This window comes from Nonomuraea sp. NPDC050478 (genome assembly GCF_044458265.1).
GTDB lineage: Bacteria > Actinomycetota > Actinomycetes > Streptosporangiales > Streptosporangiaceae > Nonomuraea > Nonomuraea ferruginea.
Genome location: NZ_JBITHT010000001.1, coordinates 252,681 through 309,094, shown reverse-complemented (window position 1 = coordinate 309,094; position 56,414 = coordinate 252,681). Strand labels below are relative to the sequence as shown.

At 70.9% G+C, this 56,414-nt stretch carries 50 protein-coding genes and 1 pseudogene (1 of these 51 only partly in view); 24 read left to right on the top strand and 27 right to left on the bottom strand.

Annotated features, from left to right (window positions below; all coding sequences use genetic code 11):
* The 4 genes from ACIBF7_RS01500 to ACIBF7_RS01485 form a co-directional block, all read right to left on the bottom strand.
* Positions 1–279 carry the 5' portion of a hypothetical protein gene (locus tag ACIBF7_RS01500; RefSeq protein ID WP_397196109.1) on the bottom strand. The gene continues 438 nt to the left of window position 1, outside the view, so the window shows 279 of its 717 coding nt (coding positions 1–279); its start codon is at positions 277–279; its stop codon lies off the left edge, out of view.
* Positions 272–508, bottom strand: a complete 237-nt coding sequence (locus ACIBF7_RS01495) for a hypothetical protein (protein WP_271276822.1) — start codon at positions 506–508, stop codon at positions 272–274. Before ACIBF7_RS01495 ends, ACIBF7_RS01500 begins: the two co-directional genes overlap by 8 nt.
* Entirely contained in the window at positions 505–1,101 is a 597-nt protein-coding gene (locus ACIBF7_RS01490; RefSeq protein WP_364229401.1) for a hypothetical protein, read from the bottom strand. The genes ACIBF7_RS01495 and ACIBF7_RS01490 overlap by 4 nt, the downstream gene beginning before the upstream one ends.
* Before the next feature lie 79 nt (positions 1,102–1,180).
* Positions 1,181–1,738, bottom strand: coding sequence for a TetR/AcrR family transcriptional regulator (locus ACIBF7_RS01485; protein WP_271276824.1), 558 nt, complete (start codon positions 1,736–1,738; stop codon positions 1,181–1,183).
* A gap of 53 nt (positions 1,739–1,791) precedes the next feature.
* Here ACIBF7_RS01485 and ACIBF7_RS01480 point away from each other — a divergent pair, with 53 nt between their 5' ends.
* Both ACIBF7_RS01480 and ACIBF7_RS01475 read left to right on the top strand, forming a co-directional pair.
* Positions 1,792–2,940, top strand: coding sequence for an FAD-dependent monooxygenase (locus ACIBF7_RS01480; RefSeq protein ID WP_397196108.1), 1,149 nt, complete (start codon positions 1,792–1,794; stop codon positions 2,938–2,940).
* A gap of 104 nt (positions 2,941–3,044) precedes the next feature.
* Positions 3,045–4,586 carry an OmpA family protein gene (locus ACIBF7_RS01475; protein ID WP_397196107.1) on the top strand — a complete coding sequence of 514 codons (1,542 nt, stop codon included), beginning with the start codon at positions 3,045–3,047 and terminating at the stop codon, positions 4,584–4,586.
* 49 nt (positions 4,587–4,635) lie between these two features.
* Here the strand turns inward: ACIBF7_RS01475 and ACIBF7_RS01470 are convergent, their stop codons facing one another.
* The 3 genes from ACIBF7_RS01470 to ACIBF7_RS01460 form a co-directional block, all read right to left on the bottom strand.
* Complete coding sequence (locus tag ACIBF7_RS01470) at positions 4,636–5,115, bottom strand: DUF4240 domain-containing protein (protein WP_397196106.1); 480 nt, start codon at positions 5,113–5,115, stop codon at positions 4,636–4,638.
* Positions 5,116–5,250: 135 nt separating this feature from the next.
* Positions 5,251–5,991 (bottom strand): hypothetical protein, encoded by a 741-nt coding sequence (locus tag ACIBF7_RS01465; protein ID WP_397196105.1) that lies wholly within the window; start codon positions 5,989–5,991, stop codon positions 5,251–5,253.
* Positions 5,978–6,490, bottom strand: a complete 513-nt coding sequence (locus ACIBF7_RS01460; RefSeq protein ID WP_308248732.1) for a SigE family RNA polymerase sigma factor — start codon at positions 6,488–6,490, stop codon at positions 5,978–5,980. The genes ACIBF7_RS01465 and ACIBF7_RS01460 overlap by 14 nt, the downstream gene beginning before the upstream one ends.
* Before the next feature lie 115 nt (positions 6,491–6,605).
* Between ACIBF7_RS01460 and ACIBF7_RS01455 the strand changes: the two genes are divergently transcribed.
* A complete protein-coding gene (locus tag ACIBF7_RS01455; RefSeq protein ID WP_271276830.1) occupies positions 6,606–7,493 on the top strand; it encodes a hypothetical protein in 888 nt (295 codons plus the stop codon).
* A 9-nt stretch (positions 7,494–7,502) separates the two neighbouring features.
* Here ACIBF7_RS01455 and ACIBF7_RS01450 read toward each other — a convergent pair whose 3' ends face one another.
* Both ACIBF7_RS01450 and ACIBF7_RS01445 read right to left on the bottom strand, forming a co-directional pair.
* On the bottom strand, positions 7,503–8,627 hold the full coding sequence (locus tag ACIBF7_RS01450) for an acyl-CoA dehydrogenase family protein (protein WP_397196104.1): 1,125 nt from the start codon (positions 8,625–8,627) through the stop codon (positions 7,503–7,505).
* Positions 8,628–8,629: 2 nt separating this feature from the next.
* Positions 8,630–9,652 (bottom strand): acyl-CoA dehydrogenase family protein, encoded by a 1,023-nt coding sequence (locus ACIBF7_RS01445; RefSeq protein WP_397196103.1) that lies wholly within the window; start codon positions 9,650–9,652, stop codon positions 8,630–8,632.
* 92 nt (positions 9,653–9,744) lie between these two features.
* On the opposite strand from ACIBF7_RS01445, the gene ACIBF7_RS01440 reads away from it, so the two are divergent.
* Positions 9,745–10,500, top strand: coding sequence for an enoyl-CoA hydratase-related protein (locus ACIBF7_RS01440; RefSeq protein WP_397196102.1), 756 nt, complete (start codon positions 9,745–9,747; stop codon positions 10,498–10,500).
* Positions 10,501–10,643: 143 nt separating this feature from the next.
* Positions 10,644–13,535, top strand: a complete 2,892-nt coding sequence (locus ACIBF7_RS01435) for a hypothetical protein (RefSeq protein ID WP_397196101.1) — start codon at positions 10,644–10,646, stop codon at positions 13,533–13,535.
* 7 nt (positions 13,536–13,542) lie between these two features.
* Here the strand turns inward: ACIBF7_RS01435 and ACIBF7_RS01430 are convergent, their stop codons facing one another.
* Together ACIBF7_RS01430 and ACIBF7_RS01425 are read right to left on the bottom strand one after the other, a co-directional pair.
* Positions 13,543–15,075, bottom strand: a complete 1,533-nt coding sequence (locus tag ACIBF7_RS01430; protein ID WP_397196100.1) for an AMP-binding protein — start codon at positions 15,073–15,075, stop codon at positions 13,543–13,545.
* A gap of 53 nt (positions 15,076–15,128) precedes the next feature.
* Positions 15,129–15,536, bottom strand: a complete 408-nt coding sequence (locus ACIBF7_RS01425) for a nuclear transport factor 2 family protein (protein WP_397196099.1) — start codon at positions 15,534–15,536, stop codon at positions 15,129–15,131.
* 49 nt (positions 15,537–15,585) lie between these two features.
* Here ACIBF7_RS01425 and ACIBF7_RS01420 point away from each other — a divergent pair, with 49 nt between their 5' ends.
* The 4 genes from ACIBF7_RS01420 (at position 15,586) to ACIBF7_RS01405 (ending at position 19,158) form a co-directional block, all read left to right on the top strand.
* Positions 15,586–16,305 (top strand): enoyl-CoA hydratase/isomerase family protein, encoded by a 720-nt coding sequence (locus ACIBF7_RS01420; RefSeq protein WP_397196098.1) that lies wholly within the window; start codon positions 15,586–15,588, stop codon positions 16,303–16,305.
* Between the two features lie 144 nt (positions 16,306–16,449).
* The gene (locus ACIBF7_RS01415) at positions 16,450–17,229 is read left to right on the top strand and encodes an ABC transporter ATP-binding protein (protein WP_148035411.1); all 780 of its coding nucleotides are present in this window, start codon (positions 16,450–16,452) and stop codon (positions 17,227–17,229) included.
* Positions 17,226–18,080: an ABC transporter permease gene (locus ACIBF7_RS01410; protein WP_148035410.1), complete on the top strand. Its 855-nt coding sequence runs from the start codon at positions 17,226–17,228 to the stop codon at positions 18,078–18,080. Before ACIBF7_RS01415 ends, ACIBF7_RS01410 begins: the two co-directional genes overlap by 4 nt.
* 34 nt (positions 18,081–18,114) lie before the next feature.
* The gene (locus ACIBF7_RS01405; RefSeq protein WP_219542914.1) at positions 18,115–19,158 is read left to right on the top strand and encodes an ABC transporter substrate-binding protein; all 1,044 of its coding nucleotides are present in this window, start codon (positions 18,115–18,117) and stop codon (positions 19,156–19,158) included.
* 54 nt (positions 19,159–19,212) lie between these two features.
* Here ACIBF7_RS01405 and ACIBF7_RS01400 read toward each other — a convergent pair whose 3' ends face one another.
* Together ACIBF7_RS01400 and ACIBF7_RS01395 are read right to left on the bottom strand one after the other, a co-directional pair.
* On the bottom strand, positions 19,213–20,001 hold the full coding sequence (locus tag ACIBF7_RS01400) for a FadR/GntR family transcriptional regulator (RefSeq protein ID WP_148035408.1): 789 nt from the start codon (positions 19,999–20,001) through the stop codon (positions 19,213–19,215).
* A gap of 90 nt (positions 20,002–20,091) precedes the next feature.
* A complete protein-coding gene (locus ACIBF7_RS01395; protein WP_271277338.1) occupies positions 20,092–21,654 on the bottom strand; it encodes a class I adenylate-forming enzyme family protein in 1,563 nt (520 codons plus the stop codon).
* A 94-nt stretch (positions 21,655–21,748) separates the two neighbouring features.
* Between ACIBF7_RS01395 and ACIBF7_RS01390 the strand changes: the two genes are divergently transcribed.
* From ACIBF7_RS01390 to ACIBF7_RS01375, 4 genes are all read left to right on the top strand, one after another.
* Positions 21,749–22,561 carry an enoyl-CoA hydratase-related protein gene (locus ACIBF7_RS01390; RefSeq protein WP_148035406.1) on the top strand — a complete coding sequence of 271 codons (813 nt, stop codon included), beginning with the start codon at positions 21,749–21,751 and terminating at the stop codon, positions 22,559–22,561.
* 9 nt (positions 22,562–22,570) lie between these two features.
* On the top strand, positions 22,571–24,127 hold the full coding sequence (locus ACIBF7_RS01385) for a FadD3 family acyl-CoA ligase (RefSeq protein WP_397196097.1): 1,557 nt from the start codon (positions 22,571–22,573) through the stop codon (positions 24,125–24,127).
* 91 nt (positions 24,128–24,218) lie between these two features.
* Positions 24,219–25,427 (top strand): ABC transporter substrate-binding protein, encoded by a 1,209-nt coding sequence (locus ACIBF7_RS01380; RefSeq protein ID WP_271277341.1) that lies wholly within the window; start codon positions 24,219–24,221, stop codon positions 25,425–25,427.
* Positions 25,424–26,281, top strand: coding sequence for a branched-chain amino acid ABC transporter permease (locus tag ACIBF7_RS01375; protein WP_397196096.1), 858 nt, complete (start codon positions 25,424–25,426; stop codon positions 26,279–26,281). Before ACIBF7_RS01380 ends, ACIBF7_RS01375 begins: the two co-directional genes overlap by 4 nt.
* 37 nt (positions 26,282–26,318) lie before the next feature.
* On the opposite strand, the gene ACIBF7_RS01370 is transcribed toward ACIBF7_RS01375, so the two are convergent.
* On the bottom strand, positions 26,319–27,533 hold the full coding sequence (locus ACIBF7_RS01370; protein WP_397196095.1) for an RNA-guided endonuclease InsQ/TnpB family protein: 1,215 nt from the start codon (positions 27,531–27,533) through the stop codon (positions 26,319–26,321).
* Between the two features lie 95 nt (positions 27,534–27,628).
* Here ACIBF7_RS01370 and ACIBF7_RS01365 point away from each other — a divergent pair, with 95 nt between their 5' ends.
* From ACIBF7_RS01365 to ACIBF7_RS01350, 4 genes are read left to right on the top strand one after another with little or no spacing between them, the layout of a single operon-like run.
* Positions 27,629–29,437 carry an ATP-binding cassette domain-containing protein gene (locus ACIBF7_RS01365; RefSeq protein WP_397196094.1) on the top strand — a complete coding sequence of 603 codons (1,809 nt, stop codon included), beginning with the start codon at positions 27,629–27,631 and terminating at the stop codon, positions 29,435–29,437.
* The gene (locus ACIBF7_RS01360; RefSeq protein ID WP_397196093.1) at positions 29,434–30,153 is read left to right on the top strand and encodes an ABC transporter ATP-binding protein; all 720 of its coding nucleotides are present in this window, start codon (positions 29,434–29,436) and stop codon (positions 30,151–30,153) included. Before ACIBF7_RS01365 ends, ACIBF7_RS01360 begins: the two co-directional genes overlap by 4 nt.
* Positions 30,154–30,174: 21 nt before the next feature.
* Positions 30,175–31,320 carry an acyl-CoA dehydrogenase family protein gene (locus tag ACIBF7_RS01355; protein ID WP_148035400.1) on the top strand — a complete coding sequence of 382 codons (1,146 nt, stop codon included), beginning with the start codon at positions 30,175–30,177 and terminating at the stop codon, positions 31,318–31,320.
* Positions 31,317–32,537: an acetyl-CoA C-acetyltransferase gene (locus ACIBF7_RS01350; protein ID WP_397196092.1), complete on the top strand. Its 1,221-nt coding sequence runs from the start codon at positions 31,317–31,319 to the stop codon at positions 32,535–32,537. Before ACIBF7_RS01355 ends, ACIBF7_RS01350 begins: the two co-directional genes overlap by 4 nt.
* 3 nt (positions 32,538–32,540) lie before the next feature.
* Here the strand turns inward: ACIBF7_RS01350 and ACIBF7_RS01345 are convergent, their stop codons facing one another.
* The 6 genes from ACIBF7_RS01345 to ACIBF7_RS01320 all read right to left on the bottom strand — a co-directional run bounded on the left by ACIBF7_RS01345 (position 32,541) and on the right by ACIBF7_RS01320 (position 38,356).
* Positions 32,541–34,046, bottom strand: coding sequence for a class I adenylate-forming enzyme family protein (locus ACIBF7_RS01345; protein ID WP_397196091.1), 1,506 nt, complete (start codon positions 34,044–34,046; stop codon positions 32,541–32,543).
* A gap of 4 nt (positions 34,047–34,050) precedes the next feature.
* The gene (locus ACIBF7_RS01340; protein WP_397196090.1) at positions 34,051–34,938 is read right to left on the bottom strand and encodes an alpha/beta fold hydrolase; all 888 of its coding nucleotides are present in this window, start codon (positions 34,936–34,938) and stop codon (positions 34,051–34,053) included.
* A 4-nt stretch (positions 34,939–34,942) separates the two neighbouring features.
* Positions 34,943–35,899: a D-2-hydroxyacid dehydrogenase gene (locus ACIBF7_RS01335; protein WP_271277348.1), complete on the bottom strand. Its 957-nt coding sequence runs from the start codon at positions 35,897–35,899 to the stop codon at positions 34,943–34,945.
* Between the two features lie 78 nt (positions 35,900–35,977).
* Positions 35,978–36,817, bottom strand: a complete 840-nt coding sequence (locus tag ACIBF7_RS01330) for an ABC transporter permease (protein ID WP_219542931.1) — start codon at positions 36,815–36,817, stop codon at positions 35,978–35,980.
* The gene (locus ACIBF7_RS01325; protein WP_148035394.1) at positions 36,814–37,788 is read right to left on the bottom strand and encodes an ATP-binding cassette domain-containing protein; all 975 of its coding nucleotides are present in this window, start codon (positions 37,786–37,788) and stop codon (positions 36,814–36,816) included. Before ACIBF7_RS01325 ends, ACIBF7_RS01330 begins: the two co-directional genes overlap by 4 nt.
* 10 nt (positions 37,789–37,798) lie before the next feature.
* Positions 37,799–38,356 (bottom strand): NADPH-dependent FMN reductase, encoded by a 558-nt coding sequence (locus ACIBF7_RS01320; RefSeq protein WP_271277349.1) that lies wholly within the window; start codon positions 38,354–38,356, stop codon positions 37,799–37,801.
* Positions 38,357–38,460: 104 nt separating this feature from the next.
* Between ACIBF7_RS01320 and ACIBF7_RS01315 the strand changes: the two genes are divergently transcribed.
* Positions 38,461–39,051, top strand: a complete 591-nt coding sequence (locus ACIBF7_RS01315) for an RNA polymerase sigma factor (RefSeq protein ID WP_271277350.1) — start codon at positions 38,461–38,463, stop codon at positions 39,049–39,051.
* Positions 39,048–39,638, top strand: a complete 591-nt coding sequence (locus ACIBF7_RS01310) for a hypothetical protein (RefSeq protein WP_397196089.1) — start codon at positions 39,048–39,050, stop codon at positions 39,636–39,638. The genes ACIBF7_RS01315 and ACIBF7_RS01310 overlap by 4 nt, the downstream gene beginning before the upstream one ends.
* A gap of 12 nt (positions 39,639–39,650) precedes the next feature.
* On the opposite strand, the gene ACIBF7_RS01305 is transcribed toward ACIBF7_RS01310, so the two are convergent.
* Positions 39,651–40,046: an ATP-binding protein gene (locus ACIBF7_RS01305; RefSeq protein ID WP_219542935.1), complete on the bottom strand. Its 396-nt coding sequence runs from the start codon at positions 40,044–40,046 to the stop codon at positions 39,651–39,653.
* Positions 40,039–41,910, bottom strand: a complete 1,872-nt coding sequence (locus ACIBF7_RS01300) for a SpoIIE family protein phosphatase (RefSeq protein ID WP_397196088.1) — start codon at positions 41,908–41,910, stop codon at positions 40,039–40,041. The genes ACIBF7_RS01305 and ACIBF7_RS01300 overlap by 8 nt, the downstream gene beginning before the upstream one ends.
* Positions 41,911–42,049: 139 nt before the next feature.
* Between ACIBF7_RS01300 and ACIBF7_RS01295 the strand changes: the two genes are divergently transcribed.
* Together ACIBF7_RS01295 and ACIBF7_RS01290 are read left to right on the top strand one after the other, a co-directional pair.
* Entirely contained in the window at positions 42,050–43,237 is a 1,188-nt protein-coding gene (locus ACIBF7_RS01295) for an MFS transporter (protein WP_148035389.1), read from the top strand.
* Positions 43,238–43,512: 275 nt separating this feature from the next.
* Positions 43,513–44,673 (top strand): annotated as a pseudogene (locus ACIBF7_RS01290) (MFS transporter); the annotation flags it as partial.
* A 48-nt stretch (positions 44,674–44,721) separates the two neighbouring features.
* On the opposite strand, the gene ACIBF7_RS01285 reads toward ACIBF7_RS01290, so the two are convergent.
* Entirely contained in the window at positions 44,722–45,267 is a 546-nt protein-coding gene (locus ACIBF7_RS01285; protein WP_397196087.1) for a hypothetical protein, read from the bottom strand.
* Positions 45,268–45,315: 48 nt separating this feature from the next.
* A complete protein-coding gene (locus tag ACIBF7_RS01280; protein ID WP_397196086.1) occupies positions 45,316–46,920 on the bottom strand; it encodes a tetratricopeptide repeat protein in 1,605 nt (534 codons plus the stop codon).
* 581 nt (positions 46,921–47,501) lie between these two features.
* Here ACIBF7_RS01280 and fxsT point away from each other — a divergent pair.
* Positions 47,502–49,979 carry an FxSxx-COOH system tetratricopeptide repeat protein gene (fxsT, locus tag ACIBF7_RS01275; RefSeq protein ID WP_397196085.1) on the top strand — a complete coding sequence of 826 codons (2,478 nt, stop codon included), beginning with the start codon at positions 47,502–47,504 and terminating at the stop codon, positions 49,977–49,979.
* On the opposite strand, the gene ACIBF7_RS01270 is transcribed toward fxsT, so the two are convergent.
* Positions 49,976–51,133 carry an FxsB family cyclophane-forming radical SAM/SPASM peptide maturase gene (locus ACIBF7_RS01270; protein ID WP_397196084.1) on the bottom strand — a complete coding sequence of 386 codons (1,158 nt, stop codon included), beginning with the start codon at positions 51,131–51,133 and terminating at the stop codon, positions 49,976–49,978. The genes fxsT and ACIBF7_RS01270 overlap by 4 nt on opposite strands.
* 160 nt (positions 51,134–51,293) lie before the next feature.
* Entirely contained in the window at positions 51,294–51,815 is a 522-nt protein-coding gene (locus ACIBF7_RS01265; protein WP_187281495.1) for a GNAT family N-acetyltransferase, read from the bottom strand.
* 524 nt (positions 51,816–52,339) lie between these two features.
* Here ACIBF7_RS01265 and ACIBF7_RS01260 point away from each other — a divergent pair.
* Both ACIBF7_RS01260 and ACIBF7_RS01255 read left to right on the top strand, forming a co-directional pair.
* On the top strand, positions 52,340–54,067 hold the full coding sequence (locus ACIBF7_RS01260; RefSeq protein WP_219542937.1) for an ABC transporter ATP-binding protein: 1,728 nt from the start codon (positions 52,340–52,342) through the stop codon (positions 54,065–54,067).
* Between the two features lie 14 nt (positions 54,068–54,081).
* Positions 54,082–54,843 carry a glycoside hydrolase family 16 protein gene (locus ACIBF7_RS01255; protein WP_187281494.1) on the top strand — a complete coding sequence of 254 codons (762 nt, stop codon included), beginning with the start codon at positions 54,082–54,084 and terminating at the stop codon, positions 54,841–54,843.
* 47 nt (positions 54,844–54,890) lie between these two features.
* Here the strand turns inward: ACIBF7_RS01255 and ACIBF7_RS01250 are convergent.
* Positions 54,891–56,414, bottom strand: a 1,524-nt coding sequence (locus ACIBF7_RS01250) for a glycosyl hydrolase family 18 protein (protein ID WP_397196083.1), incomplete at its 5' end; no start/stop codon positions are given.

Here is a 56,414-nt window from a genome sequence, read left to right as displayed (position 1 = left end):
GGCGACGATCTGCGTCAGCAGGAAGCTCTCCTCCACGTCGAGCCCGTCGCCGAGGGGGATCTCGCGGTTCCTGGCCCGGTGTTCCCGGTAGTCGGCGATGACCCGATCCAGATCGAAGCGCGCCAGCCCCGCGGCGTCGTGGGGCGACTCGTGCTCCAGCAGCCAGATCTTGGCCAAGTAGTGCAGGAACTCCTGCATCAAGCCCGACAGGTCGGTGGGACCGCCTCCGGCCACGGCGGCCGGCGGCGCGGGTCCGCCGAATCGGATCAGCTCAGTCATCCGCCGGGCTCTCGGTCTCGCGGAGGCGTTCGGCCTCCTCGCGGGCCGCGTCGCGGGTCATGGCTCTGAGCCGGATCGGGTCGACGATCCGCCCGTCGCAGCCTTCGAGATGCAGGTCCCACGCGGCTCTGATGCGAGCCCGGGGAGTGCCTCCTCTGCTGCCGGCGATCGACAGATCGCATAACGGGCACTGGAACTGGTGGCGCTGCCCGCCGAATGACACAGTCACCGCGTTCGCTCCTCACCGCGTCCACGGATGCGCGGCCATGCCGGCCGGTGGAGCTGGAAGTCCTGTCGTGCCAGCACCGCCCAGCCGAACTCGGCGACGGCGGCGGCTCCGACGAGTGCGCAGGCGATCCAGCGGGGTATCGCCTCACCCGCCCCGGCGTCCGCCGGAGGTGCGACACACAGGCTCAGGCCCGCGCCGAGCATGGCCACTCCTACGTTATAGAGAAGTACGGCCTTTCCGATCTTGATTTTCCATTGCCGGAATTCCTCCCGCTGCCGGGAACGCAGAGTTTCCTCATGTCGTTCCAGATCGGCGGCCCCCCACCAGTCCTCCAGATCGCCTGCCGAATAAAGGAGCGCCCGGGCCTGGAATCCGTACTGAATGCTCCCCACAAGAACGATCATGGCGATGGAAAGGAATAACAAGGTCATTCCCGGCCACCGGAATTGTTCCCGATCGGCCCCCACCACGCCGATCATCGCCACGCCCGCCGCCACCAGCAGTGGCGCGGCGACGAAATGCGCCGCGTCCGCGGCGTGGCCATAGCCGAGCGGCGCCGGTTTGGACCACCGAGGCGGCTTGAACGACGGCATACGCGTCACGTTAGACCTGAATGGGATCGAGCAGAATGACCCGGATCACTGACGCGATGTGAAACACCGGAAACAAGGCTCAGGCGCAGCCGTCCACGATGACCCGCACCAGGTCGCGTACCAGATCCTTATTGACGTTCTCGGGCGGTGCGGTGACGAGGGTGAACAGGGCGCCCCCGTAAAGAGCGATCATCGCGGGGATCTTCTCGCGCGGGATGGTGAGGCCGAGCCGGTCGTGCTGCCCGGCGGTGATCTGTGAGGCCGTGTCGTGAAGGCCGGTGAGCGCCTGGGCCAGGGCCGGTCGCCGGGCGGCCTCCAGTTGGAGCTCGAAGATCGCCAGGTAGCGGGTGCGCAGGGTGGTCGCCGCGGCGAACAGCGATTCGGTCAGGAGGTCGACCAGGGGAGCGGGCCGCCCGACGGCCCGGCCGGTGTCGGCGTGATGCAGCTCGGCGACGCGTTCGGCCGCGGCCACCAGCAGCGCCTCCCGGCTGCGGAAGTAGTTGGAGGCCGTGCCCGGCGGGAGATCCGCCGCCTTCTCCACCGCGCGATGGGTCAGCCCGTGCACCCCCGACGACGCGAGCAACTCGATGGCGGCATCGGTCAGGGCCCGGCGACGGGCCGGATTGGCGGGCGGCATGCGGCCATGTTACCAATAGTCGTACTAGTACGATCGTAGTGAATGGAGGGCGCGTGAGGATCGCGGTGGTCGGCGCGGGGCTGGGCGGGGTGGCGGTCGCGGTGGGGCTGCACCGTGCGGGACACGAGGTGACACTCCTCGAACGGGGCGCCGCACTGCGCGAGAAGGGCACCGGGATCGCGATCATGCCCAACGGGCTGCGCGCACTCGACGCGCTGGGGCTGGCCGAGGACGTCCGCGGGCGGCACACGAAAGCCTTCGCCGGAGGGCTGCGCGACTGGCGCGGCCGGCCGCTGCTCGTCACCGACGTGATCCAGGCGCAGCAGGAGATCGGCGCGGTCGTCATCGTCGAGCGGGCGGAGCTCCACCAGGCGCTGCGCGCCCCGCTGCCCGCCGACCTGGTGCGCACCGCGACCCCGGTCGACCGTCTGGAGATCGGCGACTCCGAGGTGGCCGTGATCAGCGGGGGCCGTGCCGTCGCCGAAGCGGACGTCGTGGTCGCGGCCGACGGCATCGCCGGCGAGCTGCGCGCCCAGCTGTTCCCCCGCCACCCCGGTCTGCGCCGCACCGGCCGGCTGGACCTGCGCGGCATGCTGCCCCGCCCCGGCGACCTCACGCCGGACCTGCTCGCCTGCCAGCTGGTCGACCGCCGCAGCGGGGCGATGTTCGGCCTGTTCCCCGTCGGCGAGGACCGGCTCTACTGGTTCACCGACACCGCTCTGCGCGGCGCGCCGCCCGGCCCCGAGGAGGCGCGCGGGCAGATGCTGTCCCTGATGGCCGACTGGCACCCGCTGGTCACCAGGCTGATCGAGGACACGCCGCCCTCGGACATCCACGTCGACCCGATCGCCGGCCTGGCCGAACCTCTGCCCTCGTACGTGTCCGGCAGGGTCGCGCTGCTCGGCGACGCCGCGCACGGCATGCCACCCGATCTCGGCCAGGGCGCCAGCCAGGCGTTCCAGGACGCCGCCGCGCTCACCCGCCACCTCACCGGCGCCGAGCCGGCGGACGCCGCCGAGCGGCTGCTGCGCTACGACGCCGAGCGCCGGCCCAGCGCCAACCGCGTCATGCGGGGCGCGTTCCGGCAGTCACGGCTGACCTCGCGGACGGGCGTCACCGCGTGGCTCCGCGACGCGCTCCTGCGCGCGATACCGTCCCGCCTGGCCACCCGGCAGCTCGCGGCCCTCTGGCACGCCGAGTGAGAGCTGATCCGCCCGCATCGCGGACGAGTCTGCTTAAATCCTGACTCGGACGGGATGCCGTTGTTCGAAGTCCTATCAACGGTCGGGCGGACGAGGGGATGACCATGCCGTTATGGCGCGCGGGCCGTAGGACCACGATCACGGCGAGCGCGCTGGCGGTCGTCGCGCTGCTGGCCGGGTGCGCCGCGCAGCCGCCCCGGAGCGCACCGGAGCCGTCGGCGCCGGCCGCGTCCCCGACCGCCCCCGAAGGGCCCGCCGCGCTGGCGACGCTGCGGGTCGGCGGCGAGGGGGACGGGTCCGGCACGGGCCGCATCGACGTGGTCGCGCTGGAACGGACGACCCCCGACACGGTCACCGCACGGCTGCGGATCAGCGCCGAGCGCGGCGAGGTCGATCTGGGCCAGTTCGGTCCCCCGGCGATCGCCGGCACCGTGGCCTACAACTACACCGCGTCCTCGGCGGGATTCTTCCTCCTCGACGAGCCACGGTTGTCGGTGTATCTGGCGATGAAGCGCGACAAGGAGGAGATGGGCGCGGCCTGCCTGTGCACCCAGCTGTCCGGGAAGGTGACGGTGACCTCCGAGCCCGCCCAGGCCTGGATCGTCTACCGGGTGCCCGCGGAGACCACCAGCGTCGCGGTGGGCCTGCTCGCCGCCGGTGTCACGGCCCCGTTGCCGATCGGCCCGCGCGGACAGGCCGCCGCGCCGGACGAGCCCGGCCCCGCCGCCATCGCCGCGGCCTTCCCCAACACCCGAGGTCTGGCCACCCACCTCAGCGGCGCCGCCGAGAAGGTCTCCGAGACCTCCGACAGAGTGGAGATCGCACTCGACACCGACGTGCTGTTCGCCTTCGACAAGGCGAGCCTGACCTCCGAGGCGCGGGCCACGCTGCGCGGCACCGCCGAACGGATCCGCAGCCAGGCCGCCGGGACCGTGCGGATCGTCGGGCACACCGACGACGTCGGCGACGACACGTACAACCTGGGGCTTTCGCGCCGCCGCGCCGAAGCGGTGGAGCGGGCGCTCCGCGCCTCGGGAGCCGACGGCGACCTGACCTTCGAGGTCGAGGGCAAGGGCGAGCGCGAGCCGAAGGAGCAGGGCGGCTCGGAGGCGGCACGCGCCGCCAACCGCCGGGTCGAGGTGAGCTATCCGCGATCGGCCCCCACCGCGCAGGCCACCCCGTCCGTCCCGAAGCCGGAGGAGGGCCCGTCCGTGCCGGCCACCACCGGGGCGACGGCCGCCGGGCTGCGGGGCATGGAGGGCGTCACCGCGGACCTGGTGGAACTGCGCCGGCTGAGCCCCACCACTCTGATCGCCACGTTCGACTTCCGCAACGAGAGCTCGCGCGAGATCACGATGCAGGACGCCGCCCTGGACGAGGACGCCCGGAGGTCCACCGGCACCACCGACATCGCGGCCTTCGAGTTCTTCTGGCTCTCGCTCGCCGACACCGACGACAACCGCTATCACGTGCTGCGCACGTCCGGTCCGCCCGCTCACCACTGCCTGTGCAGCCAGCTCGGCAAGCTGCCGCAGGGCGGGCGGGTCAGGACGTTCGCCCTGATGACCTCGCCACCGCCGGACGTGCGGACGGTGGACGTCGAGCTGTTCGCCTTCGAGCCGATGCGCGACGTCCCGATCACCTGAGGAGTCGCTGTCGGCGGGCACGCGGCTGGATCGCCGTGGGCGTTCTCCGTCAGCCGCCGTAGTGATACGCGGTCCTCGGCAGCCGCCGGACGAACTCGGCCGGGTCCTCGAAGTCCCACGCCTCGCCCTCGGGTTCCTCCTCGTAGCCGCAGAAGGGGAACCTCGGCTCGACCCCGCGATCCCGGAGCCCTTCCATGTAGCTGTCGTCGGAGCCGCCGGCCTCGTCGTACGCCTGATGCGCCACGTACCCCAGAAGCTCGAACTCCGGCCACTCCTCGTCCGGCCATTTCTGCAGCCTCGTGCGCGTCTGCCGGTCCAGCCGGAACCCTCCGTCCCGCGACCAGCTCGTCCGCTCGTGTCTGTACGTCCGCGTCAACCACCGGAGCCGCTGGACGTGCGGCAACTCGACGATCTTGTCAGGACACTCGACGAGTTCCTCGTACGCGTCCCGCCCGAAACTGATCAGCCACTGGACGAAGTACTCGAACCCGTTGTACGACCCGAACCCGGTGATGGACGAGGTCGACATCCATCACCGGATCATGGCAGACACGGCCGGGGCTTCCATGTTCTGTCCGGTCAATGTCCTCCCGCCGTCCTCGAACGGGATCCATGGCTCGGCGATGCTGTGCGAACGCGATCAGGACCGCCGGTCCCCTGGGCGTCACATGGTGGAGGTGAGTCCTTTCGCGATCTTCCTCAGCTCGGTGTTGACGGCCTCGGCGCCGGAGAACTCCTTGGCGTACACGGGGCTGAAGGTGATCTCGGCCCACTGCCGGTCGCCCATCTTGAGGAAGAGGGTCGGGGAGCCCGCCATGCCGTCCTCGCCGACGTGCTGCACGACCAGATAGCCGCTCCGGTCGCCGATCATCACGTCCTCGCCGTCCTTCTCCTCGCGATAGCGCTGGATCCGTTCGGTGATCTCCTTCACGGCCTCCTCCTCGAACATGAAGATCTGAACCCGGTATAAGCCCTTCTCATCGCCCTTGTAGTTGTACGAGGTGGAGTACGCGTCGCCGTGGTCGATCGACCAGGTGGACCATCGCAGTCCTTCGGGCAGGTAACCGACCTTGACGTGCCCGAACGCCAACCCGTCGCCCAGGTCCCCGAGGTTCTTCGGCTCGGTCCGCACGGGCGGGGTGTCGTCGATGGCGGGCTCCAGCGTCGCGGAGGTCGTGGCCTGCGTGCTGGGCGTGGCCCGCTGGGCGGCGGTGGCCAGGTAGACGGCGGGCGCGGCGACGACGGTCACGGACGCGAGCACGGACGCGGTCACCATCGCGGTCTTGACCCTGGCCCGCCGTGCCCGGCGCAGACGCATCACCCGGTCGAGCAGGTCGGGAGCGGCGTGCAACCGCGCGGTCTCGCCTTCCATGAGCCGGCGGATCTCGTCCTCAAGCCTGGGCATTGTCACACGCTCCTTCCATGATGTCCCGGCCGAGCGCCGTACGGAGCTTGGCCAGGGCCTTCGACGCCTGACTCTTGACCGTGCCGACGGCGCATCCGAGCACCTCGGCGGTCTGCGTCTCGGTGAGGTCCTCCCAGTAGCGCAGGACGATCACCGCGCGCTGCCGGGGAGGCAGGGCACGCAGCGCGTTCATGAGCACGTGGACGAGGTCGGAGTCCTTCTCGCGGGCCGACGTCTCCGGCGGGCTGTGCATGGGGATGATGTTGAGGATCGCCCGGCGGCGGGCGCGGCTGATGGCCGCGTTGATGATGACGCGGCGCACGTAGGGCTCGGGACTGTCGTGGCGGACCCGGTGCCAGTTCCTGTAGGTACGCTCCAGCGCCGTCTGCAACAGGTCCTCGGCCTCCGTCTGGTCGCCGCAGGCGAGATAGGCGACCCGTAAGAGGCTGGTGGCGCGAGCGGCCACGAAGGAGCCGAAGTCATGCTCTGCTCCGTTCACGTCTGTCCGTTCGATTTCACGCCTTCTAATACGCCCCGGTCCCGGGAACCGTTGCCCGCCGGGCTCGTACGATCTCGCGGGCAACCGTTCGGGCGGCTCAGGCGTATGGATGGTCATGACCGCGTTTCCCCGCAGCAGATCGATGACCTTCACCGCCGCCCTGGCCTTGGCCGGCACCGTCCTGAGCGCTCCCGCGGCCGTCGCGGCCGCTCCTCCCGAGGGCGCCTACTGGCACACCAGGTCGGTGACGACCTCCACCCACCCCTGGCGGTTCGGCACCAAGTCGCACCCCTATGCGCTCCTGGAGACAAGCGTCTCGGAGGAGTGGGCGACTCCCGCCGGCAAGGCCTGGAACGGATACCGGGAACTGGCGACGCGGCCGGAAAGCCCGGCGGACAAGAAGGCGTGGCGGCGTGACGGCTCCCCCACACAATGGGGCAAGACGATCGACGGCAAAATCGTGAAGCTGTCCGGCAAGCACTCCAAGGGCCATGTGGGTCTCCTCCTGCCGGATCGCGGCCAGTTCTGGGTCGCGGGGCAGTGGCTGACGTACGAGGAGGTCCAGCGCCTGCCCGCCGACCCGGAACGGTTGGAGGACTGGCTCACGAGGGCGGCCCGCGTCGGCGGGCTCACTGAGTCCGTCGCGAACTGGCTCACCTCGGTCCTGCCGCAGCTCCTGCACCAGTTTCCCGCTCCGAGGGAGGTCCGCGCCGCGGCCTGGGAGGCTCTGCTGAAGTCTCCGAACGTCCGCATGGAAGGCACCGCGAAGGACAGCCTGGGCAGGTCCGGCACCGTCGTCGTGATCAACACAACGTATGGGACGGGCGAGAAGAGGAACGTGGTCGAGCGGAGGCTGATCGTCGACACCGGCAGGATGGTGCTGTTGTCGGACAGCCAGAAGTCCACACTCGGCGGCAAGCCGCTCCTTGAGGGGTCGTACGACAAGACGCTGATCGAGGTGGGCTGGACCGACTCCCCGCCCACCGTGCCCGCCTTGCCTTGAGCGCCGGGTTCAGCCCCGGGGGAGCCCCAGGACGCGCTGGGCGACGATCTGGCGCTGGATCTGCTGGGTGCCGCCGTAGATCGACTGGGCTCGGGACCACAGGTAGTCGCCGTACGGCGCGGGGTCGCCGAGGACGAACGACGTGCCCGCGAGGTCGCCGACCACGTGGTGCAGGTTCTGTTCGATCCGGGTGGTCAGCAGTTTGTCCACCGATCCCGCCGACCCGCCGGGGTCGCGGTCGGCCAGGGAGCGGGCCACGTGCCACTGCAGCACCCGCAGGTCCACCGACGCGGCGGCGAGGCGGCGGCGCAGCGGCTCGTCGGCGGGGAGGCGGCCCGAGCGGACGTCGTCGCGGGCGGCGGCCAGCACCCGGCCCAGCCGTCCCACCCAGCCCATGTCGGCCGGGCCTCGCTCGTACGAGAGCATGTGCATGGCGATCCGCCAGCCCTGGCCGCGCTCGCCGACCAGGTTGGCCGCGGGCACCTCGACGCCGTCGAAGAACACCTCGGCGAACTCGCGGCTGCCGCTGGCCAGGACGATCTCGCGCCGGTCGACGCCGGGCGACTCCATGTCCACGACCAGCATGGACAGGCCGCGGTGGCGGGGCTCGTCGCGTTCGGTACGGGCGAGCAGCAGGCACCAGCGTGACCACATGGCGCCGCTGGTCCAGATCTTCTGGCCGTCGACCACGAACCGGTCGCCGTCGGGGGCGGCGGCGGTGGTCAGCGAGGCCAGGTCGGATCCGGCGCCCGGCTCGCTGAAGCCCTGGCACCAGACCTCGGTGCAGCCGAGGAGGCCGGGCAGGACCCGGGTCTTGAGGTCCTCGCCGGCGAAGTCGGCGACGGCGTGCGCGATGTGGCCGATCGGCGGAGGCGGGGGCGCGCCGGCCGTGGCCAGCTCGTCGTTGAGCACCGCCTCGTACAGGTCGGGCAGCCCGTGCCCGCCGTAGGCGGCGGGGAGCGACAGGCCCACGTAGCCGGCGGCGGCCAGGGCACGGTGCCAGCGCAAGGTCCGCTCGACGGATTCGGCCGACTCGTAGCCGATGGCGTCGCGGTGCTCGTCCAGGTGGTCGCGGAGCCAGGCGCGCAGGCCGGCGCGGAACTCGGCCACCTCGGGGTCGTCGGAGTAGTCCACGGTCAGCTCCCGGAGAACTCGGTGGCGGCGATGACGGCTTCGTGGTGGTGCTCGTCGCCGAACGCGGCGCGGGCGGCGTGGGCGCGGCGCAGCCAGATGTGCGCGGGGGCCTCCCAGGTCATGCCGATGCCGCCGAAGACCTGGATCACGTTCTCGCACACCTCCACGGCCGAGCGGGAGGCGTACGCCTTGGCCACGCGGGCGGCGCGCAGCGCCTCCTCGCCGGGGAGCGCGTCGACGGCCCAGGCCGCGTACCAGCAGGCGCTCCTCGACGCCTCGGTGAGCACGTGGCTGTCGGCGAGGAGCTGCTGCACGGCCTGGAACGCGCCGACGGGGCTGCCGAACTGCACGCGGGTCCTCGCGTGGTCGAGCGCCGCGTCGAGCGCGGCCTGCATGGTGCCGAGCAGGTCGGCCACCAGCAGGCTGAGCGCGAACGCGGAGGTCCGCGCGGCCGTATCGCCGTCCGGCGGCGTCAGCTCGGGCAAGGTCCGCACGGGCTCACCCAGCGGCCGTACGGCGCGCGTCTGATCAGCGAACGGTACGGGCTCCCCGAGCGCATACGCGGTCCCCGCGGCAGGAACCACCGCGAACTCGGCCCCGGCGGCGTCCCACGCCAGCGACCCCGTGGCGTCGGCGAAGCCGGTCAGGTCAGAGGTGAGGGCGGGGGCGAGGCGCCGGGTGCCTTCGGCGATCTCCTCCAGGAGCTCGGAGGGCGCGCCCCAGGACTGGAGTTGCTCGGCGGCGATCACCGTGCCCAGGACGGGTGCGGCGACCGCGTGGTGGCCGAGCTGTTCGGCCAGGATCATCATGTCGACGGCGCCGGCCTCCGCCCCGCCGTTCTCCTCGCGCAGTCGCATGGCGAGCCAGCCGGCCTCGGCGACGCGCGACCAGGACGCCTCGTCGGGCGCGGCCGGGCCGACGTCATGGGGGCCGCGCCCGCGGTGCCAGCGGGACGCCAGGTGGGCGGCCAGCTTGCCGCAGGACTCGCGGAAGGCCCGCTGCTCGGCGGTGAGCTCGATCTCCATGCCACTCCGAGGACTATCTTTTTTATCATTTACAGAATAGGGCCATTATAGAACCCCGCCGCCCGCGCGGCAACGAACCCGAGGAGGAAGCGATGGCGGACGACAGGAAGGCCGTGCTCGTCGAGGTGGAGGACCACGTCGCGTGGATCACCCTGGACGACGTCCGGCGGCGCAACAGCCTGAACCCGGTGCTGGTCGGGCAGCTCGCCGAGGCGTGCGCCGGGCTCGGCCGGGACGTGCGGGCCGTGGTGCTGCGGGCCAACGGGCCGGTCTTCTCCTCGGGCGGCGACATGGACGCGCTCGGCACGCCCGCGGACGACCCGACGGCCGTCTACCGGGGCTTCGACGCCCTGGCCGCGCTGCCGGTCCCGGTGCTGGCCGCGGTGCACGCGCCGATGATCGGGGCCGGGGTGAGCTTCGCGCTGGCGTGCGACGTGGTGGTGGCCGCCAGGAGCGCCACGTTCGACCCGCGCTTCCTCGACCTCGCCATCCACCCGGGCGGCGGCCACCTGTGGCGGATGGAGCAGCGCGTCGGCCGGCAGGGCACGGCGGCGATGGTGCTCTTCGGCGACCGGCTGACCGCCGAGGAGGCGGAGCGGCGCGGCCTGATCTGGCGCTGCGTGGCGGACGGCGAGCTGATGGACACGGCACGCCGCATGGCGGCCCGGGTGGCGGGCCGCTCCCCGGACGCGGTGCGCCGCGCCAAGGCCACCATGCGGCTCAGCCGTTCCCTGACGGACCCCCGGATGGCCGCGGGCGTCGAGCAGATCGCCCAGGACTGGTCGATGCGCCAGCCCGCGTTCACCGACGCGGTCGCAGCCCTCCGCGAACGCGTCCGCCGCCGCTGACGAGGGAGGACGGACATTGTCCCGTTCCAAAAACCGGGGCCGATCGCATTGACGCGGGTCGGTCCGGCATCGAGCATCGGGTGGGGGCCCACCGTCATCTGTCCGTCCCAGCGCATGGGACAAGGGGAGGAAGCATGTCGGTAATGTCGAACGACTCTGTGCTGCCCGCGGGTTGGCAGGAGTTCGTCGCGAAGCCCGACCCGACCACGGCCAAGGCGGTGGCGAGGGCGCTGACGCAGCTGGGCTCGCCCGCCGCGTTCGAATCCGTGAAGCTCATCGCCGAGACGCTGGCCGAGCGCTCGGCGGCCGAACGCAGCGAGAAGTCCCGGCTCATCGCGGCCCAGCTGAGGGGCGAGGTCGCCCACGCCTTCATGAAGGCGACCGCGGCGACCCGCCTGGCCCACCCCACGGTGCGGACGCCCGTGGAGAAGCCGCAGCACCAGGACGTGGCGCACTACCTCGACGTCCTGCCGCCGAAGCAGCCCGACGAGCGCCCCGAGACGACCCCGGGCGGCCACGACCCGCTGACGCTGGAGGCGCTCGACCTCGCCACGGCCGACCTGGCCGCGCTCGCTGACCGCGTCGCCGACGAGCGCGACGCCTCGTCCATGGGCCATCTCCGGAAGGCGGCGGAGCTCGTCGACTCCATCAACGCCAAGCCGACGACGTACTCACAGGAGCGCCGCGCCGAGCTCGCGGCGGCGGTGAAGGGCACGACGCAGGAGCACATCGTCGAGCAGATCGGCTTCCGGGCGGCGAAGACCCAGCGCGACAAGGAGCAGGGCCTGTCGGCCGAGAACGAGCTCGCGGCCAGTTACTGGCGCACCAACTACGTCGACACCCTGCAGAAGTTCCTGGCCAAGCTGGGCACCGTGATGCCGGACCCGGACGACATCCTCGTCAACAGCCCGCGCGTGCTGGAGAAGCTGGCGATGATGGTGGACCCGAAGGTGGTGGCCGGGCTCAGGATCAAACCGGTCGAAGGGCGGACGGGCATCAGCGTGCTGAGCGGCACCGCCGCCTTCAAGGACCAGAACATCGCCTGGAAGTCGATCCTTCAGGAGCTCGGCGCGACGCCGTCGGCCTACCAGCTCTACGAGCTCATGGACACGGGCAAGCCGGAGCCCCCGGCCGACTCCACCGTCAACACCTGGGCCGACCTCGTGGCGCTCATCACCGGCAGCCCGTTCGCCCGCCTGCAGGAGATCGCGCGCCAGAAGACCGAGCTGGCGCCGGTGTGCGCCATGGTCGAGCACCTCGTGCTGGGCCTCACCGACGAGTTCGGCCCGAAGCGCACCGACGCGCTGACCGCCAACGCGCTGCGCTCGCTGGGCCGGCTCCTCGACATCGTCGTGGCCAACCAGCACAACCCGTCGGTGGCACTGCGCGCGGTCGACCTCATGATGGACGAGATCGGCATCGTGGTCGCCGTGGCCGGGAACTACACGGGGGACGACTACCGGCGGGCCGTGCGGCGGGTCATGCTGGAACGCGCGCCGAGCATCGCGCCGCTGGTCGAGGGCGAGCAGGTCCACATGTACAGCTACCTCACGACCAGCGGCATGGAAGCGCTCGGGACGGCGCTGTGGATCGCGCTGTCCTGGCGGGGGCACGAGCAGGTCTCGCGCTCCACCGAGCAGATCGACTACTTCGAGACCGGCGAGCTGCTCAGAAGGCTCAGAGAGGGCGACACGTTGACGCCGCACCAGGACGTCCTGGTCGCGACGCTGAACCCGAGCGCGCCCTACTCCGTGCCGTCGCCGGAAAAGCTCGTGATCTCGGTGCGCGAGGCCCTGGCGGCGCAGAAGAAGGGCGCGGCGCCGTGCGTGCTGATCATCGACACCACCATCCAGCTCGCGCCCGGGTCGACCGGTGGTAAGGGCCGGCTCGACGTCATCCTCGGCGGCCTGAAGGAGGACATCGCCGCCGGCAGGCTGGAGGTCTTCCTGTGCAAGAGCTACCAGAAGTACGCCTCGTTCGGCACCGGCAAGGTGGCCGCCGGCGATCTCACCCTGCTGTCGAAGAAGGGCAACCTCGAATCCGTGTTCGCGCGGGCCGAGGTGCTGCTGCAGGACGCCCAGCTCGACCTCGCCCGGCACGACGAGGGACAGCTCGTGATCCACATGCTCAGGCACGGGCACCGTGACGAGCTTGCGCTGATCGACAGCGCCGCCCGGAACGCGAAGTTCGTGGACGAGTTCTGCTGGCCGATCGACCGGACGAACCAGCGCCAGGGGACCTCCTACGTGGACGGGATCCCCCTGCTCCTGCGCGCGACGTTCCCCGCCAAGATCGACACCCTCTTCGCCAAGCTCGTCCTGATCGACTGGCGCGACAGCTTCTCGTTCCTGCGGACGTCGTACGTCGGCAGGATCCCGGGGCCGTGGGGGGCGGCGCCGGCGGAGCAGAAGGAGGAGTGGTACGTCCGGATCAACCCCGGCCACGAGTCCAAGGAGACGATGGTCGAGTGCTTCTACGCCTTCGGCCACCTGGCGACCAGCACGCCTCCCGGCGCGGGGCAGCCGGGCCAGAAGCAGGTCGATCTCGACCGGCTGCCGCTGGAGGCGGTGCTGGAGCACCTGAAAGCTCTGGACGAGGTCAAGGGTGACGCCGGAGTCGAACGGTACCGCAACAACATCGCGGCCTCGTACTGCGTGTTCGCCGTCCAGAACGTGGGTTTCCGCAGGGACGCCCTGGTGCCGCTGCTCGCCGGGTTCTTCGCGAAGCGGACGGGCGGCGTCACGATCGAGACCCAGCGCTATCTCGCCGGCGAGCTGTTCTCGCTGCTCAAGGAGAAGACCCTCGACGTGGTCCACGACACGGGCCCGGCCAAGCTGCCTCCGCCGCCGGCGTCGGGCAAGAAGAAGGTCCTCAACGTGGACCTCACCACGGTCGCGGGGCTGTGCCGCGCGGTGGCGGTCCTTCCCGCCTGGCGGTTCAAATCGCTCGCCAAGGAGTTCGAGCTGGGCCAGATCGGCGTCTCCGCCGAGGAGAAGCGGCTGAGCGCCCTGGTCGACAAGGCCGTCAAGGGCTAGGCGGCGGTCAGCCCGGCCGGCGGAGCAGGTCCACGGCGAGCTCCTGGAGGCGGGGTTTGGCGATCTTGCCGACCGCGCCGCGCGGGAGCTCGTCGAGGATCCAGACGCGCCGGGGCACCTTGAAGTTCGCCAGCCGCTCGCGGCACCAGGCGAGGAGTTCGCTCTCGTCCAGCTCTCCGGAGACGACCACGAAGGCCGCCGTCACCTCGCCGAGGCGGTCGTCGGGCACGCCGACGACCGCCGCGTCCGTCACCGACGGATGGTCGGCGAGGACGTGCTCGACCTCCGCCGGGTAGACGTTGAACCCGCCCACGATGACCATGTCCCTGGTCCGCCCGGCGATGCGCACGTAGCCGTCCTCGCCGATCCAGCCCAGATCGCCCGTACGGAGCCAGCCGTCGCGCATCACCTCGGCCGTGGCGGCGGGGTCGTCGAGATAGCCGGCCATGACGTTGGAGCCGGTCACCTCGATCTCGCCCACCACGGGGCTGCCCGTCGCGTCCGGCGCCCAGACCCGCGCCCGGACGCCGTCGATGGGCCGGCCGATCGTGTCGCACACCAGGTCGAGCGGGTCGCCGGGGCGGGTCATGGTGCACACCCCTGTCGCCTCGGTCAGCCCGTAGCCGATGACCACGTCGCCGACCCCCAGCTCCTGCTTGAGGTCCCGTACGAGAGCGGGCGGCACGATCGCGGACCCGATGACCGCCACGCGGATGGCCGGTTCGCCGGGGATGTCGCCGTTCCGGCGGGCCGCGACCACGTACCGCTGCGCGGCGGGCGGCGCGTTGAGCACCGCGACCGGCAGCGTGCGGACGACCTCGGCGATCGACTCCGCCGACACCACGGGGATCAGCACCGCGGTCGCCCGCACCTGGAACGGCGAGATGAGACCGGTCTTGAACCCGCCGATGTGCGCGAGCGGATAGGTCACCGGGTAGACGTCGCCCCGGCCGAGCCCGACGACCTCGGCCCAGGTGCGGGCGGTGGTGAGGAACGGCTCCTGCCGGAGCACCGCGCCCTTGGGCCGTCCGGTGGTGCCCGACGTGAACTGGATCGCGATGATCTCGCCCGGCTCGACCCGTGCCGCCGCACCCGCGCCCGCGCGGAACTCGTCCCATCCCACCGCGCCCTCGGGCACGTCGGGGCCGAGGGCGACCACCTGGGCGCCGCCCGCGATCGGGAGCGCCTCGGCCGCCAGCCGCCGCCCCGCGAGCAGGCCGGGCGCGACCAGGAAGGGGGCGGAGACCCGGGGCAGGATCGCGGCCACCTCGGCGCTCGTGTAGCGCGGGTTGAGCGGGACGAGCACGCCCCCGGCCACGATGGCCGAGAGCATGGCGACGGTGCAGTCGATCGTGTTCGCGGCCCAGCAGGCCACCCGGTCGCCGGGGCGCAGGCCGTGCGCGATCCAGGCGGCGGCGCCCTCGCGCACGCGCGCGTGCAGTTCGGCGTACGTCACCGACTCTCCCTCGCACATCAGCGCGGGGACGTCCGCGGCGTCTCCGGCCGCGGCTGCCAGCAGCGTCTCGATCGTCGTCGTCATGGTGAGTGGCCCTCCCGAGTAGAGGACATCATTGCCGAATCACGCACGAAAGGTCATCCCGCCCGGCTCGTCCGGCTGCTGATGCGCCAGCCCTCCGGCGTACGGACGAGCTCGTCGGTGTAGACCCCGAAGACCCGCACCGCGGGGGTGCCGGTGGTGTCGCCGAAGAACAGGAAGTACGAGACCGCGGTGGCGGCGTCGCCCGTCACGGTCACGTGCAACGGGACCACCAGGTGGCGGGTGTTCGTGCCGGGCCCGCTGACGCCTTCGGCGCGGCGCTGCCGGGTGGCGGCGACGATCTCGTCCGCGCCGTGCTGGGTGCTGCCGCCGAAGCTCCAGGTGGCGTCGGAGGTGTAGAGCGCGCGGTAGTCGTCCGGCTCGCCCTCGTCGGCGAGGTGGGCGGCGAGCCCGATGAGGGAGCGGATGAGGACCTCGTCCTCGGCGTGGCTGGTGTCGACCATTGCCGCAATCTATCATTTTAATGATGTAAATCATAAGAGGAGAGTGCTCATGATCGTGGTGTCCGAGCCCCGGCCGCGCGTCCGTCTCGTCACACTCGACCGTCCCGCCCGCCGCAACGCGCTGGACCTGGCGGGCTTTCGTGCGCTGGCCGCGGCCTGGCGGGAGGTGGCGGCCTCCGGCGCGGGGGCCGTCGTGGTGACCGGTGGGAGCGACTTCTCCTCCGGCGCCGACCTCGCGACGTTCTCCGCCGACGTCGCCGCGGCGATCCGCGGTGGCGGGCCCGCCGCGGCGGTGTGGGCCGATGTGCATCACGCGCTCCTGCGTGACGTGGTGCTGGAGGTCCCGGTCGTGGCCGCGATCGAGGGCATCTGCTTCGGCGCCGGGATGGAGCTGGCGGGCGCGACCGACATCCGGATCGCCGGGGAGTCGGCGCTGTTCTCGCTGCCGGAGGTGCGGCACGGGTTCATCGCGAGTGGCGGGTCGGTGGCCCGGCTGCCCCGGCAGATCGGCTACCCGGCGGCGATGCAGGTGATGCTCACGGGTGAGCGCTTCGGCGCGGAGCGGATGCGCGCGTGGGGGTTCGTCGGCGAGGTGGTGCCGGACGGCGCCGCGCTCGGTCGCGCCCTCGACCTGGCCGAGCTGATCGCCGGCCACCCGGCCGCCGCCGTGCGCGGGATCAAGCGCGCCGTGGGTGAGGGCGTGCGCGGCACGCTCGCGGACGCGTACGCCGTCGAGTCGCGGGTGTCGGACGAGGTGCTGGGCGGGTGAGCCGCAGACCGGGTGGGCGCGACGGAAGGTTACGGGTTGGCCTTAACCGGGGCAACGGCCTTGTCGCTGACCCATGCTTTGCGTATCTTATTAATGATTGAGTATTAGATCAGTGCTGATGGCAGCGCTCAGAAAGGCGTTCGCATGCCGCCCACACAGCCCGTGAAGATCGCCGTGCGCAAGCTCGGCAAGGTCTTCTCCAGCGGCGCCGGCTCCGTCCGCGCGCTGGACGAGATCGTGCTGGACGTCCACGACGGCGAGTTCCTGTGCCTGCTCGGCCCCTCGGGCTGCGGCAAGACCACCCTGCTCAGGGTCATGGCCGGGCTGGAGCGGCCGTCCAGCGGCACGATCGACATGCGGCACGACGACCCGTCCCGATCCCTGTCGGCCGTGGTCTTCCAGGACTACTCCGTCTTCCCGTGGAAGACGATCAGGGAGAACGTCATCTTCCCGCTGCTCCAGACCGGGGTCCGGCGGGCGCGGGCCAAGGAGATCGCCGATCACTGGCTCGCCCAGCTCGACCTGTCCGGCTTCGAGAACGCGTACCCGGACACCGTCTCCGGCGGCATGAAGCAGCGGGTCGCGATCGCCAGGGCGCTCGCCGTCGAACCCGAGACGCTGCTCATGGACGAGCCGCTGGCCGCGCTCGACGCCCAGCTCCGCCTGCTGCTCCAGGAGAAGCTGCTGGACCTGTGGCAGGCCAACCAGAACACGGTCGTCTTCGTCACCCACTCGATCGACGAGGCGCTGCTGCTCGGCGACCGGATCGCGGTGATGAGCGCGCGGCCCGGCCGGATCGCCACGGTGATCGACGTGCCCTTCGACCGGCCGCGGCACCCTGACGAGATCCGCGCCTCGCCCGACTTCGCCGCCCTGCGCGACGAGATCTGGCACCGACTGCGAAGGGAACTCCAGCCCGCATGAGCCCCGTCACCCGCGACCAGGAGGCCGTCGAGAGCACCGGCACCTGGCGGACGATCGCCCCAGGACCGGCCGAGCTCGACCCGCGCGGCTACGCCCGCCGCCGCACGCTCATGGAGCGCGGCCTGGCGATCCTCGTGCCGGTCGCGCTCATCAGCCTGTGGCAGCTCCTGGCCGGGGCCGGGGTACTGGAGAGCAACTACTTCCCCCCGCCCAGCGACATCGCGGCCTCCTGGGCCGATCTCCTGGCCAGCGGCGTCTACCAGGAGTCGGTGCTGGCCAGCCTGAGCCGCATCGTCTCCGGCTACCTGCTCGGCACGTCCTGCGCGGTCGCGCTCGGCATGGTGATCGGCTCCGTACGGCTGCTCAGGGTGGCGCTCGAACCCACGATCTCGGCGCTCTACACGGTGCCGAAGCTGGCGATCCTGCCGCTGCTGCTGCTCATCTTCGGCCTCGGCGAGACCAGCAAGATCCTCCTGGTCGCGCTGACCTGCTTCTTCGTCGTCCTCATCAACACGATCGACGCGGTCAGCAGCGTCTCCCCCCGCTACCACGACGTGGGGCGCTCGTGCGGCGCCTCGCGCTGGTCCACGCTCGTGCACATCACGCTGCCGGCGGCGCTGCCGCAGACCCTCACCGGGATGCGCATCGCCTCCGGCCTCGCCGTCATCGTCATCGTCGGCGCCGAGTTCGTCGCCGCCGACGCCGGCCTGGGATTCCTCGTGTGGAACTCGTGGAACCTCGGCGTCCCCGAGCACATGTACGTGGGCATCGTCTCGATCTCGCTGATCGGCGTGATCGTCGGCCTGGTGCTCCGGGGCGTCGAATGGCTGCTCACCCCCTGGAACCGGTGACTTCCCCCCACCGGCCGATCGAAAGGAACGACCCGTGACCGCACGGCTCTCGTTGAGCAGGCGCGTCATGGCCGCGCTCGCCCTCCCCATCCTCGCCCTCGGCGCGCTGACCGCCTGCGGCGCCGAGGAGGAGACCGGCACGCCCGCCAGTGACACCACCCGCACGCTCAAAGTCGGCTACATCTCCGGCACCTCGCTGGGCCCGGCCTTCGTCGCCGACGCCCTCGGGTGCTACCGCGACGAGGGCCTGACCATCGAGTTCGAGCCCATCAAGAACCCGGCCGACGCGATCGCCTTCCTCGCCACCGACAAGCTCGACGCCTACGTCGGCTCGCCGTCGGCCGGCATGTTCAACCAGGTCGCGAAGGGCGCCGAGCTCAAGATGGTCGCCTCGCTCGGCTCGGTGAACACGCCGGAGGGCGAGGCCGCGCCGAGCGGCCTGTTCGGCGCCAAGTCGATCAAGTCGGTGGAGGAGCTCAAGGGCAAGCGGGTGGCCCTGCTCGGCTCCGTCGGCTCGGCCACCTCCTACCTGCTGGGCAAGTCGCTCGAAGCCGGCGGGCTGAGCTTCGGCGACGTCGAGCTGGTCACCCTCGGCAGCTCCGACATGGTGCCCGCGCTCAAGAACGGCGGCGTGGAGGCCGCGCTGCTGTTCGCGCCCGAGACCCAGAAGGCCATCGACCAGGACGTGGCGCACGCCCTGGTCGACTCGAAGAAGGCGTACGGATCGAGCACCACGGCCGGCATCATCTTCGGCACCAAGCTGCTGAAGACCGAGCGGGCCACCGGGGTGAGCTTCCTGAAGGCCAACGCCTGCGCGGCCAAGCGGTTCGAGGGTGACTGGCGCAAGGACGCCGAGATCGTCAAGATGCTGGCCGACTTCATGAAGGTGCCGGAGAACACCATCAGCGGCGGCGGTCTCTACGCCTTCGACAGCAGCCTGGCCATCAACGAGGGCACGCTGACCGAGATGCAGGAGATGTTCGTGAAGGTCGAGGGCATCCTCACCTACACCGATCTGCTCCCGGCCGACAAGCTCGTGGACGACACGCTCAGGGCCGAGGCCGTGGGCGCGGCCTGACCCGTACGGACGAGAAACGGCCGCCGGGAGACCGGCGGCCGTTTCCGTGTGAGGTCAGCGCGTGCCGTAGTCGATGTTGTCGAGCAGGTCGGTGTTGACCAGGTCGTTCTGCGAGGCGCCCAGGCTGGAGCTCCGCGTCGCGTCCAGGTGGGCGGTGGCCAGCTTGACGGCGCGGGCCCCGTCGCCGGCCTCGATCGCGTCGACGATCTTCTCGTGGTCGCGCAGCGCCGCCCTGAGCGACTTGCGCGCCATGGGGGAGTCGGTGTCGTCGCCCGCCGGGACGTCACCCCACACCGTGGACTCGTGGGCGGTCCAGATGAGCTCCAGCGAGCCGATGATGACGATCATCGTCTCGTTGCCGCACGTCTCGACGATCTTCTCGTGGAAGCGCCGGGCCAGCAGCGGGAACTGCTCCGCGTCGTCGAACGCCGCCTGCTGCTCCGCGATGACCTTGCGGAGCTCGGGCACGGTGGTCTCGGCCCGGTCGGGGCGGGCGGCGCAGAGCGCGACACAGGTCGGCTCCAGGCTCAGCAGCGCCCCGCTCACGTCGGACATCGTGGTGCGGCGGGTCTGCAGCACCATGCTGATCGTGCGGGCGATGCGCTGCGGAGTGGGCAGGTGGACGACGGCGCCGCCGACGTTGCCGCGGCGCACCGACACCAGCCCTTCGGTCTCCAGGATGCGCATCGCCTCGCGCACGGCCGGCAGGCTGACCCGGAACTCCGTGAAGAGATGCTCCTGCCTGGGCAGGCTGTCTCCTTCGGTGAGCCGGCCCGAGAGGATGTCGTCGCGCAGCTTCGCGGCGACGATCTCGGCGAGACGCGGCTGTCGTAGCTGTCGCACGCGTGCCTCTTCTCTCCTATGGTTTCCGGGAGCGGGCGAGGCGCCGGACAGGCGCTCGCGACACCGCTGTCAATCTTACAATCTTTATGACTACAGCATAACTTCCTTGGGCGGGGCGCTTGTCCGCAACTGGCGGCGCAGCACCTTGCCCACGTCGTTGCGCGGCATGGCGTCGACGGCGACGAAGGACACCGGCACCTTGTAGGGCGCCAGGTGCTCCCGGCACCACGCGGTCAGCTGCCCTTCGTCCACCTCGCCGTCGACCGGCACGATCCACGCGCAGGGCACCTCGCCGAGCCGGCGGTCGGGCACGCCCGCGACGGCCGCGTCGCGCACCGAGGGGTGGCGCCGCAGCACCTCCTCCACCTCGTCGGGGAAGACCTTGAGGCCGCCCCGGTTGATCATGTCGCTGACCCTGCCCTCGATCCACAGGAACCCGTCGGCGTCGAGCCGGCCGACGTCGCCGGTGCGCAGGAACCCGTCGAGCATCCGGTCGGCGTCCTCGTCGCCCGCGACCGCGTACCCGCGCATGCGGTAGGGGGAGCGGACGTGGATGTGGCCCGGCTCGCCCGCCGGCAGGTCCTGGTCGTGCTCGTCGAGTATCCGGACGTCCACGTCGTCGTAGGGGCGGCCGACCGCGCCGAGCTTCTCCGTGCCGTAGGTGCGGATGTCCTCGATCGTCCAGCCGACGACCTCGCCGCCGAGCTCGGTCTGCCCGTACGAGTTGAGCACGAGCACGCCGTACCGGTCGTGGAAGCGCTGGGCGACGGCGGGGGAGAGCGGCGCGGTGATGGAGCGCACGATCTGCAGCGGCTCCAGGGTGTCGACCCCGTCCGCCTCGCTGAGCATGGTGATCATGGCGGGCGCGAGCACCGTCGAGGTCAGCTCGTGCTCGCGCACCGCCCTGGCGAACTCCTCCGGCGTGAACCGGTCGAGCAGCACCACGCCGAACCCGGCGCGGAACGAGAAGAGCGTGTTGAAGATCCCCGCCCACAGCGCCAGGGACAGGGGGATCAGGTTGGCCCGCAGCTCCGCCCGGGGCTCGCGCGGCCCCGAGCTCCGCCGGCGCAGCTTGCGCAGGCTCGCGTCCAGCGCGTCCAGCGTGCCGTCGTGGCGCAGCAGGACCGCCTTGGGCTTGCCGGTCGTCCCCGACGTGCGCAGCACCAGGGCGATGTCGTCGTCGTACGTGGTCGCGTCCGCCGGCACGGGCCTGCGGGTGCGGGCGCTCCAGGTGGTCTCGTCGAGCTCCACGACGCCGATGCCGGCGTCCCGCCCCTCAAGGTCCCCGGTGGTGCCCAGGAGCAGGCACACGGGGGTGTCGTCAATGAGCGCCGCCACCTCGTGGCCCGTCATGCGGTGGTTGACCGGCATGTAGACGGCCCCGGCCCGCCAGGCCGCGAACATCGCCACCACGCCGGAGGCGCCGGACCCGACCAGCGCCCCGACCGGATGACCCGGCCGGACCCCGGCCCTCGTCAGCTCGCCGGCCACCCGGGACACGGCGGCGCGCAGCTCTGCCAGGGTCAGGGTGCTGCTGGTCGAATGCACGACGGTGGCCTCGTCGAGCGCGGGCAGCTCGTCGAGGAGCTCCGTCAGCGATCGCCCGGCCGGCCCGGTGGCCTGCCCGTCCCCCCGTGGAACGCTCGTGCTCATCCGCGTCCTCTCCATGAAACGCAATCATTACAAAGATAGTAACATCTACACGTAGGAGTGACGGGATCAAAGAGTGCATCTTTATAATGCTTGCATGTATAGCGAGTATCCCGCTGTGGAAGGCCTGGTCACAGGGCTTTCCGAAGGCGTGCTCTCCCTGCGCCTGGCCGACCCGCGCCGGCGCAACGCGCTCAACGACCGCTCCCTGCGCGCCGTCATCGACGCCCTGGAGCTGGCCCAGAACGACGAACGGGTACGCGCCGTACTCCTGTCGGGCGAGGGTGGCGACTTCTGCAGCGGCTTCGACATCGTGGCGCGCAACGCGGGCTCCGGCGGCCGGCCCAGGCCGGGCGCGATCCAGCGGCGGCTGCCGTCGCAGGCCCACCGGCTGATCCCCCAGCTGTGCGAGCTGCAGGTGCCGGTGGTGTGCGCCGTCACGGGGTACGCGGTCGGGATCGGCTTCCAGCTCGCCCTGGCCTCGGACTTCGTGGTCGCCGACACCACGGCGACCTTCTGGCAGCCGTTCATCACCCGGGGCATGACGCCGGACAGCGGCGCCACCTGGCTGACCGCCCGCGCGGTCGGCCCGCTGCGCGCCCGCCGCCTGCTCATGCTCGGCGAGCGCCTCGACGCCGACACCGCGAGCGCGTGGGGCGTCGTGCACGAGGTCGTCGAGCCGGGCCGGGCGGACGAGGCGGCGGGCGCGCTCGCCGCCCGGCTGGCGGCCGGGCCGACGGTGGCGCTGGGCCTCACCAAGGCCCTGATCAACCAGGCCGCCGACGCCGCGCTCCGCGAGCAGCTGCCGGCCGAGGCGTTCGCGCTGGAGGTCTCCTCCCGCGCCCAGGACTTCCGCGAGGGCCTGAGCGCCTTCGTGGAGAAGCGCGAGCCGAAGTTCACCGGGAAATAGGAGGCCTTGATGGACACGGAGCGGACCGTTCCGCGCATGCTGATGGCCGGGGTCGAACGGTTCGGCGACCGGCCGGCGGTCATCGACGGCGAGACTGAGCTGACGTACCGGGAGCTGCTGGCCGCGGCGCTGGAGGTGACGCGCGGCGCCATCGCGCTCGGCGTCCGGCCGGGCGACCGGGTGGGCATCTGGGCGCCCAACACCCACCGCTGGATCGTCGCCTCGCTGGGCCTGCACTGCGCCGGCGCCACCGTGGTCCCGCTCAACACCCGCTACCGCGGCCGCGAGGCCCGGGAGATCCTCGGCCGGGTCCGGGCGAAGGCGGTCTTCCTGGACAACGGCTTCCTCGGCTACGACTACGCGGCGGCGCTGCGGGAGCGTGACGGGGACGAGCCCGCGCTCGGCGAGCTCGCCGTGGTCGACATGCTCGACGGCGGGAGCTGGGGCGACTTCCTGGCGGGCGGCGCGGCGGTGAGCCCGGAGACCGCGAGGGAGACGGCGCTGGCCGTGGACCCCGCCGACCTGAGCGAGGTCATCTTCACCTCCGGCACCACCGGCCGGGCCAAGGGCGTGACGATCCCGCACGGCACCTGCCTGGACCTGTACGCGGCGTACGGCCGGATCTGGGGGCTGCGGCCCGGCGACCGCTACCTGGTGTCGCTGCCGTTCTTCCACACCGGCGGCAACAAGGCGGGCATCATCACGAGCCTGATGAACGGGCTGACGATCGTGCCGCTCGCCGTGTTCGACCCGGTGGAGGTCATGCGGATCATCGAGTCCGCCCGGATCTCGGTGATGAACGGGCCGCCCACCATCTATTACTCGCTGCTGGAGAGCCCCGGCCGGGAGTCCTTCGACCTCGGGTCGCTGCGCGTGGCCGCCACCGGGGCGGCCGTGGTGCCGGTGGCGCTGGTCGAGCGGGCCCGCTCCGAGCTGCCGTTCGAGCACTTCATCACCGCGTACGGGATGAGCGAGTGCTTCGGCACCGCGACGATGTGCCGCGCGGGCGACTCCGCCGACGTGATCGCCCGCACCAACGGGCGCGCGCTGCCGGGCGTCGAGCTGCGGGTCGTGGACGCCGAGGGCCGCGACCTGCCGCCGGGCGAGCCGGGCGAGGTGCTGATCCGCGGCGCCAACGTCACCCCCGGCTACTGGGAGGACCCCGCCGCCACGGCGGAGGCGATCGACGCGGAGGGCTGGCTGCACTCGGGCGACGTCGGCACGCTCGACGCCGGCGGCAACCTGAAGATCACCGACCGGATCAAGGACCTCTTCTTCGTCGGTGGGTTCAACGTCTCGCCCGCCGAGGTCGAGCAGGCGCTCGCGCGCCACCCGGCGGTCTCCGAGGTGGCGGTGGTCGGCGTGCCGGACGCCCGGCTCGGCGAGGTGGCCAGGGCGTACGTGGTGCGCCGGCGCGACGCCGAGGCCACCGGCGAGGAGATCATCTCCTGGGCGCGGGAGCGGCTGGCCAACTTCAAGGTCCCCCGTACGGTCGAGTTCGTCGAGGAGCTGCCCCGCAACGCCAGCGGCAAGGTGCTGCGGCGCGACCTGCGCGTAACGCTCTGACCTTTTCACCGTCGCCCCATTGCCAAGGAGAGACCCTTGTGCCAGCCTTCTCTTACTAGGATTCAATCATAGATAAGATTGGATTGATTCAATGAAGGGCCACCGGGCGAGATGGGCGGTTCTGGCGGCCGCCCTGCTCGCGCTCCCGGCATGCGGCGCCGCCGCAGAGGAAGCCGGGACAGCGGGCGCGGACGACGCCCCCTACGTGATCATGGTGAGCGCCGGCAGCGATGCCGGGCCCGTCACCGACCAGCTCATCACCGGCGTGAACTCGGTCAAGGCCGGCGTCGCGACGGTCAACGAGTCCGGTGGCGTCAACGGGCGGCAGATCAAGCTCATCGAGTCGCCGGACAACGCCAACCCCACCAAGGCGGTGTCCGGCCTGCGCGCGCAGCTCGCCAAGGAGAAGCCCGACGCCTACATCGTGACGGCCGGCACCCAGGTCAGCTCGGCGGTCGCGCCGATCCTGAACCAGAACAAGATCCTGTTCATGAACTCGGCCAACATCGACGACACGGCCGACCCCAAGCAGCACCCGCTGGCCTTCAACCTGGCCGCCTCACCCCGCGTGGTGGTCGAGGACTACCTGCCGGTGTTCGAGTCCAACGGCTACAAGAAGATCGGCATCCTGCACGGCAACTCCCCGTACGCCAAGAACTTCGGCGAGCTGTCCGAGACCGTGTTCAAGGAGAACGGCTACGAGGTCGTGGGCAAGGTCGAGTACGACTCCGCCGCGCTCGACATGACCGCCCAGATCTCCGCGCTCCGCGACGCCGACCCCGACGTGGTCGTCTTCAACGCCTACGGCGCCCCCACCGGGTACGTGCTCAAGGGCATCACCAAGCTGGGCTGGGACGTCCCGCTGCTCGGTGAGACGTCGGTCGCCTCGACCCCGCTGGTCACCCAGGAGCCCCCCGAGGGCCTGCTGGGCTCGGCCGAGGTGAAGAATCTCAAGATCGAGGTGAACGCGGCCACGGTCTACGACCCGGCGGCGGAGGCCACGAACAAGGCCGTCGCGAAGATGAAGGAGCTCGGCGGCATCAAGGGCGCGATGGTCAACGTCCTCGGCTACGACGGCGTCCTGCTCATCGCCGCCGGGGCCAAGGACGCCGGCAGCACCGACGCCGCGGCCATCGCCAAGTCGCTGGAGAAGCCGGAGGTCAACGGCAACGCGGGCACCGCGGTCTACGCGAGCTACCCGTACTCGGCGGAGTCGCACGAGCCGAAGCTGGCGCGCGGCACCCACACGTTCGTGGACCCCGCCCCGATCGTCAACGGCCAGATGGGCGCGTCCAAGTGACGCTCGTCTACGCAGGGCTGTCGCTGGGAGCCGTGTACGCGCTCGTGGCCATCGGTTACAACATCGTCTACGTGGCCTCGCGGTCGTTCAACTTCGCGCAGGCCCAGCTGATGATGATCGGCGCCTTCGTCGCCTACGCCGGCCACGTCACGTTCGGGCTCCCGGCGCCGGCCGTCATCCTCCTGACGATGGCCGTGGTCATGCTCATCGCCGCCATCCTGGAGCGCGTCGCCGTCCGGCCCGTCGCGGACCACCAGACCCAGCTGATCACCACGCTCGGCTTCGGCACGGTCCTGACGGGCCTGGCCCAGCTCATCTGGGGCACCCAGCCGCTGGAGGTGCCGTTCATCGGCTCCAAGGAGGCGATCACGCTCGCCGGCGGCCGGGTGTACACCTTCGAGCTCGGCCTGATCGCCATGGCCGTGCTGCTCGTGGTGGGCATCCACCTCTACACCCGCAGGCGGCTCAACGGCCTCGCCGTGGTCGCGATGTCGCAGGACGCCGAGGCGGCCGTGCTGCGCGGGGTCAACGTGCGCACGCTGGCCTTCGCCGCGTTCGCCGTCACCGGGCTGCTCGCCGGGCTGATGGGCTTCTTCATCGGCCCCAAGACGTTCGCCGTCGCGACGCTCGGCTCGGCGCTGGCCCTGAAGGGCTTCGTGGCGCTGGCGATCGGCGGCTTCGGCAGCTTCTACGGCGGGCTGGCCGGCGGCTTCACCGTCGGGCTGGTGGAGGAGCACGCGGCCCGCTACCTCGGCTCGGAGTTCAGCAACCTGAGCGTCTTCGCGATCCTCCTGCTGGTGCTGATGATCCGGCCCACGGGTCTGTTCGGCAAGGTCCAGGAACGGGTGGTTTGACATCCTCCCCTGCGAAGGCAGGGGATTCCAACGCGTCTCACACGGAGAGGAGGACAGGTTGAGGTTCGCGGTGCTCCGGCCCGGCATCCCGTGGCCCTTCCCGCGCAGACACGGCATGCCCTGCCGCGTGTGCGATGTTCCTGGCCGCGTTCACATCAGCGTTGCAGGCGTATCCACACGACCGGCACCGGTAACGCGCTTGGCTCTCACGCGCTACCCGGTCCACGATCCCGCACGCCGAGCACCGCTGACTCGTGTACACGGGGCTGACCCTCACCACCCGCCCGGGCGCCTTGTCCTCCAGGCGTCGGACGAGACCGCCCCATCCGGCGGCGAGAATGCCCCGGTTCAGCCCCGCCTTGGCACGCACCTTCCGGCCCGGCACCTCGACGGTGCCACGTGCCGACCGGGTCATGGCGCGGATCCGCAGGTCTTCGACGGCGATCACGTCGAACCGCTGGGCGAGGTCAGTACTGATCTTCTCCACCCAGTCCTTGCGCCGGTCGCTCTCGCGTGCCTTCAGCCGGGCGACGGCGGCCTTGACCTTGGCATGCCGGTTCGATCCGCGCGTGGCCCTGGCGAGCTTGCGCAACAGCCGCCGCAGTCGCGCCTTCTCCGTGTCGTGCAGCCCGGGGGCGTGCAGCATCTCGCCGGTGGACAGGGCCGCCGAGACCGCGACGCCACGATCGACACCGACCACCTCACCCAGGCCCGGCGCGGGAACGGGTTCGGGGATCGCGGCGAACGCGACATGCCAGCGCCCGGCTCGGTCGCGGGTGACGCGGTACGACTTCACCCCCTCGGGGACGGCGCGGGACCAGCGGAACCGCACCCAGCCCACCTTCGGGACCCTCACCTCGCCCACGTGCCGCGACAGGCGGCGCACGTCACCCGCCTTGGCGGCGACGATCCGGAACCCCTCACCCCGCCCCTGCTTGCGCCACGCCGGACGACGGTGGCTGCCGCCGAAGAAGGTGCTCATGGCCTGCGCGAAGTCCTTGAGCGCCTGCTGCTGGACGATGACCGACCCCGCCCGCAACCACGCGGACTCCGCCCGCGCCTCGGTCAACTGACGGCACTGCTCGGCGAACCCCGGCGCGGATCTGCGTCCCGGCTTCCAGTGAGCGTGCTGCTCAACCGCGAGATTCCACACATACCGGGCGTGCCCGCAGTGCTCCAGCAGCGCCTGCTCCTGGGCGGGCGAAGGCTGGAGCCGGTAGCGGGACACGCCGATCAAACTACCGATCAGCACCGACAGAATTCCGGAGACAGAAGTGTCCGACCGTTCCGCGTTTCCTCCCCGCCCTGCGGGATGGCGCGTCCACGCTGTGAGTGCGTGGTGACGAGATGAAGGCGTGGGCAGCCCTCCGGGCGGTGCCGTCGTGGGTGTACCCGGCGCTGCTGGGCGCTCTGCTGCTGGCGCTGCCGTTCCTGGGCGCGGACTACGGGCTCACCCGGCAGGTGGAGCTGACGCTCATCATGGCGCTCATCGTCAGCGGCCTGAACCTGTCGCTCGGGTACGCGGGCCAGCTCGCCATCGGTCAGGTGGCCATGTACGCGGCCGGCGCCTACACGGCGGCGATCATTTCCAAGGCCGGGACCACCGACCTGCTGGTCCACCTGCTCGTGGCGGGGCTGGCGGCGCTGGTCGTCGGCATCCTCACCGGCATCCCCGGGCTCCGGCTGGGCTCCTGGTCGCTGGCCATGACCTCGTTCTTCCTGGTGCTGCTGGTGCCCGACGTGGTGACGATCCTGGAGGAGCACACCGGCGGCGCGCACGGCCTCTCCGGCATCCCGCCCGCGACGCTGTTCGGCTACCAGCTCGGGCCCGAGGAGTTCTACTTCTGCGTGGTCGCGGTCACGATCCTGTGGTTCGCGGCGTTCCGCAACATCGTGGCCTCCCGGCACGGGATCGCCTTCCAGGTGCTCAAGCAGAGCCCGGTGCTGGCGTCGTCGGTCGGCATGTCCGTCTTCCGCACCAAGCTGGCCGGGTACGCGATCGGCGCCGTCCCCGCCGGGCTCGCGGGCGCGCTCTTCGCCAACCTGGACCTGTTCGTCTCGCTGGACGCCTTCAGCTTCCACGTCGCGACCGGCGCGCTGGCCGCCTCCATCCTGGGCGGCTCGGTCAGCGTGTACGGGGCGCTGCTCGGCGCGGGAGTCGTGGAGTACGGCAACTCCCAGTCGAGCAGCTTCCAGGAGTACTCGCTGGTGTTCTTCGGCCTGTTCCTCCTGATCGGCGGCGTGCTGATGAGCGGCGGCGTGGCCGGCGCGGCACGCAAACTGGCCGCCCGCCTCGACCGGGCCGCCGGCGTGCTGCCCGGCGCGAAGGCCGGCACGGAGACGGAGATCGCGCCCATCACCGGCGGCACGATGGAGGTCACCGGCGTGGCCAAGGCCTTCGGTGGCAACCAGGCGCTCACGAACGCGGCGCTGCGTGCCGAACCCGGCCGGGTCACGGCCCTGATCGGCCCCAACGGCTCCGGCAAGACCACGCTGCTCAACCTCGTCTGCGGCTACTACCGCAGGGACGCGGGCACGATCACGCTGGACGGCAAGGAGATCGGCACGGCGGCGACGCACGCCATCGCCAGGCTGGGCGTGGCGCGGACGTTCCAGACCCCGCTGATCCCGCCCGGCATCACCGTCAGGGACGTCGTGGCCTCCGGCCGCTACACCGCCGAGCCCGCCTCGTTCGGCGGCGCGATCCTGCGCACCCGGCGCTTCCGCCGGGTCCAGCGGCGCGACCGTGAGCAGGCCGGCCAGGCCCTCGCGCTCGTCGGGCTGGACCACCTGGCCGACACCGAGGCGGCCACGCTGCCGCTCGGCATGCGCAGGCTGCTGGAGGTCGCGCGGGCGCTGGTCGCCGAGCCCAAGGTGCTGCTGCTCGACGAGGTGGCCTCCGGGCTGGACGAGGCCGAGGTGGAGACCCTGGCCGCGCTCATCCGCCGGATCCGCGACGCGGGCTGCACGGTCATCCTGGTCGAGCACAACTTCGGCCTGGTGCTGTCGCTGGCCGACGAGATCGTGGTGCTGGCCCGCGGCTCCGTGCTCGCCTCCGGCACCCCGGCCGAGATCGAGGCCGACCCGCGGGTGCGCGACGAGTACCTCGGCGTGACCGACGACTCGGTCACCACCGGCAAGGAGGGACACGCATGAGCGACGCCCTGCTGACCGTGGCCGGCCTCGCCACCGGCTACGGCGACCTGCGCGCGGTCTGGGACGTTTCGTTCGAGGCCAGGCCCGGCCAGGTCACCGCGCTGCTCGGCCGCAACGGCTCGGGCAAGACCACCACGCTGCGCGCCGTCGCCGGGCTCAACCCGGTGCACGGCGGCGAGCTGGTCTACGACGGCCGCCCGCTGGCCTCCGTTCCGGCGCACGCCCGGGTCAAGCTCGGGATCAGCTACGTCCAGGAGGGCAAGCGGGTCTTCCGGGAGCAGTCCGTACAGGAGAACCTGCTCCTCGGCGGCTACAGCCTCGGCCTGCGCCGCAGGGCGCTGGAAGGCGAGCTGGACCGGATCCACGAGCTGTTCCCGATCCTGCGCGAGAAGCGCGACTCCCCGGCGGGCGCGCTGTCCGGCGGCCAGCAGCAGATGGTCGCCATCGGGCAGGCCCTGATGGCCAGGCCGCGCCTGCTCATGCTCGACGAGCCGTCCGGCGGCCTGGCGCCGTCGGTGGTGGCCGAGGTGATGGCCAGGGTGTCGGAGCTGAAGGTGTCGGGGCTGGCGATCGTGCTGGTGGAGCAGGCGGTCGAGGCCGCGGTCGAGGTCGCCGACCACGTGACGGTGATCGACGTCGGCAAGGTCGTGGTGAGCTCCCCGGTGGCCGAGATCGACGACCTGGAGCGGATCAAGGACGCCTGCATGGGCAGGTGACGTGAGAAAGGAAGACGACACATGGACAGCGGGGACTTCGCCGCCGTTCTGAGCACCGTACGGGAGTTCGTACGCGAGGTCGTGGTGCCCGCGGAGGACGTGATCGAGGAGACCGACGAGATCCCCGAGCGGATCCGCGGCGCCGCCGCCGGGATGGGCCTGTTCGGCTACACCGTCCCCGAGGAGTACGGCGGGCTCGGCTGCGACGCCGAGCAGGACGCCCGCCTGGCCATGGAGCTGGGTTACACCACCCCGTCGTTCCGCTCGATGTTCGGCACCAACAACGGCATCGCCGGGCAGGTGCTGGTCAACTTCGGCACCGAGCGGCAGAAGGCGGAGTTCCTGCCCCGGATGGCGGCGGGGGAGTGCGTGGCCTCGTTCGCGCTGACGGAGCCGGAGGCCGGGTCCGACCCGAGCGGCCTGCGCACCCGCGCCGTGCGCGACGGCGACGACTACGTCATCGACGGCCACAAGCGCTTCATCACCAACGCCGACCGGTCGGACGTCCTCATGGTGTTCGCCCGTACCGGGGAGGCCGGCCCGAAGGGCATCTCGGTCTTCGCCGTGGACACGCGCACGCCGGGCGTGACCGTGGGCCCCAGGGACAAGAAGATGGGGCAGCGCGGCTCCCACACCAGCGAGATCCACTTCGACGGTGTCCGGGTGCCCGCCTCGCGGCTGATCGGCGAGGTGGAGAACGAAGGGTTCGCCGCCGCCATGCGCTCGCTGGCCAAGGGCCGGCTGCACATCGCGGCCTGCTGCGTCGGCCTGGCGCAGCGGCTGGTCGACGAGAGCGTGCGGTACGCCGCGTCGGCGAAGCAGGGCGGCACCGTGATCGGCACGTTCCAGCAGGTGCAGGCGATGATCGCGGACTCGCAGACCGAGCTGATGGCCGGCCGCGCGCTCGTGCTCTCCGCCGCCCGCGCCTACGACGACGGCACCGACCGGCGGATCGGGCCGTCCAGCGCGAAGCTGTTCTGCAGCGAGATGGCCGGCCGGGTCGCCGACCGCGCCGTGCAGATCCACGGCGGCAGCGGCTACATGCACGGAGTGCCGGTCGAGCGCCTCTACCGCGACGCCCGGCTCTACCGCATCTACGAAGGGACCAGCGAGGTGCAGAAGTTGATCATCGCCAGGAATCTGATGCGTGAGGTGGCCACCCGATGACCGGCTCCCGTGACGCCGTGATCTGCGAGCCGGTGCGGACCCCGATCGGCCGCTACGGCGGCTCGCTCAAGGCGCTCCCCGCCCCCGAGCTGGGCGCCCAGGCGCTGCGCGGGCTGCTCGCCCGCACCGGGCTCCAGCCCGAGGCGATCGACGACGTCGTGCTCGGCCACTGCTACCCGACGAGCGAGGCCCCGGCCATCGGCCGCGTCGTCGCGCTGGACGCGGGGCTGCCCGTCACCGTGCCGGGGCTCACCGTCGACCGGCGCTGCGGCTCCGGCCTGCAGGCGATCCTGTACGCGGCCAGGGAGGTCGTGACAGGAAACGCCGACGTGGTCGTCGCCGGCGGCGTCGAGAGCATGAGCAACGCCGCCCACTTCTCCTTCGACCTCCGGTGGGGCGCCCGGCAGGGCGGGGTCCAGCTGCACGACAGCCTGGAGCGCGGCCGGGTCACCGCGGGCGGCCGCCACCACCCGGTGCCCGGCGGGATGCTGGAGACGGCGGAGAACCTGCGCCGCGAGTACGCCATCCCCCGCGAGGAGCAGGACGAGCTCGCGCTGCTGTCGCACCGGCGGGCCGTCGAGGCGCAGCGCGACGGCAGGAGCGCCGAGGAGATCATCCCGGTCACGGTCCCCGTCAAGGGTGGCGAGACGACCGTGGACCGCGACGAGCACCCGCGCGCCGACACCACCCTGGAGTCGCTGGCCCGGCTGCGCCCCATCCGCGCCGCCGCCGACCCCGAGTCGACGGTCACCGCGGGCAACGCCAGCGGCCAGAACGACGCCGCCGCGCTCTGCGTCGTCACCACCCTCGACCGGGCCGCGGCGCTCGGCCTGCGCCCGCTGGTGCGGCTCGTGTCGTCGGGGATCGGCGCGGTCGAGCCGCACCGGATGGGCATCGGGCCGGTCCCGGCCACCCGCGTCGCGCTGGACCGGGCCGGGCTGCGGCTGGCCGACATGGACCTCATCGAGCTCAACGAGGCGTTCGCGGCCCAGGCCCTCGCGGTCATGCGCGAGTGGCGGTTCGGCGAGAAGGACCTGGAGCGTACGAACCCGCGCGGCTCCGGCATCTCGCTCGGCCATCCGGTCGGCGCCACCGGCACCCGCATGGTCGGCGCCCTCGCCCGCGAACTGCACCGCCGCGAGCAACGCTACGGCCTGGCCACTCTCTGCATCGGCGGCGGCCAGGGCATCGCCGCCGTCTTCGAGCGGATCACCTGACGATCACGAGCCGGATGCCAGGAGTGCCTTCAGGCGCTCCTGGCTCACCTTCAATGAGGGCGTACGAGGGAGCGCGTCCAGCGGGACGAAGCGGACCGGCACCTGGTAAGGCGTCAGCCGGGCGCGCGCCCAGGTCTCCAGCTCGGCCGGGTCGAAGGCGGCGCCGTCGGCCAGCTCGACGGCCGCGACCGGAACCTCGCCGAGCCGCTGGTCGGGCAGGCCGACCACGGCGGCGTCGCGTACCGAGGGATGCTCCTTGAGCACCTCGGCCACCGCGCCCGCCGACACCTTGAAACCGCCCCGGATGATCACGTCATCGGTCCGGCCGACGACCCACAGGAAGCCGTCCTCGTCGACCCGCGCCAGGTCGGTGGTCTCCTGCCAGCGGTCGGGGTCCGGCGACTGCGGCGTGCGCACGTCCAGCCGGCCGACCTCGCCCGTGGGCACCGGCTCGCCCGTCTCCGGGTCGCGCACCCGTACGCCCACCCCCGGATGCACCCGGCCCACGCTGCCCCACTTGGCGTCGCGGTGGCGCTCCCAGTCCTTCATCGTCCAGCCCGCGATGCCGCCGGCGAACTCGGTCGCCCCGTACGTGACCAGCACCGCGACGTCGTAGACATCCTCGAACCGGCGCGCGACCTCCGGCCTGAGCGGCGCGGTGCCGCACACCACCGCGCGGACCCCGGCGAACACCGCCGGATCGACCCCGGCGTCCAGGACCATCCGCAGCGAGGTCGGCGTGAGCGCCAGCACCCGCGCGTCGTACGAGGTCACCAGCCGCACCAGGCCGTCCACCGTGAACCGCTCCAGCATCGCCACGCTCCGCCCCTCCAACAGGTTGAGCAGCAGCCGGAACAGCCCGCTGGTGTGGAGGATGGGCGCGACCACGATCGCCACCCCGGAGCGCAGCCGCGCCCGCCACGGCCGTCCCGACTCGTAGTGCGCGGCCCCGGCGAAGCTGGCCTCCAGGTTGCGGAAGCCGACCGGGACGCGCTTGGGCGGGCCGGTGGTGCCGCTCGTCAGCATGCTCACCGCGACCCCGGGCAGCGCCCGCGCCGCGATCTCCCCGGCGTCCAGCGCGCACCCGGTGACCACCGTGACCGTGCCAGGCTCGTACGCGGGCACGGACAGCCCGAGCACCCCGGCCGACCGGGCGGCCGTCACCAGGCTCTCCGACTCCCAGTCGGCCGCGTCGGCGACCACCGCCACCAGATCCAGGTCACCGACGTCCTTCGCCAGCGCGTCCGCCGGCTGCACGGGGCTGAGCGAGACGACGCAGTAACGCCCGGCCAGCGACCCGAGCACCGCCCCGACGACGCCGGGCCGGTTGCGCATCACCACGCCCACCCGCACGCCCTCCGGCGCCCCGACCGCCCGCAGCCGCTCGTCCAGCGCGCGGGCGCCCGCGGCCAGGTCGCCCCACGCGCACCACCGGCCGTCCAGCTCCAGCGCCCGCGCGTCCGGGTCCACGCCGAGGACCGCTTCCAGCCGCTCCGGCAGACCTGTCATGTCATCACACTTCCTGGTCGGTCCTGGCGGGCGTCGTCGAGAGGCCCCAGCCCGCGAACACCCCGTCCAGCGCGGCGACGAAGGACAGCGGCTGGTCGAGCATGACGTGGTGGCCGCAGTCGGCGATCTCGACGACCGGCAGCGAGACGCCCAGCCGCCGGTGCATGGCGGCGGTCATCTCCGGCGGCGGCAGCCCGTCACCGGCCCTCATGAGCGCGACCGGGCAGTCCGGCGGGAACAGCTCTTCCATGGTGAGCCTGGGCTGGCCGAACAGGAGCGGGTCGAACTTCCACGTCCAGCCGCCCTCGACGGCCCTGACGGAGGTCTCGGCGAGATGGTCGACGACGAACCGGTGCGCCCGCCCCACCTCCGGGATCGGATGGAAGCGCGCCACCGCCTCCTCCCTGGTCGGGTAGAGGCGCGGCCGCCGCAGCGCCTCCTGCCGCCGCGCCACGTGCGCCGGGGTGTCGGCCTCCTCGCGCAGGACCGAGTCCACGCTGACCACGCCGCCGAGTTCGGGCCCGTACGAGAGAGCCGCGCGGAGGCAGACCAGCCCGCCCATGCTGTGCCCGACGAGCACCGGGGGGCCCGTGATCCCGGCGTCGGCCGCGACCGCCAGCACCTGCTCGGCCCAGGTGTCGTGGCCGTAGCGCGGGGCGTGGCCGCTGTCGCCGTGACCGGACAGGTCGAGGGCGACGGTCCGGTGGCCGCCGGCGTACAGCGGCGCGATGTGGTCCCACCACCTGCTGTGGGCCGCGCCGCCGTGCACGAACACGATGCCGGGGCGTCCCGCCGCGCCCCAGGCCCGGTAGCGGATGGGCACGCCGGCGACGGTCACCTCGCCGGTGTCGACCGGATGGGCGAGCGCGTCGCGGAACCAGGAGGGGATCATGGGCTCAGTATCCGCGCGCCAGGTCGACCGGGTTGACCACCGGTTCACCCCGCTCGACCCGTTCCAGGTTGCGGGCGAACAGCTCGACCACCTGCCTGCCGTAGCCGGGGGAGCTCCACGAGACGTGCGGGGTGAGAATGGCGCCGGGCGCGTCCCACAGCGGGCTGACGGGCGGCAGCGGCTCCTTCTCGAACACGTCGAGCGCCGCGCCGCCGATCGAGCCCGCGCGCAGCCGGCCGGCCAGCTCGCGCTCGTCCACCACCTCGCCGCGCGACACGTTGACGATCAGGCACGACGGCCGGCACCGGTCCAGGACCTTCCCGTCCAGCAGGTGGCGGGTCAGCGGGGTCGCCGGGACGGCCAGGACGATGGCGTCGGCCCGCCCGGCCAGCTCGGCGAAGCGCCCGGCGGGATGCGTCTCGTCGAACTCCGGCACCGGGTCCGGGCCGTTGCGCACCCCGATCACGTCCATGCCCAGCGCCTTGGCGCGGCGGGCCACCTCGCGCCCCACCGGCCCCGCCCCCGCCACCAGGAGGGTCCCCCCGGACAGGACGACGGGATGATGCGGCTCCCACGCCCGCGACCGCTGGCTGGCCAGCACCTCGGGCAGCCGCTTGGCCAGCGCGAGGAGCATGGCCACGGCGAACTCGGCCATCGCCGGCGCGGACAGCCCCTTGGCGGCGGCCACCCGCACGTCAGGCGACAGCCCGGCCGCCGGGAGGATGCTGTCGGCCCCCGAGCCCACGAGGTGGATCAGCCGCAGCCGGCGGGCCACGGACCAGTCGGGCACCCGCATCCCCAGCCCCAGCACGGCTTCCACCCGGTCGAGCTCGGCGAGGAAGCTCTCCGGCGTGCGGCAGGCCACCACCTCACGGTCCCCGAGCACGGCTCCCGCCCGGGACACGGCGTCCACGGCGAACCTGCCGTAGCAGTGCACCGTGCCGATCCTGCCCGCCCGCATACCACTCCTAACGTCGAATCATTACTATAATAAAAGAAAAGACCCGGCCCTTGGAAGAGGGCCGGGCCGTGCGGGTGGTCACTTGCGGTTGTAGAGCCTCATGGTCAGCGCGCCGAAGACGGCGACGAAGAGCGCGGAGGCCACCAGCACCCCGGTGACGGCGCCGGTGTCGGGGGCTCCGCCCATCAGGGAGCGGACCGCCGAGACCAGCAGGGTGATCGGGTTGACGTTCACGAAGGACTGCAGCCAGCCCGGCATCGTCGACGGGTCCACGTACACGTTGCTGAGGAACGTGAGCGGGAACAGCACCAGCATGCTGACCCCCATCACCGACTTCTCGCTGCGCAGCAGCAGCCCGAACATCGTCCACACCCACGAGAACGCGAACGAGAAGACCAGCAGCAGCGCGATCCCGGCGATCACCCCCACGAAACCGCCCTCCGGACGGAAGCCCATGACCAGGCCGACGCAGAGGATGACCACCGAGGCCATGATGTAGCGCAGCATGTCGCCCAGCAGGTAGCCGACCATGGTCGACGGCCGCCAGATCGGCAGGGTGCGGAACCTGTCGAAGACGCCCTTCTCGATGTCCTTGTTCACCTCGACACCGGTGTACATGGTGATCATCACGACGCTCGTCACCATGATGCCCGGCAGCAGGAACTGCAGATACTCGGTCGGCGAGCCGGCCAGCGCCCCGCCGAACAGGTACGTGAACATCAGCGTCATCATGATCGGGAACGCGGTCACGTCGAAGAGCTGCTCGGGCACGTGCTTGATCTTCAGCATCGCCCGCCAGCCGAACGTGACCGACGCCGACAGCGCGCTCGGCCGGGGCGGCCTGGTCGCCGGCGCCAGGACCGAGGAGAGCATGCCGGGGGTGGGAACGTAAGCGGTGGTCTCCGCGGTGGTGGTCATGCCGCTGCCTCCTCGGTGGCGGGGTGGTCGGTGAGTGCCAGGAAGACCTCGTCCAGACTGGGCTGGCCGAGGGAGAAGTCGTCCACGACGATGCCCGCCCCGGCGAGCCGGGCCAGGGCGGCCGAGGCCTGCGCCGCGGCGACCTCGTCCCGGCCGTCGCCGATGCGCGCGGTCAGCGCGACCGGGTCGGCCTCCAGGTGGACGGGCGCGTCCAGGGCCTCGGCGAGCAGCCGCTCGGCCTCCGGGCGGTCGGCGGCCTCGCGCAGCCGCACGTGCACGGAGCCCGCGCCGACGGACGACTTCAGCTCGCCCGGGGTGCCTTCCGCGATCAACCGGCCGTGGTCGATGACCGCGATCCTGGACGCGAGCCGGTCGGCCTCCTCCAGATACTGGGTGGTGAGCAGCACCGTGGTGCCGTGCGCGACGACGACGCGCACGATGTCCCACACCTGGTTGCGGCTGCGCGGGTCGAGCCCGGTGGTGGGCTCGTCGAGGACGAGCAGGTCCGGCGTGCTGAGGATGCTGGCGGCGATGTCGAGCCGCCGCCGCATGCCGCCGGAGTACGTCTTGACCTGCCGCCCGGCGGCGTCCGTCAGCCCGAACGCCTCCAGCAGCTCGGCCGCCCTGTCCCTGGCCGCAGGCTTGCGGTGGCCGAGCAGCCGGGACAGCAGGATGAGGTTCTCCGCCCCGGTCATCTCCTCGTCGACCGACGCGTACTGTCCGGTCAGGCTGACGCGGGAACGGACCGCGTCGGCCTCGCGCACCACGTCGTGCCCGAACACGGTGGCCTCGCCGCCGTCGGGCCGCAGCAGCGTGGCGATCATGCGTACGGCGGTGGTCTTGCCGGCCCCGTTGGGTCCGAGGACCCCGTACACGGCGCCGGCCGGCACCTCCAGGTCGAGTCCGTCCACGGCGCGGGTCTCGCCGAAGACCTTCACCAGTTTCGATAGCCGAATCGCCGGCTCGTTCATGGGCTTCCTCTCAAGAGACGTACGGATGGGCGAGGCGCGCGTCCCGCAGCGCGCGGCCCCACCAGGTCAGCTGGTCGAGCATGGTGGCGACGGCGCGGAGCCTGCCGTCGGTGTCGCGGGGGCACCCGTCGCCGTCGGCGTCGGCGAGCAGGTCGAGCCCGACCCAGTCGCGGACGGTGACGGCGTGCAGGGCGCCGAAGACGGTGCGGAGCTGCTCGACGGCGTAGAAACCGGTCGAGCCGCAGCCGTAGGAGACGAAGCCCACCGGCTTGGCGTGCCACTCGTCGTAGGCGTAGTCGATCGCCTGCTTGAGCGGGGCGGGGAAGCTGCGGTGGTACTCCGGGGTGACGACCACGAACGCGTCCGCGCTCCCCACCGCCGCGGTGAACTCCCGCATGGCGGGGGTCGCCGTCCCCGGATAGCTGCCGGGGAACGCGTACCCGGCCAGGTCGAGCACCTCGACCGCGACATCGGCGCGCCCGCGGGCCAGCCTGGCGAACCACCGGCCGACCGTGTCGCAGGCGCGGCCGTCCCGGGTGCTGCCCAGGATCACCGAGACGCCCAGCATCGCCTTCTCCTCTCTCGCCGCCGTCACCTGTGAGGCGCGAGAAACCCGCTAGATCGGATCTAGCGGGCAGGGAACTCGTCCGGGATTGCCGGACAGTACGGCGTATGGATGTGATGCGGACCCGCATACGGGACGGCGATCAACGAGCGTTCGAGGAGCTTTTCGACCAGTACGCCAGAAGCGTCTACAACCACGCCTGGCGGCTGACCGGCGACTGGTCGGTGGCCGAGGACGTGGTGTCGCTGACCTTCCTGGAGGCGTGGCGGTCACGGGAGCGGCTCACACCGGACGGGGGCTCACTGCGGCCCTGGCTGCTCGGGGTGGCCACCCACGTGACGCGCAACCTGCGGCGAACCAGGCGGCGCCACGAGGACGTCATGGCCAGGATGCCCCGTGCCGACGCCGTCCCCGATTTCGCCGACGAGCTGGTCGGTCAGCTCGCCGACCAGGAGCGGCTGGCCGAGGTGCGCGAGGCGATCGGCCGAATGCGCCAGCACGAGCAGGACGTGCTGCTGCTGTGCGTGGGGGCCGGGCTCGACTACGCCGAGGCGGCCGAGGCGCTGGGCATCCCGATCGGCACTGTCAGATCCCGGTTGTCCCGGGCCAGGAAAAAGCTGGAACTGGCCCTGTCCCGACGACAGATGAATGGTGACCGCGGCACCGCGGTCCGGCCCGTCAAGGAGAGCACCCGATGAACATCTTCCCGCAGGAACGGGACCTTCCCGAGGGCCGTCACCAACTGCTCAAGGAGTTCGTGATGACCTCTCTTCAGGACCAGCCCAAGGCACGTCGCAAGCTGCCGCGCGCCGGCGTGCTGGCCCCCGCGCTGGGTCTCGCCGCCGCGGCCGCAGTGGCGCTCCCGCTGCTGTTCGGCAGTGCCCCCGCGTACGCGGTGGCCGAGAACCCCGACGGCACCGTGACCATCACCATCAACGAGGCCAAGGACCCCGAGGCCCTGGAGGCCGAGCTGAGGGGGATGGGCCACGACTTCGTCGTCGACTACCTGCCCGCCGGCAAGAAGTGCGCCACCCGTCCGCGCGGCGAGAACTGGCTGTCGAAGGAGGAGGCCCCGCTCGCCGTCTTCCCGCCCACCATCGAGACGACCGGCTTCCAGATCGACCCGTCACAGATCAAGCCCGGCCAGACCGGCGTGCTGGAGTTCGCGGTGAACGACAACCCGGAGGCAGGCGACGTCGTGGCGGCGATCTGGGCGCGGGTCTCCGACGGTCCCGTGGCGCCGTGCGACCTGGTCGACGGCGACGCACCGCTCGGCGACTCCTGACGGAGCCCTCGCTCAGGTGTACGTGACCTCCAGCATGACGCTGGTGCCGTCGCCGTCGCTGTGGATGCTGAGCCGGCTGGCGCCGTGCCTGGCCAGCAGCAGGCCCCGGCCGTTGGCGCTGGTGGACGGCGGCGGCTGCGCCCGCTCCCGGCCGGGGGGCAGGCCGCGGCCCCGGTCGGTGACCTCGCAGTAGAGCCGGTCGGCGCCCTTCCACAGGGTCAGCCGGCCGTGCCCGCCGCCGTGCCGTACGGAGTTGGTGGTGATCTCGTTGACCGCCACCACGAACCGGTACAGCGCCAGCCCGGCCAGCCCTTCCTCCTCGCTGTGCCGTTCCACCTCCCGGCGCAGGCTGATCAGGGACTCCAGATCGAAGTCGCGGCTGAGCAGCGTCTCCAGCTCCTCAGCCATGGGCGCCTTCCGGGGAGAGGGGCAGCCGGCGGGCGGCGAGCACACAGGTGTCGTCTTCCGGGTTGGCGTCGGGAAGCTGGGCAATCACGTCGGCGACCGGCTGCCGGCTGCGCCGGGTGAAGGTCCTGTCGAGGGTCTCGATCACGGGGGCGAGCCCCTCGCGCAGTGTCTTGTCCCGCCGCTCGACCATGCCGTCGGTGTAGAGCAGCAACAGGTCGCCCGGCGCGATGGTGACGGCGGCGGTGCCGTAGGCGGCGGCGGGCACGGCGCCGAGCACCGAGCCGTCCGGGCGGTCCAGCTCGATGGTGTGCCCGCCCCGGCTGTGCAGCGGCGGCGGGTGCCCGGCCTGCGCCCAGCGCAGCTCGCCGGTCTCCGGCAGGTAGCGGGCCACCACGGCGGTGGCCGTGCTCGTCCCGGTGCCTCCCATGTACAGCAGGCGGTTGAGGTGGCCGAGCAGTTCGGCCGGTTCGCTCGTGGTGGTGACGGCCAGCGCCGCCAGCGCGTGCCGGAGCTGCGCCATGCAGGCCGCCGCGCGCACCCCGTGACCCGCGACGTCGCCGATGGCGAGCACCACGCTGCCGTCGCCCGCCTGCGCCGCGTGATACCAGTCGCCGCCGACCCGCTCCGCCTGCACGGCGGGCAGGTAGCGGACCGCCACCCGCAGCCGCGGCAGGTCGATCGGCTCGGTCGGGATGGGCAGCACGATCTGCTGGAGGGTGACGGCGAGCCGGTGCTCGGCCTCCAGGTTCCGCTGGTGCTCGCGCAGCTCCTGCTCGACCTTGGACAGCTTGGCCCGGGTGGTCTCGCGCGCGGTGACGTCCTGGATGACGCCGAAGATCTTGGCCGGCCGGCCCTCGGCGTCGCGCACCGCGTCGGCGACCATGCGCAGGTGTTTGACCCGGCCGCCGATCCTGACCCGGTAGGTGAGGTCGATGGTCTTGCCCCTGCTGAAGTCCTCGGCCGCCTGCGCCCGCAGCGGCATGTCCTCCTCGACCGTGAGGGTGTCGAGCACGTCGCGGGGCAGCGGACCGCTCGCGGGGTCGCGCTCGTACACGCGGTAGAGGCCAGGCGACCAGTCCACCTCGCCGGTGACCAGGTCCCACTCGCCCCACCCGAGGTTGCCCAGCCGCTCGGTCTGCGCCGCGCGCTCCTCCAGCCGGCTCTGCACGTCGTGCCTGACCCAGCTGTTGATCACACCGGGGCCCACCGGCCTGATCTGCACCGAGATGGTCATCTCGGCCGGCGCCCGCGCCGCCACGCTCACGTACGGGATGGGGCCGACCTGGCGCGGCATCCCGTCGGCGAGACACCGCTCCCACGCGTCCCACACGGGGCCGCCCATGAGCGTGGGGTAGACCTCGCTGAGCCGCAGGCCGACGATCTCCGAGCCGCGCCGTCCCGAGATGTCCACGAGCTCCGGGCCCGCCGCCATGAACAGGTAGTCCTCGACGCTCCCGTCCTCGGCGCGCACCGGCATCAGCACCGTGTGGTTGCCGGCCACGCCGTCCAGGACCTGCTGGGCGATGCGCGCCCAGTCGCCCGTCTGCGGCGGCTGCCGCAGCGGCCGCAGCGCCGACGCCACGGTGGCGCGCAGCCGCTCGGGCCCCTCATCGGAGTGCCCCTCTAATGCAGCCACCACCTCGGCGGCCAGCTCGGACACGTCGCGCCCCTGGTCGGCGGCGAGCCCGCGCAGGTACGCGTGCGCCTCGGCGATGCGGCACGACGTGCGCCCGGCGAGGATCCCGGCGGCCCGTTCCAGCGCCAGCGCGTGATCGCCGCGAACCCGCCCCAGCCGCGCGTCGAGGTCGGCCAGGCGGTCGAAGTAGTTCTGCGAGGGCTCCATCGGTTGTTCAGGACCGTCCATGTCACGGCCACCCGACCCGGCCGGACGGCGGCCTGCTCCTTTGTCCCGGCATATCGCTGTCTATCACCCGTAAGAAGGGGCCGCCAGCGTATCGGCCGCCTCAGTCCTGTCACGGGGACCGGCCACGACGGCTTGTAGCATGACACGCCGAACAGAGACCCACCTCCTTGGAGTGCCGATGCGGCGGCCGGTCCAGCTCGTGATCGTCCTGACGGTCTTCATCGACCTGCTGGGGTTCACGGTGATCCTGCCGTCGCTGCCGTTCTTCGCCGCCGACCTGGGCGCCACCGGCATCCTGTACGGGTTCACGGTGACGGCCTACTCGGTCGCGCAGTTCCTGGCCGCGCCCCTGCTCGGCCGGCTCTCCGACCTGTACGGGCGGCGCCCCGTCCTGCTGCTGGCCCTCGCCGGCTCCGCCCTGTCGCTGGCCCTGTCCGGCGCGGCCACTTCGCTGGGCTGGCTCATCGCCGCCAGGGCGCTGGCCGGGGCCTTCGGCGGCAGCATCTCGGTCGCCCAGGCATACCTCGCCGACGCCGTGCCGGAGGAACGCCGCACGGCCGCGATGGCGCGGCTCGGCATGGCCATCGGCACCGCGTTCGTGGCCGGCCCCGCGCTGGGGGCGGTGCTCGCCCCGTGGGGCTTCCAGGCCTCCGCGTACGCCGCCGCGGCGCTCGCCGCCGCCAACCTGGTCGCGGCCTGGTTCCTGCTCCCCGAGCCGCCCGGACGCCTTGCCGCCCCCGGCCGCACCGGCCCGCCGGGGACCGGCGTGCTGCTCCTGTCCGGGACGGGCTTCCTGACCATGGCGGCGTTCGTCGGCATGGAGACCACGCTCGCCTTCCTCGGCAGAGACAGGTACGGCTGGGGGCCCGAGGCGATCGGCCTGGCCATGGCCGCCGCCGGCCTCTCCATGGCGGCCGTCCAGGCGGGGCCGGTCACGCTGCTGGCCAGACGGTGGGGCGACGCCAGGGTGGCGGCGGCCGGGGCGGTGGTGATGGCGGCCTGCCTGCCGGTCGTCCCCGCGGGCCCCGCCTGGCTGTGCGTGCTGGCCGTGTGCGTCCTGTCGGCCGGGAACGGCCTGGTCACCCCCACCGTGGCCAGCCTCCTCGCGGCGGCGGGCCCACCGGACCGCCGCGGCGCCCGCCTGGGCGCCGGCCAGTCGGCGAGCGCCTTCGCCAGGATCGTGGGACCGGCGGGCGCGGGGGTGCTGTTCGACGCGGGCGTGGCGCTGCCTTACGTGGCGGGGGCGGGGCTGGCGGGGCTGGCGGCGGTTACGGTGCTGGCGGCTGGGAACTCGAAGGCGGTTTCCGTGGGGAACGAGAAGGCGTGATTGCTTTTCGTAAGTACCACCATGCGGTCGAGACGGTGATTCGGTCGCGATAGGCTGACCCACCCGGCGTGGAATATCTGGGTTGAGAGGTCGTGCGCTAATGGCCAAATCATGGCAAACCAGACATAGAACCACGCCGCATGAGGAAGTGTTATTACGACGTCAAGCGATGGCAGTAAGGGGTGAATGCCGTACGCCACGCACCGCGTTCACTTTGTCGCAAACTTGAGTCTAAGAGGCGATGGAGGACACGGAGGTGACCGAGGAGACTTACGTTGGCAGGTGGCGGCGGGTGGAAACGTGACTTCTCGCTGCTCTGGACCGGTTCAGCGGTTGCCCAGCTGGGCAACACGACCACCATCCTGACAGCGCCTCTCCTCGCGCTCTCGCTGACGGGCTCGACGATTTTCGCGGGCTGGGTCACTGCAGCTGCCACGCTACCGAGGATCCTGCTGCTTCTGCCGGTCGGGGTTCTGGTCGATCGCTGGGACCGGTTCCGGGTGATGTCCGTCAGCACGCTTATGAGGGTCTTCCTCGCGGGCTCACTGGTGGCGGCACTGTTCCTGCTTGATGGCGTAGCGGCTATTTTGTTGGTAATCGTGCTTTTCCAAGGCGTTTGTGTCGTATTCTTCAGTACGGCAGAGACGGCGGTCGTTCCCCGGTTGGTGCCGAATTCCGAGCTCCATACCGCTATGGGGCGCAACGAGGGCCGCACCCATGTGGCCACGCTGCTGGGCCGCCCCCTTGGTCTCTACCTTTTCGAGCTGCACCGCAGTCTGCCCTTCATCGTGGAGTTCGTGACCTCGGCCCTCGCGATGATGCTCCTGCGCGGTATCCGGAAGCGGAAACGGCAGGTCCCGAGGCAGAAGCAGGCGATGAGCAGAGCCGTCTTCGCCCGTGATCTGGGAGAAGGCTTCGCCTTCGTCCGTAAGGACCGTTTTCTGGCCACGACATTGGTCGTCTGCGCGCTGGCCAACTTCTTCTTCCAGACGCTGGCCCTGGTTCTCGTCCTGCTGGCATACGAGCGGCGGCTGTCCAACCTCGTCATCTACCTGCTGGTCGCCGCGTCAGGGCTGGGCGGTGTCCTCGGTTCGGCGCTCGCCTCTCGTATCCTGCGCTGGCGCAATCGTCCGCAGCTGATGATCATCGTCAGCGTGTGGTGCTGGCTGGGCGCGACCCTGGTCCTCCCGTTCGCCGAGGGCAACCCGATGATGTCCATCGCGGTGATGCTTCCCCTGGCTCAGGGGGGAATCGGCTTCTTCGGGGCGCAGCTCAACGTCGCTCTCGCTCTCTACCAAGCGTCCAACGTGCCCGAGAAGTTGCTCGGCAGAGTGACCGGCATCGGTCGGTTCCTCTCCGGTGGGGCGGTCCCCCTGGGCGCGCTGGCCAGCGGGTATGTCATCGCAGGTCTGGGCATCCGGGACGCGCTGATCACCGTGGCGGCGGTGGTCGCGATCCTGGCCATGGGGTTCACCCTGATGTGGTCACTCCCGAAGGTGCTCGTCGCGCGAGAGGTCGTCGCCCAACGCGCGAAGGCGCTCCTGAAGGGCCTTCTCCACTTCTGTCGCCGTTACTTGCTGCTGCGAGACACCGCGCGCGTACCCGAAGGCTGTGCTGACCTCGTTGCTCAGCATGCGCAGGTTGTCGTGGCTGGAGGGCGGGCACAGCGGCCAGAGTCGCTCGATCGCCACCGTGGCGGCCAGATATTCGGCCCGGACCAGCCGCAGCTGGGTGGGGAGATCTTCGCCGTCCAGCCGGGCGTTGCTGGATGCCCGCATGTCCAGCGAGATGCCGACGGACAGTCCCAGCCCCAGTACGGCCGCCTGAGTCTTGTAGTAGGCGTCCCAGGTCTCGCGCGCGCGAGCGTCCCGCCGTTCCGCGTCGCGCTGCTCCTCAGCGGCCCTTCTCGCGTGCTTGGCCTTGGCTCTCTCGGTCACCACCGACCAGCCCGCGCCGGTGAACGCGGCCAGGACTGCGCTCCCACCGGTGATCAGCGCGACAAGAGCGGTATCGGTCGCCGCCGCGAACACGACTTACCTCCCGGACGTGCAGGGCCAGGACGAAACAAGGGGGACGGCTCACCCCTTCTCGAGATCGGCGAGGATCGCGTGCCGGAGCCGGCGGGCGCCCGGCACGTCCGCCTCCCGGTCGACGACGCCGCTGAGCACGGACAGAGCGGCCCGGGGCTGGCCCGCCTTCCAGAGGACCTCGCCCAGACTCGTGTGGACGGTGAGATCGTGCGGGGCACGGCTCACCGCCGCGCGGAGCTCTTCGATGGCGCAGGCTCGCTTGCCCTGTCGCAGTGCGATGCGGCCGAGGGCCGCGAGCGACCAGCTGACGGCGCTGTTGTCGCGCAACACCTCATAGAGCCCTGCCGCGGTTTCGTAGTGGCGCTCCGCCTCTGGCAGGAGATCCTGCGTGGCCGCGAGATTTCCCAGCAGGGACTCCATCTCCGCGCGAGTGCGCGTAGCTCCCGGCGGACACGTGCGTGCGACGTCCTGCAACAGCTTGCCCGCCCGGTCGAACTCGCCGGCGAACCCGGCTTCGACGGCGGCGGACAGCCGGTCGCGGGTGTTCCTGGAGACAGCGGGCCAGAGCGAGAGGTCGAGTCGCCGCATCGGGGCGAGGAGCCGGGCGTGGACGCGTGCGCCCTCCCTGACCAGGTAGCGGTCTTCGAGCGCGTGGACCACCGGCGCGTGCAGGGCCGGCCCGCTGATCTCACCTGTCGCCGGGTCGGCGCCCCGCATCCAGGTGTCGAGCGTACGAGGGAGGATCCCGAGATCGGCCGCGACCTCGGCCAGTGTGCTCGCGCAGAACTCCAGCAAGGCCGCGTCGACGTCACCCGCGGTGGGAACCGGAGCGGGGTCGCCCCAGAAGTGCGAGCCGACGACCTGGAGAAGGGCGGGATCCACGGTGGGCAACCTGTTGCGGATCAGGTCGCCTTCGTCCCGGATCGTTCTGAGCTCGTCCAGAACGCTGACGATGTGGTGCTGGTCAGGCCGGTGCCCCCGGGTGACCACCAGCTGCCCCACCAGGTCGGCGGCGGTCTCGGGAGAGAAGGGCCGCAGCTCGAACTCCGCCGGTTCGGCGATTCCCGAAGCCTTCACCAGGCGCGACAACTCGTCCAGATGCTCCGTACGGACGGACAGGAGCAGATGGAGGCGGGGCAGTTCTTCGACGGTCTCGAAGAGTTCCTCCATGAAGCGTCGCGCATGCTGCTCGTGCCGGGTGGGAGGCCGCAGGAAGGTTTCCGCCTGATCGATGGCGACCAGGGTGGGGACGCCGTGGCCGTCCCTGATCTCCCGCCGCCGTAAGTAGTCGAGGAGCGACAGCCCTGTCAGCCGTGCGGGCATCTCGCCCGGCTCCCAGGAGGACAGCAATCCGACCAGGTAAGGATTGTGCTGGGGGAGGGCGGCTGTGGGCCAGACGCGGGTAGACGGGGTCCGGCCCACGGGGAGCGGTCGCTTGTCGTGTCTTCGCAGCTCCGGGATGACGCCCGCCCGTAACAACGACGTCTTGCCGGCACCGGACGCCGAATGCAGGATCGTCAGACGATTGTCTTTCCACAAGCTCGCGAGATCGCGAATCTCGGCATTCCGACCAAGGAAAAGACTGTTCTCGCCGGTGTCATAGGGCCGGGCCCCGATGAAGGGGTTGTCTTGTGGTGCGGAAATCGCTGTCATGGCAGACCTTGCATGCCGAGGACTCGTGAGGCGCGACTATTCGTCGGACGGCGTGCCTCTCCATACCTTCAAAAGCAGGGTAGCCTAGCGAAGCCATCGGCGCTCCGCCCACCACGATTAAAGGACGGCACAACCGGCTTTTACGGCCGGATCAATAGGCGGTGGGGACGACGTTGTCGAATCCGGCATACACCTCCTCCTTGGACGCGTCAGAGGAGAGGAGCTCGCGTATCTCTTCGTTGAGCGTAGCCAGGTCCACCACATCGTCCTGTCGTCCTGCGGCAGGGCATCGCATCGGCACGCTCCTCCAGGGGGTCAGTGGCGCGGGGGTGCTCATCATGGACCTATCACACATTCGACATCCTGCCTACTCCACGCGAAATCGGATCTCCATAATTGTGGCCGATGTATCCGTCCGGACCTGGTCGATCCCTGTTGCAGCGGCTATCGTCTTTGTTTCACACTCCATGTCCGCGGCAGGTTCCGCCGTGGGCGAGGCAAGCGGATGGAAGGCGGAGGGAATGCCCGACGTACCGCGGCCCACTGCGCGGCGAGCGATCGATTCTCCGGCAGTATGGAAAGTGCCACCCAGGAACAAGAATTTCACCGGGCGCGACGGCCTGCTGACCCGGTTGCGCAACGGCATCGTCGATCAGGACACCGCCGCGGTCGTGCCCCACGCGCTGCACGGGCTCGGCGGTGTGGGGAAAACCCAGATGGCCATCGAATATGCCCATCGCTTCCGGGAGAACTACGACCTCGTCTGGTGGATTCCCGCTGACCAACCTGGGCTCGTCCGGGCGACCCTGGCGCAACTCGCCCCTAGACTCGGCGTCCCCGGCCCCACCACCACCGGCATCGAGGACTCGTCCAACGCGGTGCTCGAAGCCCTGCGCCGCGGCGACCCGTACTCCCGATGGCTGCTCATCTTCGACAACGCGGACGAGCCGGCAGACCTCCAGGAGGTGATGCCGCAAGGCCCGGGGCACGTGCTCATCACCTCCCGCAACCACACCTGGGAGAGCGTCGTGGACACGGTCGCCGTGGACGTGTTCCCACGCGCGGAGAGCATGGAGTTCTTCAAGAAGCGCATGCGCCGGGCCATCAGCGACGAGGACGCCGACCGGCTGTCGGAGGCGCTGGGCGACCTTCCGCTGGCCCTGGAGCAGGCCGCCGCCCTCCAGACCGAGACCGGCATGCTGGCCCGCGAATACCTGCGCCTCCTCGAAGAGCGCACCAGCCGCCTGCTGAGCGAGGGCAGGCCCACCGAGTACCCGCATTCGATGACGGCGGCATGGGAGCTCTCGGTCGCCAAGCTCAAGGAATATCTGCCCGAAGCGATGGAGTTGCTGCGGACCTGCGCGTTCTTCGGACCCGAGCCCATTCCTCGTGCCGTCTTCTACCCGGTCAAGGGCCCGATCCGGCAAGGGACGACGACGCTGCTGGCCGATCCCATCCGGTTGGGCAAGGCGATCGGGCGCCTCGGCAAGTACGCGCTCGTACGGATCGAGGCGGAGGCCAACGAGCATCGGACCCTGCAGGTGCACAGACTCATCCAGGCCCTGCTCCGGGAGGAACTCGATCCCGCTGTCCAGGAGGAGATCCGCGAAGAGGTGCACTCCCTGCTGATCGGGGCCGCGCCGCAGGACCCGGCGGACACGGCGAACTGGCCGCGGTACGAAGCGCTTCTTCCCCACATCCGGCCGGCGAAGGTGGAGGAGAGCACCCGATCCGACGTCCGCGACTTCGCGCTCAACGTGCTGACGTACTTGAGCGCCTCCGGAAACCATCAAGCGCTCGATCAACATCTGGAGATCTTCCTGGAGCGGTGGACCGCCGACTCGGGAGAGCGGGACCTGCACGTGCTGCGCGCCCAGCGCATCAGAGGAAATCTGCTGCGCGAGCTCGGCCAGTTCCAGGCTGCCTTCGATGTGGACAAAGGGACGCTCGCGACCATGCGCGACGAGCTCGGCGAGGCACATCCCGACGTCCTGATCCTGCTCAACGGCATCGGCGCGGACCTGCGCGCCCAGGGCGAGTTCGGGGAGGCGCGGGAGCACGACGAGGACTCCGTGCGCCTCCACCGTCAGGTGCTGGGCGAGCAGGACCTGCTCACTTTCCGTGCGGTCAACAACCTGGCTCTCGACCTCGCCCTCATGAGCGAATACCAAAGGTCGCGTGACCTGCTGAAGGAAGCGCTCACCAGAGCACAGGCCGAGGGCCAGGCCCTGAACAGGGTGACGTTGCTCAACCTGTGGACGGGCCTCGGCCGGGCGGTGCGCCAGTGCGGCGACTACCAGGAAGCCTGCGACGTCGGCACCGAGGCGCTGGGCTACGGGCGGGAGTACTTCGACGCCGATCACCCCCGGATCCTGCTGGCGCAGAAAGAACTGGCCATCGCGCTCATGCGGGCCGGCGACCGGGAGGAGGCCCTCGAACTCGCCGAGGACACGCACGCCAGATACATGCGCGTGTACGGTCTCGACTCGCCTTGGACGCTGGCCGCCGCCACCTGCCTGGCCAACGCGCTGCGTGCCAACGGGCAGCCGGAGAAGGCCTTCGATCTGGCCCGCGACACGGCACGGCGGTATCCCGGCGTCTACGGGCCCGATCACCCGTACAACCACGGGTGCGCCAGCAACGTCGCACTCCTGTACCGCGTGCTGGGACAGCCCAAGGAAGCGCGCGAGCTGAACGAGAAGGCGCTCAAGGGCGTGGAGAGCAAGCTGTCCCGCGGTCACCACTATGCCCTGTCCATCGCCGTGAACCTGGCCAGCGACTATGCCGCTCTCGACGATCTGGACCAGGCGTGCGCCCTGGGCCTGGACACGTACCGGAGACTCACCGAGTTGCTCGGCGAGAATCACCCCACCACGCTCGCCGCGGCGGCGAACCTCTCGGTGGATCTGATCAGAGCGGGTGAGACCGAGGAAGGGCAGCGCCTGTCCAGCGCCACCATGGAGCGGTACCACCGAACGCTGGGAGAGGAACATCCGGACACCATCGTGGCCGGTGAAGGCCGCCATCTCGACTGGGACTTCGACCCGCCGCCGGTCTAAGGAAGGCTGCCGGCGGTGCTGACGACTCTGCCGCGGATGTGCGTGACCAGCCGATACAGGTCCCCGCAGTAGACGGACCTGTTGCGGAACCCGGTGCCCGTACGGTAGCGGTGCGGGTAAAGTCCGCCGCCGCAGGTCCGGACGATCTCGCAGGAGAGGCACTCGTTTGACAGCGCCTGTTCGCCGATCTGGCGGGCCGCGATCGCGGGGAGGAGAAGCGCCGTGTCGAACGAGTCGCGCAGGACGTGCAGCAGCGTTCCCGCCGCGCCGTCGTAGGCCGACTTGAGCGTGTCCACCTGTTCGATGGCCCCGTTCGTCTCCACGACCACCACCGCCACGGGGGACAGGCCGATGGTCTCACTGCGCGAATGCCGGCCGCACAACAGCCGGATGATCTCGCTGAACAGCCTGATCCGGGTCCTCCGCGGAGAGGTGGCGCACCAGCGGTCGAAGATGGCGATGAGCCAGTCACCGTAGGGGGTGCGGGAGTCTGACCAGTTCGGCGGTGGTTCGTCCCAGTTGCCGTGTGGGAGGAGGAAGTCCACCACCGGCGGCTGGAACTCCAGCAAGGACTCGTAGGTGCTGAGAGGGTCGTTCTCCAGGTCCACCGTACATAGCAGGCCGCTGAAAAGATGCCGGTACTCGTCGGCGGTGAGGAGTCGCAACCCGCGCCGGACCTCCGCGTACGTGCCTCTGCCGTTCCCCCGTCGCCGGTGTCGATCGTGTGCCTGCTCGTCGCCGTCGAGGCTGACTCCTACGCGGACGTCCAGCTTGCGGAACAGGTCGAGGAACGCCTCGTTGAGGAGCACGCCGTTCGTCTGCACATGGACGATCAGATCGACCTCGGGCGGGAGGGCGGACCGCAGGGCGGTCACCGCGTAGTCGATGTGGTCCACGCCGGCCAGCAACGGCTCGCCGCCGTGGAGGATGACCTCGACACGGCCGAGCCCGTGAGCGGCGGCGTGGTGCGCGATCCGTACGGCTGTCCGGTCGATGACGGCCTTGGACATGCGGCGCGGCATGCTCCGCCAGCTCTGATCGGCCATCTCGTACATGTAGCAGTAGTCGCACGCGAGATTGCAGCGGCTGTGGAGCTTGAGAATGAACTGGCGGAAAGGAGTGGGCCGCCATCCGGATTCCAGGAGCCCCGCCACATCGAGGCCTGACGGCCACGCGGATGGCGGTGACTCGATGTCCGGACCATGGGCTTCTCGCAAGCCGACCAGCTCCCCGGAAAGGCGAATTCAAGGTGTGCCCCGATTCGTCCCGCTGCGGCATGCCCGAGTTTAAGCACCGGCAAACGTGCACAAAAGGTCAGCTTTCGGTACGACTTTGGGCGTCAGCGTCGAAGAAAGCCTCCCGGCTGATGGACCACCGTTCGTGCAACCGCCAGGCTCCACCGACATGGATCTGGGTCGAGACGCCGGCGCGCAGGGTGAATCCGGCGGCCTTGAGCAGCCGGGCAGAGGCGATGTTGGACGGTTGCACGTCGGCTTCGACGCGGGGGAGCCGGAGGTCGGTGAACGCGAAGCGGAGCGCGAGCTCCAGCCCTTCTCGCATGTAGCCCTTCCCCATGGCGGGGGCGAAGGTGCCGAAGCCGATCATGGCCCCGTGCTCGCCGATCCCGTTGAGGTTGACGAAGCCGACCAGGGTGTCCGCGCGGGTGAGACGCACCACGTGGCCGATGGATGTGACCCCGTCGAAGCGGCGCAGGTAGCGGTCGAAGGCGTCGGGAGTGGTCGGAGTGGTTATCCACAGTCGGTGGACGCTGGTGCTGATGTGCGCCAGGGAGACGAACTCGTTCCGGTCCTCATGCGCTACTCTGCGTAGTTTCACGCGGAGATGTCGCTCAACGGGCACGTGTCCAGCCTAGGGGGAAGCGTTCTCGGCCGGAGCGAGGGTGATCCTTGACCGGCGGCATGTTTGTCCACAGGCATGGCGTGCCTTGAAGGGTCTGAGAAGTGGTGTCCCGGAAATCGAGGTCGGGAATTTCCGGTCTTTCAAGATCGTATGTAGGCGAACTGGACGACTTTTGTGAAGGATTTGCCGGGAATAGAGCACGACTATTCCTGATGCCGGAGAGAAGTCAAAGTCTCTTTCGACAGATGTGTTTGGGGGGATTCCTGGGTATATCGGTGCTACCGTCCGAAAAAGACGGTTCGAATCCGATCGGGGGAGGCAGAAATGGCTCTGACGAGTGGATGCGGAAGGCGAGGCTGCTGCAGAAGGCGTAGGTGCTGCGGCGGCTGTCGCTGCAACCGATGCTGCCGTAGGTGGTGGTGTTGGTAGTGGAAAGTCGGGAGGGCCGGCGGGTTACCCGTCGGCTCTCCCTCCAATTCTCCGATCGGGGCGAGCGGGGGATGCTGGCGCCGACGGTGACGTTGCGCCGGACATTTCGTGAATTCTGGCCCGATACCCGTGGGCTGCGGTGGTTCTTCGCAGCCGGGGTGCTCTTCGCGGTGCTGGCCTCCCTCTGTGAGGTGGCCGCGATCCGGTTGTTCGGCTACATCACCGACGAGGTGCTCGCCACCCGCGACATGACGTCGTTCTGGACGCCGGCGTTCGCCTGGCTGGGGCTGGCGGCCGTGGCCGCCGTGGCGTCGATCGGGGGCGCGTACGCGACGGCGGTGGGAGCCGAGCGGTTCCTGCTGCGGCTGCGTGACCGGGTGTTCGCGCACCTGCAGAAGCTGTCGCCGGACTTCGCCGAGAACCGCCGCCTGGGCGACCTGATGGCGCGGCTGACCGACGACATCGCGGCCATCCAGGAGCTGATGGGCTCGGGGCTGGTCAAGCTGCTGACGACGGTGACGAGTGCCATCTTCTTCGCGGGGGCGGCGTTCCTCATCCGCTGGGACCTGGCGCTGATCACGATCGCGCTGTTCCCGGCCTTCCTGATCGCCTCGAAGGTGTTCGCGTCCCGGTTCCGGACGGCCTCTGCCAGCGAGCGGGCCAGCAACGGCGACATGAACAGCGTCATCGAGGAGGGCCTGGCCAACCAGGCGCTGGTGCACGCGTACAACCGTGAGGAGACCGAATCGCGGCGGCTGCACCGCGCGGGACGCCGCTGGCTGTACGCGAACCTGCGGCAGGCGTGGCTCTCGGGCGTGTACGGGCCGCTGATGCAGGTGCTGGAGACCGTCTGCCTGATCGTCATACTCGGCGTGGGCGCCTGGGAGATCACCACGGGCCGGCTCACGCTCGGCGGGCTGCTGGCCTTCGCCGCGTACCTGGCCATGCTCTACCCGGCGGTGCAGAACCTGGGGGAGATCGCGCTCACCGTGTCGGAGGCGGCCGCCGGTTCCGACCGGGTCATCGAGGTGCTCAAGGTGCGGCCCGCGGTGACCGACCGGGAGGACGCGAAGCCGCTGCCGGGCCGCAGCCGCGGGCGGATCGCGTTCGACGGCGTCACCTTCACCTATCCGGGTCGCAGGCGGCCCACGCTGGTGGACCTCTCGTTCGCCGTCGAGCCCGGCGAACTGGTCGTGTTCACCGGGCCGAGCGGCGCGGGCAAGTCGACGCTGGCCAAGCTGCTGCTGCGGTTCTACGACCCGGAGTCCGGGCGCGTGCTGCTGGACGGTTCGGACATCCGGGATCTGACCACGGAGTCGCTGCGCGACAACATCACGATCCTGCACCAGGAGACGCTGCTGTTCTCGGGGTCGGTACGCGACAACATCGCCTACGGGCGGCCGGACGCCTCGACCGACGAGGTGATCAAAGCCGCCGTGCTGGCCGGGGTGCACGACTTCGTGCGAAGCCTGCCGCACGGCTACGACAGCGCGGTGGGCCAGCGCGGCCGGCTGCTGTCGGGCGGCCAGCGGCAGCGGCTGGCGATCGCCAGGGCGATCCTGCGCGACGCCCCGGTGCTGGTGCTGGACGAGCCCATGACCGGGCTGGACGAGGCCACGGTCGCCCGCGTGATGGAGCCGCTGCGCCGGCTGATGACGGGCCGCACCACCATCATGATCACCCACGACCTGCGGCACGTCCCTGAGGACGCCCGGGTGATCGACCTGGAGCCCGTGGCGCCGCGCAGCCCGATCAAGTTCAGGCGGTGGGCCTCCGGCACTGATATGTCGGTCCGCTGACGTACCGTGTGCTGGTGCGTGAGGACGGGTACGAGCTGGAGTTCGAAGACACCTTCGACGACGACGAGCTGGACGCGCGCAGGTGGGTGGCGCGCTACCTGCCGCAGTGGACCACCGGCGACCGCTCGCCGGCCCGTTACCGCACCGGCGGCGGGCGGCTGCGGCTGCTGATCGAGGAGGACCAGCCGCCGTGGAGCCCCGAGTTGGAGGGCGGCCTACGTGTTTCGTCGCTGCAGACCGGCGTGTTCGCGGGCCCGGTCGGCAGCTCGGTCGGCCAGCACGGGCGCGGCGCCGCCGTGGTCCGCGAGGCCCAGGCGAACGTCCGCCTCTACACCCCTCATTACGGGCTGATCGAGATGCGGGCCAAGGTCACCGACGACCCGCGCGCCATGTGCGCGCTCTGGATGATCGGATACGAGGACGCTCCGGAGCGCTCGGCCGAGATCTGCGTCTGCGAGATCTTCGGCCGCGACGTCGGCCCGGACTCGACGGGCGTCGGCATGGGCGTGCACCCGTTCGGCGACCCCGCCATCACCGACGACTTCACCCGCGAGACGCTGCCCATCGACGCCCGCGACTTCCACACCTACGCGGCGGAGTGGACGCCTGACCGCGTGTCCTTCTTCGTGGACGGCGAGCACATCAGGACGGTCCGCCAGTCACCGGCCTATCCGATGCAGCTCATGCTCAACGTCTACGAGTTCCCCGGGCCCGAAAGCGGCCCGTACCCGAAGGAGTTCACCGTCGATCACGTGCGCGGTTACCGGCGGACGTGAAAGGGCCGGCCCCGGATCGCGGGGCCGGCCCTTCACCTGTCAGCGGGTCAGCGCAGGCCGTTCCGCATCGCGGTGATCAGTTCCCCGTTGGTCGTGTCACCGCTGAGCTCCCAGAAGAACGCGCCGCCGAGGCCCTGGTTCTTCGAGTAGCCCATCTTGCCGCCGATCGTGGCCGGCGTGTCGTAGCTCCACCACTGGTTGCCGCAGTGCGCGTACGCGGTGCCCGCGACGGTGCCGGTGGCGGGGCAGCGGGTCTTGAGCACCTTGTAGTCCTCGATGCCCGCCTCGTAGGTGCCCGGAGCCGCGCCGGAGGCGGTGCCGCCGGGGGCGGCCTGGGAGACGCCGGTCCAGCCGCGGCCGTAGAAGCCGATGCCGAGCAGCAGCTTGCTCGACGGGATGCCCTTGCTCTTCAGCTTCTGGATCGCGGCGTCGGAGTAGAACCCGGCCGTCGGGATCCCGTTGTAGGAGGTGAGCGGCGAGTGCGGGGCGGTCGGGCCCTGCGCCGCGAAGGCGCCGAAGTAGTCGTAGGTCATGACGTTGTACCAGTCGACGTACTGGGCGGCGCCCGCGTAGTCGGCGGCGTCGATCTTGCCGCCGTTGGTGCCGTCGGCGGTGATGGCGGCGGTCACCAGGTTGCCGGAGCCGAACCGGGCGCGCAGCGCCTGCATCAGGTTCCGGAACGCGGCCGGGCCGCTGGTGTCGCAGGTCAGGCCGCAGGCGTTCGGGTACTCCCAGTCGATGTCGATGCCGTCGAAGACGTCCGCCCAGCGCGGGTCCTCGACCAGGCGGTAGCAGGACTCGGCGAACGCGGCCGGGTTCCGGGCCGCCTGGCCGAAGCCGCCGGACAGGGTCCAGCCGCCGACCGAGAGCAGCACCTTGATGTGCGGGTGCTTCTGCTTGAGCTTGCGCAGCTGGTTGAAGTTGCCGCGCAGGGCTCCGGTGTCCCAGGTGTCGGCGACGCCGTCCACGCTCTCGGCCGCGCTGTAGAAGCGGTCGTAGTCGGCGTAGGTGTCGGTCAGCGCGCAGCCGCCGTTCCGCGCGTCGGCGAAGGCGTAGTTGATGTGCGTGAGCTTGGCCGCCGAGCCGCTGGTGTCGATGTTCTTGACGTGGTAGTTCCGCTGGTAGACGCCCCAGTTGACGAAGTAGCCGAGGACCTTGTCCCCGCCTCCGCCGCCTCCGGTGGAGGTTCTGGCGGTGACGGCGGCGCTGGCGGCGGAGCGGTTGCCGGCGGCGTCGCGGGCGCGGACGGTGTAGGTGTAGCTGGTGTCGGCGTTCAGGCCGGTGTCGGTGTGGGTGGTGCCGGTGACGGTGGTGACGAGGGTGGAGCCTCGGTAGACCTCGTAGCCGGTGACGCCGACGTTGTCGGTGGAGGCGTTCCAGGCGAGGGAGACGCTGGTGCTGGTGACGCCGGTGGAGCGCAGGTTGCCGGGCACCGAGGGGGCCTGCGTGTCGTTGCCGCCTCCGGTGGAGGTTCGGGCGGTGACGGCGGCGCTGGCGGCGGAGCGGTTGCCGGCGGCGTCGCGGGCGCGGACGGTGTAGGTGTAGCTGGTGTCGGCGTTCAGGCCGGTGTC

Coding starts and splice junctions, on each gene's coding strand:
- ACIBF7_RS01490 (WP_364229401.1), bottom strand. CDS start 1,101: ATGCCGTCGTTCAAGCCGCCTCGGTGGTCCAAACCGGCGCCGCTCGGC.
- ACIBF7_RS01485 (WP_271276824.1), bottom strand. CDS start 1,738: ATGCCGCCCGCCAATCCGGCCCGTCGCCGGGCCCTGACCGATGCCGCC.
- ACIBF7_RS01475 (WP_397196107.1), top strand. CDS start 3,045: ATGCCGTTATGGCGCGCGGGCCGTAGGACCACGATCACGGCGAGCGCG.
- ACIBF7_RS01470 (WP_397196106.1), bottom strand. CDS start 5,115: ATGTCGACCTCGTCCATCACCGGGTTCGGGTCGTACAACGGGTTCGAG.
- ACIBF7_RS01465 (WP_397196105.1), bottom strand. CDS start 5,991: ATGCCCAGGCTTGAGGACGAGATCCGCCGGCTCATGGAAGGCGAGACC.
- ACIBF7_RS01455 (WP_271276830.1), top strand. CDS start 6,606: ATGACCGCGTTTCCCCGCAGCAGATCGATGACCTTCACCGCCGCCCTG.
- ACIBF7_RS01445 (WP_397196103.1), bottom strand. CDS start 9,652: ATGGAGATCGAGCTCACCGCCGAGCAGCGGGCCTTCCGCGAGTCCTGC.
- ACIBF7_RS01440 (WP_397196102.1), top strand. CDS start 9,745: ATGGCGGACGACAGGAAGGCCGTGCTCGTCGAGGTGGAGGACCACGTC.
- ACIBF7_RS01435 (WP_397196101.1), top strand. CDS start 10,644: ATGTCGAACGACTCTGTGCTGCCCGCGGGTTGGCAGGAGTTCGTCGCG.
- ACIBF7_RS01430 (WP_397196100.1), bottom strand. CDS start 15,075: ATGACGACGACGATCGAGACGCTGCTGGCAGCCGCGGCCGGAGACGCC.
- ACIBF7_RS01425 (WP_397196099.1), bottom strand. CDS start 15,536: ATGGTCGACACCAGCCACGCCGAGGACGAGGTCCTCATCCGCTCCCTC.
- ACIBF7_RS01420 (WP_397196098.1), top strand. CDS start 15,586: ATGATCGTGGTGTCCGAGCCCCGGCCGCGCGTCCGTCTCGTCACACTC.
- ACIBF7_RS01415 (WP_148035411.1), top strand. CDS start 16,450: ATGCCGCCCACACAGCCCGTGAAGATCGCCGTGCGCAAGCTCGGCAAG.
- ACIBF7_RS01410 (WP_148035410.1), top strand. CDS start 17,226: ATGAGCCCCGTCACCCGCGACCAGGAGGCCGTCGAGAGCACCGGCACC.
- ACIBF7_RS01395 (WP_271277338.1), bottom strand. CDS start 21,654: ATGAGCACGAGCGTTCCACGGGGGGACGGGCAGGCCACCGGGCCGGCC.
- ACIBF7_RS01390 (WP_148035406.1), top strand. CDS start 21,749: ATGTATAGCGAGTATCCCGCTGTGGAAGGCCTGGTCACAGGGCTTTCC.
- ACIBF7_RS01385 (WP_397196097.1), top strand. CDS start 22,571: ATGGACACGGAGCGGACCGTTCCGCGCATGCTGATGGCCGGGGTCGAA.
- ACIBF7_RS01380 (WP_271277341.1), top strand. CDS start 24,219: ATGAAGGGCCACCGGGCGAGATGGGCGGTTCTGGCGGCCGCCCTGCTC.
- ACIBF7_RS01365 (WP_397196094.1), top strand. CDS start 27,629: ATGAAGGCGTGGGCAGCCCTCCGGGCGGTGCCGTCGTGGGTGTACCCG.
- ACIBF7_RS01360 (WP_397196093.1), top strand. CDS start 29,434: ATGAGCGACGCCCTGCTGACCGTGGCCGGCCTCGCCACCGGCTACGGC.
- ACIBF7_RS01355 (WP_148035400.1), top strand. CDS start 30,175: ATGGACAGCGGGGACTTCGCCGCCGTTCTGAGCACCGTACGGGAGTTC.
- ACIBF7_RS01350 (WP_397196092.1), top strand. CDS start 31,317: ATGACCGGCTCCCGTGACGCCGTGATCTGCGAGCCGGTGCGGACCCCG.
- ACIBF7_RS01345 (WP_397196091.1), bottom strand. CDS start 34,046: ATGACAGGTCTGCCGGAGCGGCTGGAAGCGGTCCTCGGCGTGGACCCG.
- ACIBF7_RS01340 (WP_397196090.1), bottom strand. CDS start 34,938: ATGATCCCCTCCTGGTTCCGCGACGCGCTCGCCCATCCGGTCGACACC.
- ACIBF7_RS01335 (WP_271277348.1), bottom strand. CDS start 35,899: ATGCGGGCGGGCAGGATCGGCACGGTGCACTGCTACGGCAGGTTCGCC.
- ACIBF7_RS01330 (WP_219542931.1), bottom strand. CDS start 36,817: ATGACCACCACCGCGGAGACCACCGCTTACGTTCCCACCCCCGGCATG.
- ACIBF7_RS01325 (WP_148035394.1), bottom strand. CDS start 37,788: ATGAACGAGCCGGCGATTCGGCTATCGAAACTGGTGAAGGTCTTCGGC.
- ACIBF7_RS01320 (WP_271277349.1), bottom strand. CDS start 38,356: ATGCTGGGCGTCTCGGTGATCCTGGGCAGCACCCGGGACGGCCGCGCC.
- ACIBF7_RS01315 (WP_271277350.1), top strand. CDS start 38,461: ATGGATGTGATGCGGACCCGCATACGGGACGGCGATCAACGAGCGTTC.
- ACIBF7_RS01310 (WP_397196089.1), top strand. CDS start 39,048: ATGAACATCTTCCCGCAGGAACGGGACCTTCCCGAGGGCCGTCACCAA.
- ACIBF7_RS01305 (WP_219542935.1), bottom strand. CDS start 40,046: ATGGCTGAGGAGCTGGAGACGCTGCTCAGCCGCGACTTCGATCTGGAG.
- ACIBF7_RS01300 (WP_397196088.1), bottom strand. CDS start 41,910: ATGGACGGTCCTGAACAACCGATGGAGCCCTCGCAGAACTACTTCGAC.
- ACIBF7_RS01295 (WP_148035389.1), top strand. CDS start 42,050: ATGACACGCCGAACAGAGACCCACCTCCTTGGAGTGCCGATGCGGCGG.
- ACIBF7_RS01280 (WP_397196086.1), bottom strand. CDS start 46,920: ATGACAGCGATTTCCGCACCACAAGACAACCCCTTCATCGGGGCCCGG.
- ACIBF7_RS01260 (WP_219542937.1), top strand. CDS start 52,340: ATGCTGGCGCCGACGGTGACGTTGCGCCGGACATTTCGTGAATTCTGG.